Source organism: Enterobacter cloacae complex sp. I1M, assembly GCF_014982425.1.
Lineage (GTDB): Bacteria > Pseudomonadota > Gammaproteobacteria > Enterobacterales > Enterobacteriaceae > Enterobacter > Enterobacter intestinihominis.
Genome location: NZ_JADCLG010000019.1, coordinates 1 through 56,919 on the forward strand (window position 1 = coordinate 1; position 56,919 = coordinate 56,919).

Genomic DNA, 56,919 nt, shown 5'->3' on the forward strand with positions numbered 1-56,919 from the left:
TCTGGTGCGTTATCGATCTGATCGAAAGCACGAGCAGCACCGCCGTAGGTTTTAGCCAGTACGGTAGTGATTGCAGCGGTCAGCGTTGTTTTACCATGGTCAACGTGGCCGATAGTACCGACGTTAACGTGCGGTTTTGTACGTTCAAACTTTTCTTTAGACATCGATTGTCCCTCTAAGACACGGATAAATCGGTGATATCACCACATCAACCAGGCGAAAATGCCTGAACTGTTGAATACATTTACATTGAAACAGAGAGAAAGGGAGGGAGAAGTGAAGTGGTGCTGATACCCAGAGTCGAACTGGGGACCTCACCCTTACCAAGGGTGCGCTCTACCAACTGAGCCATATCAGCACGTATTGGAGCGGGCAGCGGGAATCGAACCCGCATCATCAGCTTGGAAGGCTGAGGTAATAGCCATTATACGATGCCCGCATCCTGAAACTCGGCTACCCAGTTCTTTCTGTAACAAAAAAAGAGATTTCTCTCTTTTCTGTTCGAGCTGGTCAATTTTTCCAACCAGCTCCGGCGGCGTTGACGCTGCCAGAAAGTGGTGGTGGGGGAAGGATTCGAACCTTCGAAGTCTGTGACGGCAGATTTACAGTCTGCTCCCTTTGGCCGCTCGGGAACCCCACCGGACTTGATGGTGCCGACTACCGGAATCGAACTGGTGACCTACTGATTACAAGTCAGTTGCTCTACCTACTGAGCTAAGTCGGCATCAAGTAGCGCGCATTCTATGGAGACCTGCGCAGTCATGCAACTAAAAAATTGCATAAAACGTTCTTTCGCTCACATTTTATTCGAAACCAGGGCTAACCGCTGTAAATTCATCCGCTCGCGATTAAAAATCCAACATGAACGCCTGATTTCGGCACGCTATAGCCCCGGGTGATGCCTGCCCGGTTAAGCATCGCTTTCCCATATTTTTTCTTATTATTCCTCTCATCTGGTGTTAACCTCCTGCCCATTGTCCAAAATTAACTATGTGATGAGCCCGCACCCGCCGTTTCGTGATGGTTCACAGAAGCATGCTTATGAGCAAAAAAGAGCAAACGTTAATGACGCCCTATCTTCAGTTTAACCGTAGCCAGTGGGCAGCCCTGCGTGACTCCGTCCCTATGACACTGACGGAAGGTGAAATCGCACGGCTAAAAGGGATAAACGAAGATCTCTCCCTGGAAGAGGTGGCAGAAATCTATCTCCCCCTCTCTCGCTTGCTTAACTTTTATATCAGCTCCAACTTGCGTCGTCAGGCCGTACTGGAACAGTTCCTCGGCACGAACGGTCAACGTATTCCTTATATCATCAGTATTGCGGGCAGCGTGGCAGTGGGTAAAAGTACCACCGCGCGCGTGCTTCAGGCGCTGCTGAGCCGCTGGCCGGAACACCGCAGCGTGGAGCTGATCACCACCGACGGCTTCCTGCATCCCAATGAGGTGTTGAAAGAACGCGGCCTGATGAAGAAGAAGGGCTTCCCGCTCTCTTATGATATGCACCGCCTGGTAAAGTTTGTCTCTGATTTAAAATCGGGCGTGCCGAACGTTACCGCACCGGTCTACTCGCATCTGATCTACGACCGCATCCCGGATGGTGACAAAACGGTGGTGCAGCCCGACATCCTGATTCTGGAGGGCTTAAACGTACTGCAAAGCGGGATGGATTACCCTCACGATCCGCATCACGTGTTTGTCTCTGACTTCGTCGATTTCTCAATTTATGTGGATGCGCCTGAAGATCTGTTGCAACGCTGGTATATCAACCGCTTCCTGAAGTTCCGTGAAGGGGCGTTCACCGACCCGGATTCTTACTTCCACAACTACGCTCAGCTCTCTGAAGAAGAGGCTATCAACGTGGCGACCGGGCTATGGAATGAGATCAACTACGTCAACCTCAAAGAGAACATCCTGCCGACGCGCGAACGTGCAAGCCTGATCCTCACCAAGAGTGAGAAACACGCCGTTGACCAGATTCGTTTACGGAAGTAGATCTCAGACGTAAAAAAAACCGGCTAATCGCCGGTTTTTTCCTTTATGCATGCGGCTTTTCGCCGTTTTCATCCTGATCGACCGCGAAGCAGGCCACCAGCTGTCCGCCATAATCTTTCAGTTGTGGCTGCAACTGCGTACACGGACCGAAGCGGCGACGGCAGCGGGCGTTGAACGCACATCCCGGCGGCGGGTTAAGCGGGCTTGGTAACTCGCCGGTCAACTTAATGCGCTCACGACGGTCATCCGGGTTCAGTCGCGGCGTCGCAGACAGTAGTGCCTGAGTATATGGATGACGCGGGTTATTAAAGATCTGATCTTTCGTCCCCTTCTCTACGCAGCGTCCCAGATACATCACCATCACCTCATCGGCAATGTGCTCAACCACAGACAGGTCATGGGAGATGAAAACGTACGACAGCCCAAGATCCTGCTGTAAATCCATCATCAGGTTCAGCACCTGCGCACGCACGGATACGTCGAGCGCCGAAACCGGTTCATCGGCAATCACCACGTCCGGGTCGAGCATCAGACCACGGGCGATGGCGATACGCTGACGTTGACCGCCAGAGAACATATGCGGATAGCGATCGTAATGCTCGGTTTTCAGGCCCACCTTCGCCATCATCGCCAGCGCTTTTTCACGACGCTGCTCTTTGCTCAGGTTGCTGTTGATCAGCAGCGGCTCTTCCAGAATCTGCCCCACTTTTTTTCGCGGGTTCAGCGAACCATACGGATTCTGGAACACAATCTGGATTTTCTGACGTCGCAGTTTCTGCGCCTGCGGATCGTGCTTGAGCAGATCCTGGCCCTGATAGTAAAGCTCGCCGCCAGTCGGAACTTCAATCATCGTTAACAGACGGCCCAGCGTGGACTTCCCACAGCCAGATTCCCCTACCACCGCCAGCGTTTTTCCGCGTTCGAGAGTAAAGGAGACACCATCCAGCGCTTTTACCAGGCGCTCAGGAGCAAAGAGGCCCTTCTTCACCGGGTAATGTTTTTTCAGGTCGATGGCCTGCAACAGCATTTGTTGCGTACTCATAGTGTTGGCCTCCCGGCATCATCGAGTGGGTAGTGGCATTTCGACTGACGTCCGTCAGCTAACAGGTTCAGCTCCGGCTCGTCGACGCGGCATTTATCCGTCGCATACGGGCAGCGCGGGTTAAGCAGACAGCCCTGAGGACGGTCATATTTACCCGGTACCACCCCCGGCAGCGAGGCCAGACGCGCTTTATCCTGCGCGAACTCCGGCAGCGCGCGCAGCAGCGCCTGCGTATAGGGATGACGCGGGGCCCGGAAGATATCGTGTGAACTCCCGGTCTCCACCACCTGGCCTGCATACATCACAATGATTTTGTGTGCCGCTTCAGCCACCAGCGCCAGATCGTGCGTAATCAGCACCAGCGCCATATTCTCTTTCTGCTGCAACTCCAGCAGTAGCTCAATAATTTGCGCCTGAATGGTCACGTCCAGCGCGGTTGTCGGTTCATCGGCAATCAGCAGTTTTGGACGACAGGCAATGGCCATCGCGATCATTACACGCTGACTCATCCCACCGGACAACTGGTGCGGATAAACGTCCAGACGCGATGCCGGATCGGGTATACCCACCTGCGTCAGCAGGTCAATAGCGCGCTGGCGACGGGTTTGCTTGTTACCGCCCTGGTGCACCTTAATGGCTTCCATAATCTGGAAACCCACGGTGTAACACGGGTTCAGACTGGTCATCGGGTCCTGGAAGATCATCGCCACTTCCGCTCCCACCAGTTGGCGGCGCTGTTTTTCGGAAATGCGCTGCAGATCCTGACCATTGAACTCCAGGCTATCCGCCATTACGCGGCCGGGATAGTCAATCAGCCCCATGATTGCCAGTGAACTCACTGACTTACCGGAACCGGACTCCCCAACGATACCAACCACTTCGCCCTGATTTACGCTATAGCTGATGCGGTCCACAGCACGAAACGGTGTGCCTTCATCGCCGAAGTGCACCGATAATTTATCTACATTTAATAACGCCATCTCGTGCCTCTTACTGCTTCAGTTTGGGATCAAGTGCATCACGCAGACCATCACCCATCAGGTTAAATGCCAGCACCGTCAGCAGAATCGCCAGACCCGGGAAGGTGACGACCCACCAGGCGCTTTGCGCGAACTGCAACACGTCGGAGAGCATGGTGCCCCATTCCGGTGTTGGCGGCTGCGCACCCATGCCAAGGAAGCCAAGAGCGGCCATATCGAGAATGGCGTTAGAAAAACCGAGCGACGCCTGAACAATCAGCGGTGCAAGGCAGTTAGGAAGAATATTGACGAACATCTGGCGCATCGCCCCCGCACCCGCCACTCGAGATGCTGTCACATAATCGCGGTTCACCTCGACCAGCACGGCCGCACGGGTTAATCGGACATAGTGAGGAAGCGCAACGAACGTTAGCGCGAGCGCGGCATTGCCTATCGAAGGACCAAAGACCGCGACCAGCACCAGGGCCAGCAGAAGGCTTGGCAATGCCAGCATGATATCGACGATACGCATGATGACGTTATCAACGATGCCGCCGAAGTAGCCCGCCACCAGACCAAGCACAACGCCCATGATCAGCGACAACACCACCACGAGACAGCCAACCAGCAGAGAGAGGCGCGCGCCGTACATCAGACGAGACAGCACATCGCGGCCAACGTCATCAGTACCGAGCAGGTGCGTCAGGCTACCACCTTCCTGCCAGGCCGGTGGCGCGAGCAGCGCATCACGGAACTGGTCCGCGGGGTTATACGGCGCAAGGAAGTTCGCAAACACCGCAATCAGGATCATAATGGAAACATACACCAGCCCGACGACCGCGCCTTTGTTGCGCTTGAAGTAGTGCCAGAATTCCTGCATCGGCGTCATTGGCACCGGTGCGGTAACCGCTTTATTTTGAGTAACTTGTGACATGATGGCCCCTTACTTCTTATGACGAATACGCGGGTTCACCACGCCGTACAGCAAATCGACCAGCAGGTTGACGAGGATAATCATCGTCGCGACCAGCAATACACCGCCCTGCACAACCGGATAGTCACGGCGTTGCAGCGCATCAATTAGCCAGCGTCCAAGGCCTGGCCAGGAGAAGATGGTTTCGGTCAGGATCGCCCCGGCCAGCAGCGTACCGACCTGCAAACCGATAACGGTCACCACCGGCAGCATGGCGTTACGCAGGGCATGAATAATGATGACGCGCATACGGGTCAGACCTTTAGCGCGGGCAGTACGAATATAATCTTCGCCCAGCACTTCCAGCATGGAGGAACGAGTCATACGCACGATCACCGCAAGTGGGATGGTGCCCAGCACCATTGCAGGCAGGATCATGTGCGCAACCGCATCAATGAAGTTGCCCTCTTCGCCCCAGATCGCCGTATCAATCAGCATAAAGCCGGTTAACGGGTTGGTGTCGTCAAGGAAAACCATATCGCTGACACGTCCGGAGACCGGCGTCAGGTTCCACTGCACCGAGACCAGCATGATCAGCATCATGCCCCACCAGAAGATAGGCATGGAGTAGCCGGTCAGTGCCAGGCCAACGGCGGTGTGGTCGAAAATAGAGCCACGCTTAACGGCAGCCAGCACGCCGACGGGAATCCCCACCGCGGTCGCGAAGATCATGGCGCAGATGCCGAGTTCCAGCGTCGCCTGGAAACGCGGCACGAACTCGTCCCACACCGGAAGACGGCTTTTCAGTGAAATCCCTAAATCGCCGTGTAATACGCCCCAGATGTAGTGGAGGTACTGCTGCCACATCGGCTTATCAAGGCCGAGTTCAGCCAGCAGTTGCGCATGACGTTCAGGGGAGATACCACGCTCGCCCGCCATAATCATCACCGGATCACCCGGGATCATATGGACGAAGGCAAAAGTGAGAAGGGTGATACCGATAAACGTCGGGATAACCAGTCCCAGACGTCGGAGGATGAACTGCAACATAACCCGGATTCTCTCTGATGACGCACGCTCAGTAGCGTGACGTCTGTATTGCTCACAAATGTAAATTCCCTCTCCCTTCGGGAGAGGGTTAGGGTGAGGGGATGCATGCACGCCCCTCACCCCTGCCCTCTCCCACAGGGAGAGGGAGAACACCCTACTTATTATTCAACAGACACGTTTTCGAAGTGGTGTTTGCCCAGTGGATCGACCACGTAGCCCTTCACTTCTTTACGCACTGGCTCGTACACGGTGGAGTGAGCAACAATCAACGCCGGAGCCTGATCGTGCATGACAACCTGAGCTTGCTTGTACAGTTCGATACGTTTGTTGTGATCATCGGTCGCACGCGCCGGCTGGATCAGGTCTTCAAACGGCTTGTAGCACCAGCGAGAGTAGTTGGAACCGTCTTTCGCTGCCGCACAGCTGAACAGGGTCGCGAAGAAGTTGTCCGGATCCCCGTTGTCGCCGGTCCAGCCCATCATGACCGCCTGGTGTTCGCCCGCTTTGGCGCGTTTCAGGTACTCGCCCCACTCGTAGGTCACAATTTTGGCCTGTACGCCAATCTTCGCCCAGTCAGCCTGAACCATTTCCGCCATACGACGTGCGTTCGGGTTGTAAGGACGCTGTACCGGCATCGCCCACAGCTCAACGGTGAAACCTTTATCCTGGCCCGCTTCTTTCAGCAGCGCTTTCGCTTTCTCAGGATCGTAGGTGTAGTCCTTAATGTCGTCGTTATAGCCCCACATGGTTGGTGGGATCAGGTTCTTGGCCGCAACGCCAGCGCCCTGGTAAACGGCTTTGATGATCGCTTCTTTGTTCACCGCGTAGGTCAGCGCCTGACGCACTTTCACGTCATCGAACGGTTTCTTCTCGGTGTTGAAGGAGAGATACCCCACGTTCAGGCCCGCCTGCTCCATCAGGTTGATATTTTTGTCCTGCTTCATGCGCGCGATGTCAGCCGGGTTTGGATACGGCATCACCTGACATTCGTTTTTCTGCAATTTTGCGTAACGCACGGATGCGTCAGGCGTGATGGAGAAGACCAGACGGTCGATCTGCGGCTTGGTGCCCCAGTAGCCCGGGAAGGCTTTATACAGAATACGGGAATCTTTCTGGTACTGAAGCAGCTGGAACGGGCCGGTACCGATTGGGTTCAGGTCCACTTTTTCCGGCGTGCCGGCTTTCAGCATGTTGTCCGCGTACTCTTTCGAGAGAATAGAGGCGAAGTCCATCGCCAGGTCAGCGAGGAATGGCGCTTCCGGACGCGTCAGCACGAACTGAACGGTTTTATCATCCACTTTTTTCACTTCAGCAATCAGGTCTGGCAGACCCATCCCTTCGAAGTATTCATAGCTGCCGCCAGACACTTTATGGTACGGGTTCTGGGCATTTTTTTGACGGTCGAAGGAGAACACTACGTCGTCGGCGTTAAAGTCGCGCGTAGGTTTGAATTCTTTGCTGTCCTGCCACTTCACGCCCTGACGCAGGTGGAAGGTATAGGTTTTACCGTCTTCGCTGATATCCCACTTTTCAGCCAGGCCAGGAATCACTTCCGTGGTACCGGTTTTAAATTCAACCAGACGGTTATAGATCGGTACAGAGCTTGCGTCGTAAGTCGTACCAGAGGTAAAGAGCTGTGGGTTAAAGCCTTCCGGAGAGCCTTCAGAACAGTAAACCAGGGTTTTTGCCTGTACGCTTGCTGCGACGGTCATGGCCACCAGGCTCAGACCAAGCTTCAGCATCCCTGACTTCTTCAAGGAAATACTCATTATTGTGCTCCAATGTGATGTTTTGCTTTGTTGTGTTACGCCGCCTGACCTTTATTTATTTTTTACCCGGTCCGGTCGGTGATGCCCGAGGGCGTTAAAAGGGATAGAGAATCCTTTCAGAAGAGCGTTTGAGTTGCAGCGCAGATCCTCCCTGAAATGCCCCTCGTGCCCTACAATCTGTCAACAGAATGTGAAAACGTCAATACAGGTGGCGGGGATTTACGTGGAGTGTGAGAAACCGCAAACAAAGATTAAAAAAACTCTGAATGCCAGTTTTCAGCAGAGAAATTTATGCTACTCGCCATGTTGCAGCACAAACCCCTCCCTATTTCGCAACACCCAGTGATTAAGTTTTATTCAGAATGGGTAAATTTTCTTACAGAATGGTGATTATCTGAGCACTAAATACCGCGAACGTTAAAACGCACAGCGAAAAATGCTGAGGTTATCCATAAGCAACGCGAAAAAAGATCAAACTATATATAAAAAAATACAATGGATTATGTCACAAAACCGCAAGCAGGCAGGGGGAAGCAGGGCTAAGGGGTATTTTGAGGACTCGTGTGGGGTAACGCGTTAATGCAAAAAGGGCTAACCTTGCGGTTAGCCCTTTTTAGAATGTGGTCGGCGAGAGAGGATTCGAACCTCCGACCCACTGGTCCCAAACCAGTTGCGCTACCAAGCTGCGCTACTCGCCGAATGCGGAGCGCATCTTACTGCTGAGGTGCGCCCTCGTCAATCCCTTATTTTCAAAAAGCCATTCAACTGGCGATATTCTCGCCAGACCAGCTACTGCGCGGCTTTTGTGGTGTTATCAGGGAGTTTACACCAGTTGTTGTTTTCGTTAATCCCACCGTTCGGTGAGGTATAGCCGAGACAGCCCATAATAGTGTCGTACAGCTCAACGTGACGGCGCGGTACCTTAATCTCTGCCTGCTGTTTCAGGTGGGCAAACATTTTGGCTTTGTCCGGGTTTTCCAGATACTTGTCCGACATCCACATGATCATCGGCACGCGGAACTGCTCTGGTGGCGCCAGCTTACGCGGCGTACCGTGTAAATGCTCTTTCTCGTTGATGGACTCGCCGTGGTCGGCCGCGTAGATCACAATCGCTTTCTTATCGCGAAGCTGGTCAATCACCCGGCTGAGGAAGGTATCCACATACAGAATCGAGTTATCATAGGCATTGATCAACTCCTGCTTGCTACAGTTCTTGTTAATGCCGACGCACTCAGGCGTCCATTTGGCGAAATCGCGCGTGTAACGCTGATAGTAGCTGTAGTGTGACCCTTTGGTATGCAGAACAATAAGGTGCTTACCCTGCGGATGGTTTTTCAGCGACTGTTCCATTTCAGAGAGCAGCAGCATGTCATCAACGTTCTTTCCGCGGTTACGCGGCTCGGCGCCAATCTGCTCGCGGTAGGCGATGTTATCCGCCATGGTGTTGGTGTAGAACCACATCTCACTTTGCATGGCGAACAGATCGGAGCTAAATCCAAGCTGCTTCAGAACAGCAAATACGTTTTGCTCTTTGAGAGTGCGCTGAGGGTTATCACTCGCACCGCCCTCGCGAACAAACATACAGCGCAACGAGAGCTTCGTGGCGGTATCGCAGGAGTAGCCGCGGTATGCCACCAGATTCTTTTCCTGCGCCAGTTTCGGGGTGGTATCGCGGTCATAACCGAGAATACCCATATGATCCCAGCGCGTCGTTTCGCCGATAACGAAGACCACGTAAGTATCATCCAGCCCGTCAGCCGGAGCCTGGTAGGTGAACTTTTTGGTCGGGTTAATCAGCGATTTCACATCGCTGGATTCGTCCGCCTGAGCCCATGCATAAAGACCTAACGCCGACAGCCAGTTAGACGGCAGGTACGAGTTAGCCACCACGCCGCCGTAGCTTGGCATATCCACGCCTGTCGCTTTTTCGATCCGTTTTTGCTGCTTTTCCATCAGGCGAATAGGCGCCCATACCAGCAGACCCGCCAGAAGAACGACGGCGACGTTGCGGATGCGCTGTCCCCGGGTACGCAACTGGCGTAACAGGGTGTAGCGACAGGTGTTACTCCAGATAAAGAAGAGCGGGATCAGGCAGGTCAGAATTGTCCACAGGATGAACCCTTGACCCACCACCTCTTTCGAGAGGTCGATGTCCGTGGTCATCACCGAGGCCACAATACCGTAGCCAATGACCACGTTCATGAATGTCATGTAATAGCTTGCGGCGGCGGAGATAATCACCACCAGCGAGGCCAGAATTTGCCATGTACGACGACCAAAGAGAGAGAGCAGGCGTAACAGGAAGAAGGTCGCCAGAATTGAGCCAAACACTTCAATCGCGGCAAAAATTCCATTTCTTACAGTGAGGTGTTCGAAATAACCTTCCACTCGTCTGAACAGCACCGCGCCATTCAGAAACAAACCGATATAGACAGCCAGCATCAGACACAATCTTTGCTGGGTAAGAGACCTAATATATTTCATGCAAACAACCCTGGGGGAAGGGGTATAAAAACCCGCCGAATCTCAGTGAGAAAGCTGACAGAGTAAGTAGATGCGAGAGAAACCGTTATCAGAAACGTCTACAAGCGCGATAAGTAGACCACAGCAGGGAAGAAAAGTGGCAGCAGAGAATGTGAATCGATGAAGATTTTTACAAAATAGCAAGTCCGGAAGCGATTTAGAAATAAATAAAAGAGGCCCTGCGGCCTCTTTTCATCGCATCATACATGCGCTTCTTTATACAGTTCGCGCTGCGGCTGACGGATCGTGGTGGACAGCGCCAGCGAAATAATCAGCAAAGCGAATATCACGCAGAAGGTCACGTAGAAGCCGCCAAACAGCGAGGCAATCAGTGAACCGCAAATACTGCCGATACCGAAGCCGAGATAAATGACGCCGTAGTTTTTCGCCAGGTTGTTCAGGCCGAAGAACTCGCTCACCAGTGACGGGAAGACGGTAATAGTGCCGCCAAAGTTAAAGGCTACGCAGGCAATTGCTGCAAAGAATGTCGCCTCGTTCAGCGGAGCGAACAGCAGTGCTGCCATACCCACCAGGGAGATGACCTGCCCCAGCGTAATCACACGGATACGGGCGATTTTGTCAGACAGGATACCCAGTACCAGACGACCCGAGAGGTTAGCGATGGAGATGACCGTTACCGCGTTCGCCGCCGTCGCCGCGTCCAGTTTTACCATCCCCTGCGCGATATCTTTCGCCACACCGATGACATACAGACCGCTCATGCAGGCCGTCAGGAACATCACCGCCAGCATCCAGTACTGCGGCTTACGCATGGACTGAGCGAGGGTGAAATCGTTCTCCACCACGCCGTTAACGGTTTTCACTTCCTGCTGTGGCGCATCTTTCATCAGCGTGGCGCCGAAGAGGATCATTACCAGCACAATCACGCCCCAGATCATAAAGGTTTTCTCAAGCCCCACCGAGGCCAGCAGATGGGAGTCAATGAATTTGAACCCCAGGCTGCCCAGGCCATATGAACCAATGGCAAACGCGGAGATAAGCCCTTTACGCTCCGGGAACCACTTCACGCAGTTAGACAGCGTCAGCAGATAACCTGCGCCGTCCGCCAGACCCACCAGCACCCCGGCGCTTAACCACAGCATCATCAGGTTGTTTGAATGTGCCGTCAGGAAGAAGCCCACGCCCAGCAGGATCCCGGAGGCCATGGTTACGCGCTTCACGCCGAAGCGCTCCTGAAGTTTGCCCGCCACGGAAGAGGAAATCGCTAATCCAAGGCTCAGCAAGCCGAAGGAGAATGCCACCTGGCTTATCGGTGCGCCGAGCTTATCGGACAGGGCGCTGTTAAACAGGCTCCAGGTATAGACCGAGCCCAGTGCGAACTGGGTAACGATGGTGCCGAAAAGCGTCAGCCAACGCGTGCGGTTATAAGTTGATGTGTTCATGGCAGTGTCCTGCAAGAGAAATTAAGGAAGTTCGCTGAGGACACGATAAACAAAACCCCAAAACGCCAGGGGTAAAACGGCATGAAATGCAGGAGATACGGAATGAAATGCCTGGAAGCGGGAATGAATGACCTTGCCGGAAAAGAAAACGCTTAAAGGTGAGTGACCACTATCACCACAGCCCGCGCCGTTATTGTATTAAATATGTTACCGCAGCGTTTAAAAAAGTAACAATCCTAAAATTTGGCGCTTAAGCCCAGGGTGTACAAATATTCTTCCTCCGACTGCTGGTTGTAGCTGATCTTCGCCCAGGGATGTAAATCACCATACTGCGTATCAACGCGCCACCCCAACGAGTTCACGCTGGCATGCCAGAGGGGATCGGTAAGCGGCTGCGTGGTAGTTACCTCACCAAATGCATTCACCGTTGCAGGGGGAGCGCCATCAGTGCGCCACGCCATGACGGGGCCGGTGGTAAAATGTCCCGCCACGGGAAAATTCCAGCCAACGCTCAGAACGGTTTCCGCATCTGAACCGGATGGGTCGTTCAGGGCAAAGCCCGCAGCATTCTGCGAATGGTTGATACGCTCCGCGAGAATATCTTCATAACGAGGTTGGTGATCGGCGTCCCATGTATAGCGTTCCGTCGTATTACTTTGTGCATCTGAAACGATATATTCCTGTTGCCACGCAAAAGCGGTGTTACATATAAGCAGGCAGGCTGAGACACCCACCAGGCCAGAAGCAGCATGGCGACCACTGATTTTTTTTAACATCATCAAAGCGACTCCAGAAAGAGCCGAGTTCGGCGATATATGTCATTGTTCGAAGAGGTATTAGGGCGTATAGCCCTGTATTAACTATTGTCTCTTTAGCAAACACGTCAAGCCGGGCAGATTGAAATTTTTGCGTTTACCGTATCAGGAAGGGAGATGACCTATGCAACGTTGCGGCTGGGTAAGCCAGGATCAGCTTTATATCGATTATCACGACAAGGAATGGGGCGTGCCGGAAACCGACGGTAAAAAACTGTTTGAAATGATTTGCCTTGAAGGCCAGCAGGCCGGGCTGTCGTGGATCACCGTTCTGAAAAAGCGTGAGAACTATCGCAAGGCCTTCCACCATTTCGATCCGGTTGCGGTGGCCGCCATGACCGACGAAGACGTGGAAAGGCTGGTTCTGGATACCGGTATCATCCGCCATCGCGGTAAAATTCAGGCCATTATTGGTAACGCGCGTGCTTATCTGGCGATGGAGCAAAACGGCGAACCCTTCTCAGCTTTTGTCTGGTCGTTTGTGGATAACGAGCCGAAGGTGACGAAGGCCGCCACGCTTGCAGAGATCCCAACGTCTACCCCCGCCTCAGATGCCCTGTCAAAAGCGCTGAAAAAACGCGGCTTTAAGTTTGTGGGCACCACCATCTGCTACTCCTTTATGCAGGCCTGCGGGCTCGTCAATGACCACATTAAGGGCTGCTTCTGCCACCCGGAGGGCCACCATGATCCGCAAATGGCAAAGTGAGGATACCGCTCCGCTTTTGAGTCTGTGGCTGGAGAGCACCACCGAGGCGCATCCGTTTATCGACGCAAGTTACTGGCAAGCGAATGAAGCGGTAGTGCGGGATGATTACCTTCCCGCCGCCGAGACCTGGGTCTGGGAGGAAAACGGTACCCTGTGCGGTTTTATCAGCGTCATGCAGTTCCAGTTCGTGGGGGCGTTGTTTGTCGCCCCGGCGTTCATCGGAAGGGGGATCGGGCGTGCGCTGCTGAACTATGTTCAGCAGCACTACCCGTATTTAACCCTGGAGGTGTATCAGAAAAACGTGCGGGCGGTGAATTTCTATCATGCTCAAGGTTTTCGCATCGAAGACAGCGCCTGGCAGGATGATACCCAACACCCGACGTGGATCATGAGCTGGCAGGCGGATCAAATGCCGTAAGGGGAAGCGCCGGCCCCTCATATTTCTCCACCCATGCCAGCGCCGTATTCCCCGCACAGCCGTTCCCCAGCTTCGAGCTGGGGAGATCTTTGGTCAGCACGTTTACGGCGCCGTTCTTACAAATACCGCCTTCGTCCAGCGCCAGATCCGGCCATGCTCCCTGATGAATGCAGAACACGCCTGGGCGGATCCCGTCACTCACCACGGCGCCAGCCAGCACCTGCCCGCGTGCGTTCCAGACGCGAACGAGATCGCCGTCGTTAATCCCCCGCGCCTTTGCATCGTCGCTATTCAGCGCGATCGGCTCACGACCCGCCACCGCATACTGCTCGCGCAGAGCCGAATAGTTGAGCTGGCTGTGCAGACGATGGGCAGGATGGGCAGACAGCAGCTGAAGCTGCCCCGGCTGCGCATTGCCATGCCATTCGTCCGGCTCCAGCCACGCCGGGTGCGGCGGGCAGTCCGCGTAGCCAAAGCTGGCGATGCGCTCGCTGTGGATCACAATCTTCCCGCTTTCGGTTTTTAACGGGTGATTCTCCGGATCGCGACGGAAGTCAGCAAAGCGCACAAACCGCGCGTTCTGCTCGCTTTCCGGCATTTCGAAGAGTTGATTCGCCTCCCAGAACTCAGCAAATGGCGGCAGCGTCACGCCCTGCGCAGCCCCGCGCTGGCAGGCAATCTGGTAAAACGTTTCCAGCCATTGCAGATCCGTTTTGCCCTCGGTGAAACGCTCCCGTCCGCCCGCTTCCCATAATTCACTCAGGTCAGCAAAGACGTCATAATCATCCCGCGCTTCATCCCGGGGAGCCACGACGCGCTTCATCGGTACCATATGCTGGTTGCTGTAATCCCCCGTCATGGTGAGATCGTTACGCTCGAACGAGGTCGTGGCGGGCAAAACGATATCGGCATGTTTCGCTGACGCGGTCCAGAAGCACTCCGAGATCACCACCAGCTCCGGTTTCTGCCAGGCGCGGATCAGGCGGTTGGTATCCTGGTGATGGGTGAAGTTGGCCCCACCCGCCCACCAGACAAACTTAATATCCGGGAAATGGCGATCCTGACCGTTGTGCTGATAAAACCCGCCGGGGTTCTCCAGAGCTTCAACAATGCGTGCCACCGGAATTTTATCCACAGCGTCCACGCCACCCTGCACCGAGCCCTGCATGGACGCCAGCACCGCCGCTTTACGCGTCGGGTTGCCGCCGTTGGCAAAGTGATAGGAAAGGCCAAAACCGCCGCCGGGTGTGCCAATCTGCCCAAGCATCGCGGCGAGCGTCACCAGCATCCAGTGCTTCTGCTCGCCAAACTGCTGGCGCTGCATCCCCCATCCGGACATGAGCATCGTGACATTGCTATGGAATAACGCTGCCAGTTCGCGGATTTTAGCGGCATCAACGCCGCAAATCGCCGCAGCCCACTCTGCGGTTTTGGCGATACCGTCGGTTTTGCCCGTCAGATAGTCGGCAAATTTATCGAACCCCGTTGTGCAGCGCGTCAGAAATTCCGTGTCGTGCCAGCCGTTCTCCACCAGGGTGTGGGCGATACCCAGCATCATCGCCACGTCGGTGCCCATATGCGGCGCGATCCACTCGGCGCTGTCGCCGAAGAAATCAAGCGTTTCAGAACGCATCGGATCGATACAGATGATGCGCTTGCCGCTTTTGCGCAGCGCATCGAAGTAGGAAACGCCCTGCTCGTCGGACGCATTCCAGGCAATTTTAAGGGTATTGAGCGGGTTGGCGCTCCACAGCACCACCACCTCTGTATGCTCCAGCACCAGCGGCCAGCTGTTCTGCTGCTGATAAACCTCATTCCCGCCCACGACATACGGCATGATCGCCTGCGCCGCGCCGGTCGAGTAATCACCCAGATGGCCGGTATATCCTCCGGCCAGGCTCATATAGCGTTGCAGCAGGGTTGCGGCCTTATGCAGCACGCCGTTTGAGCGCCAGCCATAGGAGCCGGCAAAAATGGACGACGGGCCATAGCTGTCGCGGATGCGTTTATGCTGCGTATGGATCAGCGCCAGGGCATCGTCCCAGCTCACGCGCACGAACTCATCCTGCCCGCGAATACCTTGCGGTTTATCCGGTGACGCCAGAAAGCCTTTACGCACCATCGGCCAGCGTACGCGGGTTTTGCTATGTACCTGATCGCGAACGACGGTCTGTAAAGAGTTGAGATGGCGCGAAGGCAAAGCCCCGCGAGACGACAGCACGGTGTCGCCATCGGTTTCGACCAGCATCGGCCCCCAGTGGGCGGCGGTCAGAATGGTTTTTGTTGAGGTGCTCAAAGCGTGCGCTCCTGGTTGCGTGCAGGTATGACGGCCTTTCATTGAGGCAGTTTATCGTTTGTGACAAATTTCAGAGTTATACACTGAATTTTCTCCGTATTCGGACGTCATAATCCACTGCCACGTCCGTCGTGGCAAAGAATAAAAAGGATTAAGGAAATAAGATGAAAAAACGCGTACTCGTTATTGCCGCTCTGGTGAGCGGTGCTCTGGCTGTTTCAGGCTGCACAACCAACCCTTACACCGGCGAACGCGAAGCGGGTAAATCCGGCATTGGCGCGGGTATTGGTTCCCTGGTGGGCGCTGGCGTTGGCGCACTCTCCTCCTCCAAGAAAGATCGCGGTAAAGGTGCGCTGATTGGCGCAGCGGCAGGCGCAGCCCTGGGCGGCGGCGTGGGTTATTACATGGATGTGCAGGAAGCAAAACTCCGTGACAAAATGAAAGGTACAGGCGTGAGCGTGACGCGCAGCGGTGACAACATCATCCTGAACATGCCAAACAACGTGACCTTTGACAGCAGCAGCGCGACGCTGAAACCCGCAGGCGCGAACACCCTGACCGGCGTGGCCGCGGTGCTGAAAGAGTACAACAAAACTGCCGTGAACGTGATTGGCTACACCGACAGTACCGGCAGCCAGGATCTGAACATGCGTCTGTCGCAGCAGCGTGCCGATTCCGTGGCCAGCTCGCTGATCACCCAGGGCGTAGAAGCGAACCGCATCCGCACCAGCGGCATGGGTCCGGCTAACCCGATCGCCAGCAACAGCACGGCGGAAGGCAAAGCGCAGAACCGCCGCGTTGAGATTACGTTGAGCCCTGTGCAGTAGGTAAAAGCAAAACGGCAACCCCGTTGCCGTTTTTAGTGTTTGCGCCCTCTCCCGTGGGAGAGGGTTGGGGTGAGGGCATCAGACCGCCACCCGGCAAATTGCTTGATTCGTCAGATTTTCCCGCTAAGGTATTCTCACTAATTTCAGGGAAATCAGCGATGAGCAAACCAACCCGGGCCACCATCAGCGACGTGGCGAAAGCCGCCAAAACCGGTAAAACCAGCATTTCACGCTACCTCAACGGCGAGAAACACCTGCTTTCCGATGCACTGCTGGCGCGAATTGAACAGGCCATTGCCGATCTCGACTACCGTCCCAGCCTGATGGCGCGCGGCCTCAAGCGGGGTCGTACCCGTCTGATTGGCCTCATCATCGCCGATATCACCAACCCTTACTCCGTTAACGTTCTCAGCGGCATTGAGGCGGCGTGCCGTGAGAAAGGCTTTACCCCGCTGGTCTGTAACACCAATAACGAAGTTGATCAGGAGTTGCACTACCTCGATCTGCTGCGCAGCTATCAGGTGGAAGGGATCGTGGTCAATGCCGTCGGGATGCGCGAAGAGGGACTGAATCGCCTGCAACAATCGTCGCTGCCGATGGTGCTTATTGACCGCAAAATCCCGGAATTTGCCTGCGATGTGGTCGGGCTGGATAACACCCAGGCGGCCACCACTGCCACCGAACATCTGATTGAACAGGGTTTCGAAGCCATTTTGTTCCTGAGCGAACCGCTGGGTATGGTTAACACCCGCCGCGACCGCCTGGCTGCATTTCGTGCCACGCTGGCGCGTTATCCCGGTGTGATCGCCGAAAATGCTGAAATCCCCCTCCATGAAGCCGGTCAGCTGGATAATACCCTGCGCCAGTTCCATACCCGCCATCGGGGTATGCGCAAAGCGGTGATCTCCGCGAACGGGGCGCTGACGCTTCAGGTTGCCCGCTCGCTTAAACGCATTGGCCTGCACTGGGGCAGTGACATCGGCTTACTCGGCTTTGATGAACTGGAGTGGGCTGAACTTGCTGGCGTAGGCATTACCACCCTCAAACAACCCACCTGGCAGATCGGCTATGCCGCGGTTGAACAAGTGGTTCGCCGCATTGAAGGCACCCGCGACGCCGTACGCGAGCAGGTTTTTTCTGGCGAGCTGATCGTTCGCGGCTCTACTGCCCGTTAATTTCCCCTTCGTGACAGCGATCATAAATTCAGCATCCCGATCTTTTCTTTGGAACCGGTTCCATCTAGCGTAATACTATCGATTACGCCCTGGAGTCAGGAAATGAGCAGGAAAATTATGGTGGTCACCGCCGCGTATGGCGCGGATCAGGTGCGACAAGCAGGCGGTCAACGGGCGATGCTTCCCGTTATTGCCGGCGCAGGGGCTGATGGCGTTGAAATCCGCCGCGAGCTCTTCAGCAGCGACGAGTTAATGGCCCTGCCTGCGCTCGGCGAGTCCATTGAACTGCTGGGTTTACTAGCGTGCTACTCCGCCCCGGCCCCCCTGTTTATGCCCGATGGAACCCTCAACCCGGATCTTCCGCGCTACCTTAGCGAAGCCAGCACCCTGAATGCCCTGTGGCTTAAAGTCTCGCTGGGCCATTTCAGCGACAAACAACCGCTTGAAGCCCTGCGCGTACTGCTGGATGAAAGCGGCATGACGCTGGTGGTGGAAAACGACCAGACCGACTGCGGTCAGCTCGCTCCGATGCAGCGCTTCAAAGCCGCCTGCCGGGTAATGGCGCTGCCGGTCACGCTGACGTTCGATATGGGCAACTGGCTGTGGGTTGGCGACTCCCCGGAAGAGGCTGCACGTCAGTTGGCTCCCGCCGTGAGCTACATTCATGTGAAGGCCGCGGTCCCGCATAAGGCGCAATTCCGCGCCGTCGCGCCGGATCAGACCGATTCTCGCTGGCGGGATCTGCTTAATCAACTCCCTGCCGATGCGCCACGCGGTATCGAATTTCCGCTGGAAGGGACGGATCTCACCGCCGTCACCCGCCATTACGTCAACCTGCTGCGCGAGGAGTAACCCATGCACAAGACGCTGGATGTCATCACCATCGGCGAGGCCATGGCGATGTTTGTCGCCACCGAAACAGGCGAGCTGAGCGCAGTGGAGCACTTTATCAAACGCGTTGCAGGTGCTGAGCTGAATGTTGCTACCGGCCTTGCGCGGCTGGGGCTGAATGTTGGCTGGGTAAGCCGCGTGGGAAATGACAGCTTTGGCCATTTCGTACTCGACTCGCTGAAAAAAGAGGGCATTGATGCCGCAGGCGTGACTCTCGACGGACGCTTCCCGACGGGCTTTCAGCTGAAATCTAAAGTTGAAAATGGAACCGATCCCATCGTGGAGTATTTCCGTAAAGGCTCAGCGGCAAGCCATCTCTCCGTGGATGATTATCACGCCGCGTATTTCTCCTCTGCGCGCCACCTGCACCTGAGCGGCGTGGCGGCGGCGCTCTCGGCCAGTTCGTACGATTTACTCGATCATGCCGCTTCGGCAATGAAAGCGCAGGGCAAAACGATCTCCTTTGATCCAAACCTGCGTCCGGTGCTGTGGAAAAGCGAAGCGGAGATGGTTGAGAAACTCAACCGACTGGCGTTTCAGGCGGACTGGGTACTGCCGGGGGTAAAAGAGGGAATGATCCTCACTGGCGAGAGCACGCCGGAAGGCATTGCTGATTTTTACCTCAACAAAGGAGTAAAAGCCGTGGTGCTGAAAACCGGTGCTGACGGTGCATGGTTCAAAACTGCCGACGGCGAGCAAGGCGCCGTCGCTGCGGTAAAAGTCGATAACGTGGTCGATACCGTGGGTGCGGGCGATGGGTTTGCCGTCGGGGTCATCAGCGCCCTGCTGGAGGGCAAACCGCTGTCGCAGGCCGTGGCGCGAGGCAACAAAATTGGTTCGCTGGCGATTCAGGTGCAGGGCGACAGCGAAGGATTACCAACACGAGCAGAGCTCGGAGTCTGAATTCCCTCTCCCTGTGGGAGAGGGCCAGGGTGAGGGCAGCAATCCGCACCAGATAATTAAGCCACCGTGTACCCTACAGACAACGGCGGCAACAACCTCAACAACAGAGGCAAGCCTATGAACAGTTCGACCAATGCAGTAAAACGCTGGTGGTACATCATGCCAATCGTGTTTATCACGTACAGCCTGGCGTACCTGGATCGTGCCAACTTCAGTTTTGCATCCGCCGCCGGGATCAACGAAGACCTCGGGATCACCAAAGGGGTCTCCTCCCTGCTGGGCGCCCTCTTCTTCCTGGGTTATTTCTTCTTCCAGATCCCCGGCGCGATTTACGCTGAACGCCGCAGCGTGCGAAAGCTCATTTTCATCTGCCTGATCTTATGGGGTGCCTGTGCATCGCTGACTGGCGTGGTGAATAACATTCCTGCTCTGGCGGCTATTCGCTTTATTCTCGGCGTGGTTGAGGCGGCCGTCATGCCAGCAATGCTGATTTACATCAGCAACTGGTTCACAAAATCTGAGCGTTCACGTGCCAATACGTTCCTGATACTCGGTAACCCGGTCACCGTGCTGTGGATGTCGGTGGTTTCCGGCTATCTGATCCAGTCCTTCGGCTGGCGCGAGATGTTCATCATCGAAGGGGTTCCCGCGATTATCTGGGCCTTCTGCTGGTGGGTGCTGGTGAAAGATAAGCCAGCCCAGGCAAAATGGCTTTCTGAAGACGAAAAAGCCGCACTCCAGGCGCAGCTGGATAAAGAGCAGCAGGGGCTGAAAGCGGTGCGTAACTACGGCGAAGCCTTCCGCTCCCGGAACGTTATTCTGCTATGCGCCCAGTATTTTACCTGGAGTATTGGCGTGTACGGCTTTGTTCTGTGGCTGCCGTCGATTATCCGCAGCGGCGGTGAAAACCTTGGCATGGTGGAAGTGGGCTGGCTGTCATCAGTGCCTTACCTGGCTGCAACCATCGCGATGATTATCGTCTCCTGGGCATCGGACAAGCTGCAAAACCGTAAGCTGTTCGTCTGGCCACTCCTGCTGATCGCTGCTTTTGCCTTCATTGGTTCCTGGGCCGTAGGCGCGAACCACTTCTGGGCCTCGTATACGCTGCTGGTGATTGCGGGTGCGGCCATGTATGCCCCGTATGGTCCGTTCTTTGCCATCATCCCGGAAATGCTGCCGCGTAACGTCGCAGGGGGCGCGATGGCGCTGATCAACAGTATGGGTGCGCTGGGTTCGTTCTTTGGCTCGTGGTTTGTGGGCTATCTGAACGGCGCCACCGGCAGCCCTTCAGCTTCTTACATCTTTATGGGGGTGGCGCTTTTTGCCTCGGTATGGCTTACTCTGATCGTTAAGCCTGCTAATAATCAACAGCTACCCGTCGGCGCACGCCACGCCTGAATCCTTTTAAATCAACGGAGATTAGCATGAAGCCGTCCGTCATTTTGTACAAAGCACTGCCTGAAGATCTGCAAAAACGCCTGGAGGAACACTTTACCGTTACCCGGGTAAAGAACCTCAGCCCGCAAACCGTGGCACAGCACGCCGACGCGTTTGCCTGCGCCGAGGGCCTGCTGGGTTCAAGCGAAAAGGTGGATGCAGCGCTGCTGGAGAAAATGCCGAAGCTTCGTGCAACCTCAACCGTTTCTGTGGGCTACGACAATTTCGACGTGGATGCGCTTAACGCGCGCAACATCCTGCTGATGCACACGCCACATGCTCTGACGGAAACCGTCGCCGACACGCTGATGGCGCTGGTGCTCAGCACTGCTCGTCGCGTGGTGGAGGTGGCTGAGCGCGTGAAAGCGGGCGAATGGACGAAAAGCATTGGCCCGGACTGGTTCGGCGTGGACGTACATGGCAAAACGCTGGGGATTGTTGGGATGGGCCGTATCGGTCTGGCGCTGGCACAGCGCGCCCATTTCGGCTTCAACATGCCCATTCTGTATAATGCACGCCGTCATCACGCTGAAGCTGAAGAACGTTTCAACGCCCGTTACTGCGAGCTTGATACGTTGTTGCAGGAAGCCGACTTTGTCTGCCTGATCCTGCCGCTGACGGATGAAACGCGTCATCTCATCGGCAGGGCGGCGTTTGAAAAGATGAAGAAATCGGCCATTTTCATCAACGCGGGTCGCGGCCCGGTGGTCGATGAGAAGGCGCTGATTGAGGCACTGCAAAACGGTGAGATCCACGCCGCCGGTCTGGACGTGTTTGAACAGGAGCCACTGCCGGTGGATTCTCCGCTACTGAACATGCCAAACGTCGTCGCCCTGCCCCACATCGGCTCTGCAACTCACGAAACACGCTACAACATGGCGGCGACCGCCGTGGATAATCTGATTGCCGCGCTCGGCGGTAAAGTGGATAAGAACTGCGTTAACCCGCAGATACAACAGTAGAAACGAAAAAACCCGCCAGAAGGCGGGTTTTTGAATTTTGTGCTACTGGGTTGGAAGCTTACAGGCTTACAACGTTACCAGCTGCTGGGCCTTTAGCGCCGCTTTCGATGGTGAAGGAAACTTTCTGACCTTCATCCAGAGATTTGTAGCCATCGTTCTGGATAGCAGAGAAGTGTACGAACACGTCTTTAGAGCCATCGTCAGGAGTGATGAAGCCGAAACCTTTATCAGCGTTGAACCATTTTACCAGACCAGTCATTTTAGCAGACATAGAAATTACCTTATTAACATATATATTGTGCCTTCCGGCTTGATGGATTGCGTTACAGATTTTTAAGCGATGAAGGAAGGGTCACTACGAAGGGTATCTATGGATAACAATCTGGACTGCTTTACTAAACTGCTTTAGGTCTGTGTAACAAACCGACGAAGATAGTTATACCGATATGGTAGAAGAATGACAAGCGTTATTTTCATCATGCATAAAAAAACCCCGCCGAAGCGGGGGTTTTTCTTATTCCGTTGCAGCGACCGCTGCGCTCCAGGCCTGGCTAAAGGCCTGATGCTGGGACGCCAGCGGCCCTATCAGCGTATTGTACTGACTCGCCTGCTGGGAGGTCGGGAACTGGATACCGTTAGAGACGAAGCTCACCTGCGTACCCTGCTCATTAATAAAGTCACCCACCTGAACCAGCTGCTGAGTAAAGACCTGCGCCGCCGGGATCAGTGGTTGCAAGGCGTTTGACGGCTTGGTCACGACTTTCTCATACACCTGGTCATAAACCGGCTTGAGATCCTCGTCCTGCTTCAACGCGGAGCGCGACGCATCAGCCTGCATTTTGGCATTTTGCAACTGCTGGCTCAGCACCCCAAGGGCGCCGTTGGACTGGCGCAGCGGTTCGCGCTGGGTCATATAATCCTGTGGAACGCGAATGGCATTGACGCTATCCACGACCGGGCGAATGCCCGAATCCATCGCCTGGCTTACCTGCTGTGAATAGCCATACAGAATGGCGTAATCCGACACGAATGGACCAAACTGTTTTTTCTGATCCGCAGTCAGCGTTGGTAAACGCTCGCCGCTACGCATCACTGTATTCTGTAGAAAATCGATAAACGCTTTGCGCTGATCGCCTTCTTTATCGAAACACCCACTCAGGCTAACAACCATCAACAACGCCGCAATAGGCGCAAACCAGCGAGAGCAGGACTTTCCTGTCGCCATTTTATTACTCCTTTCACCCAAAAAGCGCACACCGGCACACGCGTGCCCAACGCTGACAAGGATAGTCCAGGTCAGCCTTGCAAGATAGAGTTTTCATGCAAAACGGGTATTGCCGTTTTTGTACTGACTATTTACAAAAAAATACCTGTGCATCCCTACATATGATTAATCAGGTAATTAGCATAACTATCCATATAGCTGAAACGGGTAAAGCGATCGTTATCGCACAATTAATCACAACCGTGACGATCCTGTGTTTGGTTTAGGGACTATTCTTAACATGCTCTCTGATGTTCATGATCCCGATGTGTGATTTATGAGGAGTTCTCAATGGAATTAAAAGATCCTGAGTTTGAGCTGCTGAGCAGCCTGGAACAGATTATTTTTAAAGATGTACCGCCGACGGTTACCCTGAATCAAAAGTCCAATCCTTTTAGTGAATTTGAGCGTTTACGCAAAGGGTCGGGCCTGAAAACAGATGAGTTCGCAAGAGCGATGGGTGTCAGCGTAGCGATGGTGCTGGAGTGGGAGTCAAAGCGTGAAAAACCTACCCCAGCCGAGCTAAAGCTGATGCGCCTGATCCAGGCAAACCCTGACCTTCGCAAGCAGTTAGCCTGATAAAGTTTGTTTGCCCCCGCCCTTGCGGGGGCTTGTGTTTAGAGGCTTTCACATCGCCATCCCGACTCTTCCCACACCAGCTCATGCGTCAGCTTTAATCCTGCTAAAAACGCTTCATCGTGCGACACCACCAGCAGCGCGCCGGGATAATCGGCCAGGGCCGCTTCAATGGCCTGAACGGAAGCCAGATCGAGGTGGTTGGTAGGCTCATCCAGAAGCAACAGCTGCGTTGCCGCTTCACGCCACAATACGCAGGCCAGTGCGGCCTTCAGGCGCTCGCCGCCGCTTAGATCGGCCAGTGGAAGTGTCACTTTCTCTGCGCCCAGCTGAAGCTGCGCTAAACGGGTACGCAGCGCCCCCTCTTCGAGCGGCGTATTGCCCAGGCTAAGGTGTGTCATCACCGACTGCGACAGATCCAGCCGGGAAAGATGCTGATCGAGATAAGCACATCTGACGGAGACCTTACAGGTTCCCGTAACAGGGGCGGTTTCGCCCAACATCACTTTCAACAGCGTGGATTTCCCACAGCCGTTCGGCCCGCGTAGCGCCACGCGCATCGGGCCATCCATTCGCCAGTTTATCGGGGAGACAGGCACGTGCGGAAGCACCAGTTCTTCCAGCACCAGCACCTGTTTCCCTTCCGGGATTTCACTGCCCGGCAGGGTAAACATCACCGCGTTATCCTCTTCAACCCGCTCGCGTGCCTGGCTGACCGCAGCGTTCAAAGCATGGTTTTGATCGCTATGCTGTTTTTTCCAGGAACCAATACGCTCTTTCGCCGCCCCTTTGTATTTGACCCGTTCAAACGAGGCGATGTTAAGGCTGTCGACCGTGCGAAGCGTTTTGGCTGAACGCCGCAGGCTGTCGTCATGCTCTTTATGCATACGGGCGCGGGTACGCTTGCGCTCGGTGGCAGCATGCTCCAGCGCGGCGCGGGCAGCCAGCTGTTCAGCATCACGCTGGGTTCGATAGTCAGCATAATTTCCGCCGTAGCTGCGCAAGCCCAACGCGCTCAGTTCAAGGATACGCGGTACCTGGGCCAGCAACTCACGGTCGTGAGAGGCCACCAGCACCCCGCCCTGATACCGGGAAAGCTGCTCGTAGAACCACACGCGGCCTTGCCTGTCGAGGTGGTTGGTCGGTTCGTCCAGCAGCAGGTAATCAGCATCCGCGGTGAATGCGCCGCACAGCAAGGCACGAATGCGCTCGCCGCCGCTTAGCTCTGCCGCGCGTTTGTTCGGCTCAAAAGAGGGAAGTTTTGCAGCGATAAAAGCCTGGCTTAGCCGTTCAGCCAGATCCCAGTAACCATCGAGCGTGTCGAGATCGTCGGGTTCATAATGACCGCCGTCGATGCGCGTGCGCGCCGCAAAGATCGCGTCGTAACCAAGCAGTCCGGCAAGAGTCGTATCCGCAGAAATATCCTGCTGCTGCGCCACATAGACGTGTGTACCAAAGCGCTCAATGTGACCGCTGGCGGGTTCATCAACCCCTGCCAGCAGACGCAGAAGGCGTGTTTTACCGCTGCCGTTGCGGCCAACCAGCGCACACACTGACGCATCCAGAGAAAGATTCAGTGGACCAAAAAGGATATCGCCCGTCGCAAACTGACAGGTGACCTGATGCAAAATAAAAGAGGGGGATTGCGCAAAATGAGCCATAAGCACTCCTGAATGAAATCAAAACATCCCCTGCCGACGCGATGCGTTGAGCAAGGATCGAAATTCATCAGTCGTGTTTGTTCATTTTTGGGGGGCGCTCCTGAGGGCGAAATTTAACGGGAACAAGAATAACGGCAATGCGCCGCCCATTTCAAGGTTAAATTTTCACCAGCGCTATTGCCCGAGCGTAAAAAACCCGCCGAAGCGGGTCTCACAATCAGATAAACGCAAACGCATCGCCAAACAGACGATCTTCCCGCGCGTCACGCTCGTTGCAGAACAGGTCGCGGGCAATTTTCGCCATTTCAAAGCGACCGGCAATGTAGATATCGTGCCCGGCCAGCGTTCCGTGATCCTGCAATACCGCAGTCAGCACCGTGCCGCTGCGCCCGCGCCAGCCCTCTTCCGGCTGCTCGACGACCGGCTCGATGCGCAGGTTTGGATGATTGACGCTCAGCGCTTCCAGCTCAGACAGATCGTAAAGGTGCTTCTCTTCACGGCCGCCCCAGTAGATGGTGATATCGCGATTTGGATTACGCGCCAGCGCCGTCAACAGAATAGAGCGGACATAGGAGAAGCCTGTACCACCGGCAATCAGGATCAGCGGACGGTCTTCGTCTTCACGCAGCCAGGCCTCGCCATGAGGAATATCGACCACGATTTCACGCTCTTTCAGGATGCGATCCATCACGGCCATCGCGTACAGGTTAAGCTCAGACGCACCAATATGCAGCTCAATAAATTCCTTCTCTGCTGGCGTTGAGGCCATAGAGAAAGGACGCTTATCACGCTCGTCCATCACGACCATCAGGTACTGACCGGCACGGAATGAGAATGCCGCTTCAGGAACCAAACGGACGCGATATACGGTGTCGGTAATAGCATCTACCGACGTCACTTTACAGCTTAAGGTTGTCATTCGCTCTCTCTGTCGGGAAGTCTATAGGGCTAAACGGTCTTATTCTGCCTTACCGTTATTCATTATGGCCAGCTCGTCCCAGATCGCGTCAATTCGCGCGGTCACGGCAGGATCTTTTTCAATCGGGCGACCCCATTCACGGTCGGTTTCGCCAGGCCATTTGTTCGTGGCATCCAGTCCCATTTTTGAACCAAGGCCGGAAACCGGCGAGGCAAAGTCCAGATAATCAATCGGCGTGTTTTCCACTAACACCGTATCACGCGCCGGATCCATACGCGTGGTGATGGCCCAGATGACGTCATTCCAGTCGCGGGCATTGACGTCATCATCGCAGACAATCACAAACTTGGTATACATAAACTGGCGCAGGAAAGACCATACGCCCATCATCACGCGCTTAGCGTGACCGGCATACTGCTTCTTCATCGTCACCACCGCCAGGCGATACGAACACCCTTCCGGCGGCAGATAAAAATCAACAATTTCCGGGAACTGCTTTTGCAGGATCGGCACGAACACTTCGTTCAGCGCCACGCCAAGTACCGCCGGTTCATCCGGTGGGCGGCCGGTGTAGGTAGAGTGATAAATGGCATCTTCACGCTGGGTAATGTGCGTGACGGTGAATACCGGGAAGTTATCCACTTCGTTGTAATAGCCGGTGTGGTCGCCGTACGGCCCTTCGGGCGCCAGCTCGCCCTGTTCAATGTAACCTTCCAGCACGATCTCTGCGCTGGCTGGCACTTCCAGGTCATTGGAGATGCACTTCACCACTTCGGTTTTGGTACCGCGCAGCAGCCCTGCAAAGGCATATTCCGACAGCGTATCAGGAACAGGCGTCACCGCGCCCAGAATGGTTGCCGGATCGGCACCCAGCGCGACGGAAACCGGGAAGCGTTCGCCCGGATGGGCCGCGCACCACTCCTGGAAATCCAGCGCGCCACCGCGGTGGGATAACCAGCGCATGATGAGCTTGTTTTTGCCAATCAACTGCTGGCGGTAAATGCCGAGGTTTTGACGCTCTTTATGCGGCCCACGCGTCACGGTGAGGCCCCAGGTAATCAGCGGTGCGGCATCTTCAGGCCAGCACTGCATGATAGGAATTTTGGTCAGATCAACCGCATCGCCTTCCAGCACTTTTTGCTGGCATGGCGCGCCGCGCAGGCGTTTGGTGGGCATATTCAACACCTGCTTAAACTGCGGCAGCTTGTCGAACAGGTCGCGGAACCCTTTTGGCGGCTCCGGCTCTTTCAGAAAGGCCAGCAGTTTGCCCACTTCACGTAACGCCGTGACATCTTCCTGCCCCATGCCCATCGCCACGCGGCGAGGTGTGCCAAACAGGTTGCACAGTACCGGCATAGCGTAGCCTTTTGGGTTTTCAAACAGCAACGCCGGGCCGCCCGCGCGCAGGGTGCGGTCAGCGATTTCTGTCATTTCCAGATACGGATCAACAGGAAGCGTAATGCGTTTGAGTTCGCCCTGCTTTTCCAGCAGCGCCAGGAAGTCGCGTAGATCGTGGTATTTCATGCAGTTAATCATGGCCTCTCTGTAAGCGCTTCATTATACGGCGTAAGACCGCGTGATGCTGTAATTTTGTTAAATTAGCGTGAACTTCCACGACTTACTCTCTTTTTCGCCATTATAATCACCTTAGCGATCCCGCCAGGGTTTTGGTATGCTTGCGCCCCGAACAATGGGAAGAGTGATTATGCAGGCCTGGTATTTACTGTATTGCAAACGCGGGCAACTTCAGCGCGCACAGGAACATCTTGAACGTCAGTCTGTTAACTGCCTGACGCCCGTGATCACGCTTGAAAAAATGCAGCGTGGAAAACGCACGACCGTCAGTGAGCCTCTGTTCCCGAACTATCTGTTCGTTGAGTTCGACCCCGAAGTGATCCACACCACGACGATCAGCGCCACGCGCGGCGTCAGCCATTTTGTGCGTTTTGGCGCCCATCCGGCAAGAGTACCGTCATCGGTTATTCATCAGCTCTCTGTCTACCAGCAGCCTGAAGATATTACCGATCCGGAAACCCCTTATGCCGGGGACAGCGTGGTGATCACCGAAGGCGCTTTTGAAGGGTTACAGGCCATCTTCGCTGAACCAGACGGTGAAGCGCGTTCTATGCTGCTGCTCAACCTGCTGAACAAAGAGGTGTTGCAGAGCGTTAAAAACACCGATTTCCGCAAAGTTTAAAACTGCACGCCGAACAGACGACGCACGTTGTCATCGGTTTGGGCTGCCAGCCACTGCGCATCTTCCCCGCGCCAGTACGCCACTCGCTCAGCAATGTGTCCCAGATAAGCCGGTTCGTTACGTCGTGATGCCGGTTTGGGCTGCATATCCCGGGGCAACAGATACGGCGCATCCGTTTCCAGCAACAAACGATCGGCCGGGATTACGGATAACAGCTCGCGCAGCTCCAGCCCACGACGCTCATCGCACACCCAGCCCGTGATACCCAAGTAAAGCCCGCGGTTCAGGCAATCCAGCGCTTCCTGACGGGAGCCCGTAAAGCAGTGCAACACCGCGCCTGGCAGTTTCTCCAGCCAGGGGTCCAGTAGCGCCAGAAAACGTTCATGCGCATCGCGACAGTGCATAAACACCGGCATCCCCAGCTCTGCAGCCAGCGCGAGCTGGGCGGTAAATGCCTTCTCCTGCTCTTCAGGCGTCGAGAAGTTACGGTTGAAATCAAGCCCGCATTCGCCAATGGCAACCACTTCTGGCGTAGCCGCCAGACGATGAAGCGCCTCAGCGCTTTCCTGCGTCCACTGGCTGCTGTCATGAGGATGCACGCCTGCAGTGGACCAGCAGTGTTGATAGCGTTGCGCCAGCTGCCGTGCCTGCTCACTCTCATGCAGATTTGTTCCCGTCAGTAACAGCCCGTTCACGCCGGCGGCAAAGGCGCGCGCCACCACCTCATCGCGGTCTTTCGCAAACTGGGCGCTGGTCAGGTTAAGCCCGATATCAAACATACGTATCCCCATATGACAACCGCCCTGACGGGCGGTTGGTTTTATTCTTTAGTAGTCTCTTCAGACGGCTCGTCTTCTTCGTCCCGGGTACGCCCCTTTCCGACGTAGAAACGAGCGAAGAATACGCCGACTTCAAACAGGCAGTACATGGGTATCGCCAGTAAGGTTTGCGAGAAGACGTCCGGTGGCGTTAACAGCATACCTACGACAAATGCCCCCACCAGGATGTACGGGCGCTTCTTACGTAGATCGTCAGGCGTGGTCACCCCCACCCAGCAGAGCAGGACAATCGCGACGGGCACCTCGAAGGCGACACCAAACGCCATAAACAGCGCCATCACGAAGCTGAGGTAGCTGGCGATGTCCGTCGACACCTGTACCCCTTCCGGCGCGGTATGCGTCAGGAAGCCGAAGGCCAGCGGGAAGACAACGAAGTAGGCGAACGCCATACCGATATAAAACAGCAGCGAACTGGACACCAGCAGCGGAATAACCAGCTTGCGTTCATGCCTGTACAGCGCGGGTGCCACAAATGCCCAGACCTGATACAAAATGACCGGCGCAGAGGCAATCAACGACACCCAGAAGGTCAGCTTGATCGGGGTAAAGAACGGCGAGGCAACGTCCGTTGCAATCATCGTTGCGCCCAGCGGCATCTGCTTAATCAGCGGTGCGGAAACCACCTGATAGATATCGTTGGCAAAATAGACCAGACATAAAAAAATGAGGAAAACCGCAATAATGCAGTTTAACAGACGCTTACGCAGCTCAATGAGGTGCGTAATCAGCGGTTGAGTATCATCTACTGCCATGTTTACGCTTTATCACTCGACGAGGGGGATGATTCGGAAACGGGCGCGGCGGGTTTTACCTCAGCCGTTTTGACCACGGGCTCTTCCGGCGGCACCTGCTTTTTCACTTCGGGCTCCTGCGGCGATTGCTCTGGCGAAGCAGCCTGATGTTCCGCGCTGGAAGGCGTCACACCCTCGCGCTGCTCTTCGCTGCCCTTCACCACCGGATTATGGATGGTGTTTGCTTCATCACTCGCCTTCTCAGGATCGTTAACGCTGTATGAGCGCTTCATGGATTCAGCCGCTTCGCGCAACTCATCCATGGATGCTTTCAGCTCCGGCGTCAGGTTGTCCATGCTCGCCTTTTCAACCTTTTTCAGGCTGTCCTGAAATTCCTGAAGCTTCAGTTCCTGCGCCAGCTCGTTCTGCACGGTCGTTGCCAGCGAACGGAGCGCACGCACCCAGCCCACGACAGTTTTTACCGCAACGGGTAAACGCTGCGGCCCCAGCACAATCAAACCAATCACAAAGACCAGCAGTAACTCACCAAAACCAATGTCGAACACGAATTACACCTGCTCTTTATCGTGACGTTTGGCCTCTTCCTTTTTGGCTTCGTCCTGCTTATCGGCGATAGATTTAGCGGTAAAATCAGCGTCCTGACCGCTTTTTTCCTGCTTATTCTCATCATCGCTCATGGCTTTCTTGAAGCCTTTGATTGACGCGCCCAGGTCGGAACCAATTGATCCGAGTTTTTTCGTGCCGAACAGCAGCACAACAATGACGGCAATGATCACTAACTGCCAGATACTGATACCACCCATGCGTGTTCCCCAGTGATAGATGATTAATTAGTCAGATCGCATTATACGTATGCAATCCCTCGATAGCGACGCTAATTCAGCGTGTTTTTTGCCAGCCAGCAAGCCAGACAACCACACCGGCAGCCATAATCCAGGCTGGCATCATTTCCCAGTCCGGACGATTGATCAACAGCAACGTGCCGCTTATCAGCAGCGTCGCGCCAATTCCGAAGAGATAGCGGGACTGCCCCTGACGCACGCGACTGGATTGAAGCTCGTGCGCGATTTTATCCATGCTGTGCTGAAGGTTCTTGCTCTGACGCAAACTGTCGTAAACCAGTTCAGGAATTTCTGGCATTTTTTCAATCCAGAACGGGCCTTTCTCTTTAAGCGAGCGAACCAGGGCTGGAATACCGACCTGATCCTTAATCCAGGATTCGAGGAACGGTTTCGCGGTTTTCCACAAGTCTAACTGAGGATAGAGCTGGCGGCCTACGCCCTCAACGTAAAGTAATGTTTTCTGAAGTAAAACTAATTGTGGCTGCACTTCCATATTAAAACGACGTGCGGTGTTGAACAGGTTGAGCAGAACATGCCCGAAAGAGATCTCTGAGAGCGGCTTTTCAAAAATTGGCTCACAGACGGTACGGATCGCAAATTCAAACTCTTCCACGTTGGTATCTGGCGGAACCCAGCCTGAATCCACGTGCAGTTCGGCCACCTTACGGTAGTCGCGATTGAAGAAAGCGATAAAGTTCTCGGCGAGATAACGCTTATCCTCTTTATTCAGCGAGCCGACAATACCGCAGTCGATGCCGATGTATTTCGGGTCTTCCGGGTGCTCATAGCTGACGAAAATGTTGCCCGGATGCATGTCAGCATGGAAGAAGCTGTCGCGGAAAACCTGAGTAAAGAAGACCTGCACGCCGCGCTCGGCAAGCAGCTTCATGTTGGTGCCCTGTTTTTCCAGCGCTACCACGTCCGAGACCGGGATGCCGTAGATACGTTCCATCACCATCATGTTCTGACTGCAATAGTCAGAATAGACTTCAGGAACATACAGCATCGGGCTGTCTTCAAAGTTTCGACGCAACTGAATGGCGTTCGCCGATTCACGCAGCAGGTTAAGTTCATCGATGAGCGTTTTTTCGTATTCCCGTACCACTTCCAGCGGACGCAGACGGCGGCCATCCGGCAACAGACGCGGCACCCAGCGAGCCAGGCGATAGATCAGCTTCATGTCCGCTCTGATAACCGGCAGGATATCCGGGCGAATCACCTTAATGACCACCTCTTTGCCATTCTCCTTCAGGCGCGCGGTGTGAACCTGCGCAATAGAGGCAGAGGCCAGAGGCTGAATGTCGAAATCATCAAACCAGGTCTCGATGGGGATATTGCCCATCGCTTCTTCGATTTGTTTCTTCGCTCTCTCTCCGTCAAACGGAGCGACGCGGTCCTGCAATAGCGCGAGCTGATCGGCAATCTGCGGCGGGAAAAGGTCGCGACGCGTTGAGAGCATCTGCCCAAACTTGATCCAGACCGGTCCCAGCTCCTGCAACGCAAGACGCAGGCGTGCGCCCAGCTCCTGATCCTTATGGCGATTCGGCATCCAGAACAGCGTGCGACGCCAAAGCCGAAGCGGCAGGGTGATACGCATTCTGGGGATAAGCTCGTCGAGCCCGTAGCTCAAAAAGGTGCGAACGATAAAATAGAGGCGCCGAATTTCACCAGGCGTCATTTGCCCTCCAGTTTTTCAAGCCGTTTGGTTAACGCATCAACTGCGCGCTCAACTGCCGCGGTCTCTTCTGCAAACCAGGCGACTTCTAAAGGCCCAGGCGCCATACGCCACTCTTCGGTCAGCACCTCGGCAGCATAGCGCTGTTGACGGAGCAGGCCTTTACGCAGGAAAGTGGAACCCGTGCGCAGCGTTTTGCTTATCCCTTCAGCTGCGATGTCGCCGATATAGGGCGCCAGCAGTTCCGCGGGGTCAAATTCAGCCTGATCGCTGAGTGCAACGAAGTTCTGTACCACCTGAATATCGCCCTCGACCTCCAGCTCACCGCTGCGAATAAGCGCCGTCATCTGCTGACGGTCACGCAGTTTTGGCAATACGCTCATGTGCGTAATCACCGAGCAGTCAGCCTCGCCTTCCCACTCCCCCAGAACGTCAAGCTGGCGTTCGCTGAAGACCAGCACAAGCGGCGTCGAGAACTCTTTTAAAACGATACGCAGCACCTTTCCGTTAAGCCGCTGACGTGCGGTTTTCAGCGCCGGGGCGCGATACAGAAAGGCATTCAGTACATTCTCGATGCCTGCGGTGACTAAGGGTTTAATGGGCACGGGAAACCTCCACTCAGAACTTGTAACCACGATGCAGCGCGACGACACCCGCCGTCATATTGAAGTATTCCACGTTTTCAAACTCCGCATCCTGCATCATCGCTTTCAGCGTGTCCTGATCCGGGTGCATTCGGATGGATTCGGCCAGATAACGGTAACTTTCTGCATCGTTTGCCACCAGCTCGCCGATGCGCGGCAGAACGTGGAAGGAATAGGCATCGTAAGCTTTGCTCAGCGGGTCGATAATTGGTTTAGAAAACTCGAGAACCAGCAGTCGGCCGCCCGGCTTCAGCACGCGGTACATAGAGCGCAGCGCTTTATCTTTATCGGTCACGTTACGCAGGCCGAAGGAGATGGTGATGCAGTCGAACGTATTGTCCGGGAACGGCAGCGCTTCGGCGTTGGCCTGAACATATTCAACGTTGCCTACCACGCCGATGTTACGCAGCTTTTCGCGTCCCATTTTCAGCATGGAGTCGTTGATATCTGCCAGCACCACGCGACCGGTTTCGCCAACCAGACGGGAGAATTTAGCGGTCAGATCACCTGTGCCGCCGGCTAAATCCAGTACCTTTTGTCCACGGCGCACGCCGCTGCAATCAATAGTGAAGCGCTTCCACAAGCGATGAATGCCAAACGACATCAAATCATTCATCACATCGTACTTCGCCGCCACGGAATGAAATACGTGGGCCACCATGTCAGCTTTCTGCGCTTTGGCGACAGTCTGAAAGCCAAAGTGCGTTGTGTCTTGTGAATCGTCAACCATCTCAGAGCCTGCTAATCAGTCAAATGTTCGTGAAGTGTAACAGATTGGGCGCATTTGCCCTACGTTTCAACCACCGTGAAAGAAACGTGCCGACTGCGCTTCGGGGGATAAACTCGCCGCTAACCCATTGTCTTCATTGCGGCTATTTTGCTCACCATCGCCTTCACGCAGACGAAACTCTTCGTCCTGAGCCGTAGCCTGCTCCACCAGTTCCGGATTAATCTCGCGTTTAACTTCCACCCCCAGGCTGCGAAACGCCTCCGCCTGCGCCAGCAAATTGCCGCGCCCGGAGGAGAGTTTTTTCATTGCCTGGCGGTAGTTATCCTGCGCGCGATCCAGGCTTTGCCCCACCGAGGACATATCGTCCACAAACAGCCGCATTTTGTCGTACAGCTTGCTGGCGCGATCGGCAATCTGCTGCGCGTTTCGGCTTTGGTGCTCATAACGCCACAGGTTGGCAATGGTACGTAACGCCACCAGCAGCGTGGTGGGGCTGACCAGCATAATGTTATTTTTCAGCGCTTCGGTGATCAGTTCGGGCTGTCTGTCGAGCGCCAGCAGGAAGGCTGGCTCAACCGGAATGAACATCAGCACATAATCCAGCGATCGCAGCCCCGGCAATTGTTGATAATCTTTTCTGCCCAGCAGACGGATATGGTTACGCACGGAGGCGATATGCTCCTGCAACGCTGTTTCGCGGGTATAGTCATCTTCCGCGTTGAAGTAGCGCTCATAGGCCACCAGCGTCATTTTGGCGTCGATAACCACATCTTTGCCCTGCGGCAGACGAACAATGACATCCGGCTGCATCCGCGAGCGCGCATCGTTTTCAATGCTGACCTGCGTTTCGTATTCGTATCCTTCACGCAGGCCAGAGGCCTCCAGCACGCGCGTCATGACCACTTCGCCCCAGTTTCCCTGCGCTTTGTTATCACCTTTCAGTGCGCGCGTCAGGTTAACCGCCTCCTGAGCCATCTGCGCATTCAGCTGCTGGAGATTACGGATCTCATGCGCCAGCGTGTGGCGCTCGCGAGCCTCCTGACCAAAGCTGTCCTGCACCTGACGGCGAAAGCCGTCCAGCTGTTCACGCAGCGGCGTCAGCAGGCTGTTCAGGCTCTGGCGGTTCTGCTCATCCACGCGGCGATTGCTGTGCTCAAAAATGCGGTTCGCAAGGTTCTCAAACTGCTCGCTAAGACGCTGCTCGCTGTTGATCATCTGACGGATTTTGTCTTCGGCGTGCAGTTGGGTGGATTCAAGGCGGGTGGTCACTTCCCGGAGATCGGCCTCCAGCGAGGTGTTAATGTCGCGCAGATTGCGCAGTTCGTTATTGAGCAGTTCACACTCATCGCGCCAGTGGTCACACAGCGCAAGCTGTTGTTTCGTCGCGCTGAGTTCGGCGACGATCTCTTCGCGCTCTGCCAGCTGATCGGCTTTCTGCTGAGCATGTTGGTAGCCGCAAATGAGCCAGCCAATCCCCACGCTCACCAGCGCAACTACCGCATAAACCAGGATTGAGATATCCACAATGCCCCCTGCATCCACGTGTAACCCGCACAAAATAGAATTGTGCTGTATGAACGTCCAGTTTGAAAGGGTTTTCCTGCGAGGCGTTACGCAAAAAAGAAAGGCCGAGCATGTCGGCCTTTTAGCACTGAAGAGAGAATTAGATCAGACGGCGCGCCGCTTCAACCACGATTTTCACCGCATGACTTTCCGTCTGCTTCATGGTTTCAGCGTTCGGGATCTCCTGCTGGGTACGGTTGACGATAACGCCCGCCACCATACCGGCACGCAGACCCTGGCTTGCGCACATGGTCAGCAGCGTCGCAGATTCCATTTCGTAGTTCATGACGCCCATCGACTGCCACTCTTCCATTGAGCCTTTGAAACGGCTCACCACGCGACCAGAGAAGGTGTCGTAACGCTCCTGGCCCGGGTAGAAGGTATCGGAAGATGCAGTGACGCCCACGTGGGTGGTGGCGCCCACGGATTTCGCCGCTTCAACCAGCGCGGTGGTGCATTCGAAATCAGCCACTGCCGGGAATTCCATCGGTGCAAAGTGCAGGCTTGCCCCGTCCAGACGCACGGATGCGGTGGTAACCAGCACGTCGCCCACGTTGATGTGCGGCTGAATGGCGCCTGTGGTGCCGATGCGCAGGAAAGTACGAATGCCCAGCTGTGCCAGCTCTTCAACGGCGATAGAGGTAGACGGGCCACCGATACCGGTAGAGCACACGATCACCGCTTTACCGTCCAGCTCTGCGCGCCAGGTGGTGAATTCGCGATGCGCTGCCAGCTTAACCGGCTTATCCATCAGCGCGGCGATCTTTTCCACACGCTCAGGATCGCCAGGGACGATAGCAAGCGTAGCCCCTTGTAAATCGTTTTTAGTGAGGCCGAGATGAAAAACATCAGACTTAGACATAGGTGACTCCTCTGTGGGTCGGTTTGTCAGAAGAAGTAAAACGGTACTTTACAGAAGCAATGTGCATTATTTCGTGACACACCTCACCATGAATGAAAATGATTGCAGTTAATTTCCATAAAATGGTGATTCACATCACATTAACAAGTTATATCGCCGGGTGCTGCACAAAAGATAGACGCTATAAGGCACTGTGGGTTGTTAACCTGGTGTCTATATTTATCTTTGCGCTAATCCATTCATTGGTACGGAGAATGCCATGACTGAAAAAACCGGTTTTGCACCTGCTGCGGCCCCGCATGCTTCAACCATCGTCTCAACCCCTGAAGAGGCCATTACCGCAGGCGAGACCTCCATTCCCTCCCAGGGAGAGAACATGCCAGCGTACCACGCGCGGCCAAAATCCGCCGATGGCCCGCTGCCCATCGTGATCGTGGTGCAGGAAATATTTGGCGTTCATGAACATATTCGCGACCTCTGCCGCCGTCTGGCGCTGGAAGGTTACCTGGCCGTTGCGCCGGAACTCTATTTCCGTCAGGGCGATCCGAATGATTACAGTGACATCCCGACGCTGTTCAGCAACCTGGTCAGCAAAGTGCCGGACGCGCAGGTGCTGGCCGATCTCGACCACGTTGCCAGCTGGGCAGCGCGCAACGGTGGCGATGCGCATCGTCTGATGGTGACTGGCTTCTGTTGGGGCGGACGCATTAGCTGGTTGTACGCCGCGCATAACCCGCAGCTAAAAGCGGCCGTGGCCTGGTACGGCAAGCTGGTGGGTGAAAAAACGCTGAATTCACCGAAGCAACCTGTTGATATTGCCACGGATTTAAATGCGCCTGTGTTGGGGCTCTATGGCGGTCAGGATACCGGGATCCCGCTTGATACGGTCGAGACCATGCGCCATGCGTTGCGCGCAGCAAACGCGAAGGCGGAAATTGTGGTGTATCCGGAAGCCGGGCACGCCTTTAATGCCGATTATCGTCCGAGCTATCATGCGGAATCGGCGAAAGATGGCTGGCAGCGGATGCTGACATGGTTTAGCCAGTACGGCGGGAAAAAAGCGTAAAAGCAAAAAGCCCGGTGGCGGCTACGCCTGACCGGGCCTACATTTCATCAAGCCTGACGCAAATTCTGCGCCGCCTGCACCATGTTCGCCAGCGCCGCGCGGGTTTCAGGCCAGCCACGGGTTTTCAGGCCGCAGTCCGGGTTTACCCACAGACGTTCCGCCGGGATGCGCTGGGCCGCTTTTTGCAGCAGCGATTCAATCCACTCCACGCTTGGCACATTCGGGGAGTGAATGTCGTACACGCCCGGCCCGATTTCGTTCGGGTAGTCGAACTCTTCGAACGACTCCAGCAGTTCCATGTCTGAACGCGAGGTCTCGATGGTGATCACATCGGCGTCGAGCGCGGCAATGGAGTCCATGATGTCGTTAAATTCGCAGTAACACATGTGGGTGTGGATCTGCGTATCGTCCTTCGCGACGGCCGCGTTGAGGCGGAACGCCTCCACGCCCCACTGTAAGTAAGCATCCCAGTCGCTGCGACGCAGCGGCAAACCTTCACGCAGCGCAGGTTCGTCGATCTGAATGATGCCAATCCCGGCCGCTTCCAGATCCGCAACTTCATCGCGCAGCGCCAGGGCGATCTGTTTGGCGATGGTTTCCCGGGTTACGTCTTCACGCGGGAACGACCAGCAGAGAATGGTCACCGGACCCGTCAGCATGCCTTTTACCGGTTTGTCGGTCAGAGACTGGGCATACTTCGCCCACTCCACGGTAATCGCTTCCGGGCGGCTGACGTCGCCGATTACCACCGGCGGCTTCACGCAGCGGGAGCCGTAGCTCTGCACCCAACCGTTCTGGGTAAAGACAAACCCGTCCAGGTGCTCACCGAAGTATTCCACCATGTCGTTACGCTCGGCTTCACCGTGCACCAGCACGTCCAGTCCTAAACGTTCCTGCTCGATAATCGCCTGTTTGATGTGTTCCGCAATACCGGTGCGGTAGTGATTCGCATCCAGATTGCCCTTTTTGAAGTCCAGGCGCAGGCTGCGGATCTCGGTAGTCTGCGGGAAGGAGCCGATTGTCGTGGTCGGCCACACGGGCAGGTTAAAGCGCGCACGCTGGGCTTCGGCGCGCACTTCATACGGGCTCTGGCGCTGGCTGTCCCGGGCGGTGATGGCCGCCAGACGTTTTTCCACTGCCGGGTTATGCACGCGCGTCGAGTGACGGCGCGCCTGGATCGGAGCGCTCCAGTCGCTAATCGCTGCCGTGTCGCCGCTGTTCAACGCGTCGCGCAGCAGAGCCAGCTCCTCACACTTTTGCAGGGCGAAGGCAAACCAGCTTTTCACCTCAGGGTCGAGTCGGGTCTCCACGCTCAGGTCAATCGGGCTATGCAGCAGGGAACAGGAAGAAGCCACCCACAATTCACGTTTACCGACTATGTCTTTAATTTGTGCATATTTCTCGGTGAGATCGGCACGCCAAACGTTACGACCATTCACCAGACCGGCAGAGAGCAGCCAGTCCACTGGCAGACGCTTGTGCAACTCTGCTACATCGTCTTTGCCGTGAACGAGGTCAACGTGCAGACCCTGAACCGGCAGCGCGGTAATGGTTTTCAGGTTCGGCGTTACGCCTTCGAAGTAGGTGGTCAGCAGCAGCTTCACCTGCCCGGTGAGCGCGTTATACGCCGGTTTGAAGGCGTCCAGCCACGCCTGCGGCAGCTCAAGCACCAGCGCCGGTTCATCGATTTGCACCCACTGAATGCCGCGTTTGCCCAGCTCAATCAGCACCTGCTTATAAACCGGCAAAATGTCGTTCAGCAGGCTGAGGCGGTCGAACTGTTCACCTTTCACTTTGCCCAGCCACAGGTAGGTTATCGGCCCCAGCAGCACGGGTTTCACCTGGTGACCCAGCGCCAGCGCTTCGTCCACTTCATCCAGAAGCTGGGTCCAGGTCAGTTTGAACTGCTGGCCTTTAACGAACTCCGGCACCATATAGTGATAGTTGGTGTTGAACCACTTGGTCATTTCCGCCGCTGCCGCTGGCTCACCCGTTGGCGCGCGGCCACGGCCGATGCGGAACAGGGTATCGATATCCACCGATCCATCGTTGTTCTGATGACGAGCCGGCACGTTGCCAAGCAGCAGGCTGGTGGTCAGAACATGGTCGTACCAGGCGAAATCGCCCACCGGCAGCAGGTCAATGCCCGCCTGTTTTTGCTGATCCCAGTGACGCGCGCGCAGCTCACGTCCCACCGCCAGCAGTTCTTCACGGGTGGCGTTACTTGCCCAGTAGCTTTCTTGCGCTTTTTTTAGCTCGCGACGCAGGCCAACGCGAGGGAAACCGAGAGTGTGAGTGCGGATTGTCATGGTATGCCCCTTGTGAAATTCGTTATTTAGACGTCCAGATGTTTACACATCTATAATTGGCAGGTACTGTATATTCCTCAAGCGCAAAATGTTCATGGCGAAGTGAAGGACTTTCATGATCGAGATAAAACACCTGAAAACGCTACAAGCGTTGCGGAACTGCGGTTCTCTTGCGGCGGCAGCGGCCACGCTGCACCAGACTCAGTCTGCCCTTTCTCACCAGTTCAGCGATCTGGAACAACGCCTCGGCTTTCGTCTTTTTGTGCGTAAGAGCCAGCCTTTGCGCTTTACGCCGCAGGGCGAAATTTTGCTTCAGCTGGCGAACCAGGTGCTGCCGCAGATTGCCAGCGCGTTGCAGTCCTGCAACGAGCCGCAGCAGACCACCCTGCGCATCGCCATTGAGTGTCACAGCTGTATTCAGTGGCTGACCCCCGCGCTTGAGAATTTCCGCCAGAAGTGGCCGCAGGTGGAGATGGACTTCAAGTCCGGCGTCACGTTTGATCCGCAGCCGTCGCTTCAGCAGGGTGAGCTGGATCTGGTGATGACCTCTGATATTCTGCCGCGCAGCGGTCTGCACTATTCGCCAATGTTTGATTTTGAGGTACGTCTGGTGCTGGCCCCGGACCATCCGCTGGCCGCCAAAACGCGTATCACGCCGGAAGATCTGGCAACGGAGACGCTGCTGATTTACCCGGTACAGCGCAGTCGTCTGGATATCTGGCGCCATTTCCTGCAACCCGCAGGCATCAGCCCACAGCTGAAGAGCGTGGATAACACGCTGCTGTTAATTCAGATGGTGGCGGCCAGAATGGGAATTGCGGCGCTGCCGCACTGGGTGGTCGAGACTGTTGAACGCCAGGGTCTGGTGGTTACCAAAACCCTGGGTGAAGGACTGTGGAGCCGGCTGTACGCCGCCGTGCGCGACGGCGAGCAGCGTCAGCCGATTACGGAAGCGTTTATTCGCTCAGCGCGGAACCACGCGTGCGACCATCTTCCGTTTGTGCGGAGCGCGGAGCGACCCAGCGGCGATGTACCCACAGCGAAGCCAGGATCACCGTTCCCCCAATAAGGAAACTCGGCCAGTGCGGCTGTTCCTGCCAGATGGCGAGGTTCACCAGTAGCCCCGCCGGCACGTGCACGTTGTTCATGATCCCCAGCGTTCCGGCGTCTACCTGCGTCGCGCCGTAGTTCCACATAAAGTAGCCCAGCCCCGACGCCACCACGCCCAGCCAGACCAGAACGCTCCACTGCACGGTGGTGGTCGGCAGCTTTTGCGGGTTGCCGAGCATAAACCATGCCGCAATCGCGACAATCGCCGCGCCCATATAGAACCACGCAAACGCGTTATGCTGCGGCATCGGGCGGGTCTCCATGAGGCGTTTGTAGCCCACCATCCCGATGGCGAAGCTGATATTGGCCAGCTGGACGAACATCAGCCCGGTCCAGAAGTGATCGCTCACCTTGTCATAGCGAATTATCGCCGCGCCAATGACTGCCAGCGCCGCGCTCAGCAGATATCCCCAGCGCAGGCGGCGCCTGCTGAGCAGGTCGTAAATCAGCGTGATATAGAGCGGCGTGAGCACGGTAAAGAGCAGAAATTCCGAGACGGAGAGGTAGACGTAAGCCCGGAAGCTGAACAGGTACATGATGCCGAGCTGCATCGCGCCCACCAGCATATACAGCAGAATGGTTTTCAGCGATTGCCCGCGGGTACGCAGGAACGGCAGGAACACCAGCGCCGCCAGCCCCACACGCATCAGCACCGAAAAGTAGCTGTCGACCGATCCGGCAAGGTATTCGCCAATCAGGCTAAAGGAGAAGGCCCACAGAATAGTGGTGATAATGAGTAGCGCCACAATGCTTGTCTCTCAGAAAGAAGGAGAGGCATTGTAGCGAACTCTTTAGTTGACATCTGAACAATAAACAATCAAATGAAGATTATTCAAGGAACAGTTTGCGCAAATACTTAGGTACCGCGTTGTCTGCGTTGGTGCCAATCACTTCCAGCTCCGGGTGCAGATCTTTCAGGCGCTGGTGCGCGTTCTGCATGATGCAGCCTTTGCCCGCCATGGAGAGCATCTCGGCATCGTTCATGCCATCGCCGAACGCGATGCAGTCTTTCAGATCAAAGCCCAGACGCTTCGCGACCGCTTCCAGCGCGTGACCTTTGGACACCCCGCCCGCCATCACTTCCAGACAAGTCAGCGTGGAGAAGCTCACGTTCACGCGGTCTCCCCAGCGGGCGTTGATCGCCTGCTCCAGCGGAAGCAGCGCTTCGTGACTTTCGCAGGTAAAGAACACCTTGCTGATCCCTTCAGGATCCAGCAAACCCGGTTCATACAGGGAGTAGTTGAAGACGGCTTCCTTGAAGAAACGCATTTCGTCCGGGCGATGACGGTTCATAAACCACTCGTCGTCGCGATAAACGTTAGTGACGATATCCGGGTTGTTATGCACAATGCCGAACAAATCAGTGGCGATGTCGCGATCGAGATTGTGGGTAAAAATCAGGTTGCCGTCCGTGTCGTGTACGCGCGCACCGTTGGAGGTGATCATGTACGACTTGATCTCCAGGTTATCGCGGATCTGCCCCACGTCCACGTGGTGGCGGCCGGTGGCGAACACAAAGTTCACGCCACGGGCAGTCAGGAGTTTTAAGGTCTCTTTCGCATAAGGCGACAGGGTGTGGTCGGGGGAAAGCAGCGTGCCATCTAAATCAGATGCAACAACCTGGTACATAGGGATTTCAACCTCTGGTGGAAAACAATAATCAGTTATGCCTGTTGAAAAATTCAACAATGGCGTTGAGCGCGACTGAGCGCATAGCGTCCTTTTCAAAAAGGATCTCATGGTACGCACCGTTGATGACCAGCGGTTTACCCCCTTCACAGGGATGGCCCGCCGCGGCGCGAAGTTCACAATAGCGGTCATGCATGCGGTTATCCACCACACGCTCTTCTTCCGCCTGGATCAGGAGCGTCGGCGTGTCATCATCGCCTACGCCCGCCAGCACCTGCTCACCGGCATGAATACCTTCCCGCACCCAGTGCCAGGTGGGGCCGCCGACCCGCAGACGCGGTTCATCGGCATAAAAACGCAGGTTGCGGCGATAACGCTGCCGACTGTGGGTTAACACGTTGATGGCAAACGGCAACGCCCGCCAGCGTCCTGTTCCTATGGCATAGCCTTCACGAATGCGCTGATGGCCCTCAGCCCAGTCGAGAAGATGGCGCACCATCCAGTCAGGAAAACGTATCACAATGCCGTACATCGGCGCGGTCAGCGCAATGGCGTCGCACTGGTGCTTATGGCGCTGCAAAAACAACGTCGAGATCGCGCCCCCCATGGAGTGGGCAAGAATATAACGCTTGCGCCACGGTCCGGGCTGCACTTCCTGCTGCCAGAACGCGGCCAGATCGTCGACGTAATCGCTGAAGTTATCCACGTGGCCGCGATGGGTATCCGGCAGCATCCGGCCGGAAAGCCCCTGCCCGCGATGGTCGATAATTAACACATCAAAGCCCAGATGGAACAGGTCATACGCCAGCTCGGCATATTTGATATAGCTTTCGATGCGCCCGGGGCAAACCACAATCACCCGGTCATTTTTTTCATCATGGAAACGAACGAAGCGTACCGGGATATCCCCGACGCCCATAAACTCATCTTCCTCACGCTGGCGCCAGAAATCGGTCAGCGGCCCCATGGAGAAAGCAGCAAATGCGTTTTCTCGTGTTTCCCAGTCCTTTTTCTGCTGAAACATTGGGTTTCCACCCCCCGTAATTCAGGGAATATCGTTTTTTTCGTCACCGGTCACAAAATGACTCAACAATAGCGTATTGTGGCATAAAAACAGACGATCCGGGAGTTTCAAATGACCTTCGAGTGGTGGTTCGCTTACCTGCTGACATCCATCATCCTCAGCCTTTCACCTGGCTCGGGCGCAATCAACACCATGACCACCTCCATTAATCACGGCTATCGCGGCGCGGCGGCGTCAATTGCCGGTTTACAGACAGGGCTTGGCATTCACATTGTGCTGGTGGGGATTGGTCTGGGCACGCTGTTCTCCCGTTCGGTGCTGGCCTTCGAGGTGCTGAAATGGGCTGGCGCAGCGTATCTTATCTGGCTGGGTATTCAACAGTGGCGCGCCGCAGGCTCGATTGATCTGCATACGCTCTCCCGGACGCAAACACGCGGCCACCTGTTTAAGCGCGCGGTATTCGTTAACCTGACCAACCCGAAAAGCATTGTGTTCCTCGCCGCCCTGTTCCCGCAGTTTATCGTGCCGCATCAGCCCCAGGTGATGCAGTACGTGGTGCTGGGCGCGACAACCATTATTGTCGATATCATTGTGATGATTGGTTACGCGACGCTGGCGCAGCGAATTGCGGCGTGGATCAAAGGGCCTAAGCAGATGAAGGCCCTGAACAAAGTCTTTGGTTCGCTGTTTATGCTGGTTGGCGCGCTGCTTGCGTCAGCGCGTCATGCTTAGCGAGAAATGATGAGATGAATGCCGAAGCCGGCGAACAGTGCGCCGGCAAAGCCGTCGATCCACTTCGCGATGCGCTGGTAGCCGCGACGCATCGCCGGTAAAGCAAACAGGCTTGCCACAACGGTAAACCAGGCGAACGTCTCAACAACGATTAGCAGGAAGATCCCCCAGCGCGCGCCCGCACCGACGTTATCCCCCACAAACAGCGAGAACACAGAGCCGAAGTAAATAATCGCTTTCGGGTTCGCCAGGTTAGTCAGCAGCCCTTTCACAAAGCTACGGCCGCCCGTTGCCAGCTCAACCTTTGGCTCTTCCGGCTTTTTCTCTTCTTTCTTCAGCGCCCCGCGCAGCATCTGGTAGCCCATCCAGCACAGGTACAGACCGCCGCCAACCATGATGATGTTATGCAGCCACGCCATTTTCGCCAGGATCAGGTTCAGACCAAGCAGCGCAACCGCCGCCCAGACCATAACGCCCATGGTGATACCGAGCACACCCATCATCGCCTCTTTGCGGGAGCGGCTGACGGCCGTTTGTGACACGAAGAAGAAGTCAGGGCCAGGGCTCATCAGCGCAACGATGTGCACTAACGCCACGGTGAGAAATAGCATTAACATAATTAGCTCGCGGGGAAATAATGTAGTGAGTCATCATCCTGGCACTTTTTCGCCCGGCTGACTACTCCTCATCATCACCATCAGCGTGGGAACGGATAAGCGCCATAAACTCTTTACCAAAGCGCTCCAGTTTGCGCGTGCCGACGCCGTTGACGCTGAGCATCTCGCTGGCGCTGAGTGGCATTTGCTCGGCCATCTCGATCAGCGTCGCGTCATTGAACACCACGTATGGCGGGATGTTCTCTTCATCGGCAATGGCTTTACGCAGCTTGCGCAGCTTGGCGAACAGCTTGCGATCGTAGTTGCCGCCGTAGGATTTCTGCATCACGCGCGGCTTCAGGGCGACGACGCGCGGAACGGCGAGCTTCAGTTCAACCTCACCGCGCAGGACCGGTCGCGCCGCTTCGGTAAGCTGAAGCGCAGAGTGCTGAGCAATATTTTGCGTGGCAAAGCCGAGATGGATCAGCTGGCGGATGATGCTTACCCAGTGCTCGTGGCTCTGGTCTTTCCCGATGCCGTAAACCGGCAGCTTGTCGTGCCCCATGTCGCGGATACGCTGGTTGTTAGCCCCACGCAGCACTTCGACGACGTAGCCCATCCCAAAGCGCTGGTTCACGCGTCCGATAGTCGAGAGCGCTTTGCGCGCGTCCATCAGACCGTCGTACTGCTTCGGCGGGTCGAGGCAGATATCGCAGTTGCCGCACGGCGCCTGTCGCCCTTCACCAAAGTAGTTGAGCAGCACCAGACGGCGGCAGGTTTGCGCTTCGGCGAAGGCACCCATCGCGTTAAGCTTGTGGCGTTCGATATCCTGCAACTGCCCCTGCGGTTTCTCCTCGAGACAGCGGCGCAGCCACGCCATATCCGCCGGATCGTAAAACAGCATCGCTTCCGCAGGCAGGCCATCACGCCCGGCGCGGCCGGTTTCCTGATAATAGGATTCGATATTGCGCGGGATATCAAAGTGCACCACAAAGCGCACGTTGGGCTTGTTGATCCCCATCCCGAACGCCACCGTTGCGACCACGATTTGCAGGTCGTCGCGCTGGAATTTTTCCTGTACGTCGGCGCGGATGTGGTTTTCTAACCCGGCATGGTATGCCGCCGCGCTAAAGCCGCGATTTTGCAGACGCGCAGCGGTGTCTTCCACCTTCGCGCGGCTGTTGCAGTAGATGATGCCGGACTTGCCGCGCTGCTCCTGCACGTAGCGCAGGAGCTGATCCAGCGGCTTGAATTTTTCCATCAGCATATAGCGGATGTTCGGCCGGTCGAAGCTGCTGACCTGAATATAGGGGTCTTTCAGCCCCAGCAGGCGAACGATATCCTGACGCGTGGTGTCATCCGCCGTGGCGGTAAGCGCCATAAACGGCAGCTCAGGGAAGCGCTGACGCAGTTGGCCGAGGGCGGCATATTCCGGGCGGAAATCGTGCCCCCACTGGGAGATACAGTGCGCTTCATCCACCGCCAGCAGCACCGGGTTCCAGTGCGCCAGGTGATCGAGGAAGTTGTCCAGCATCAGACGCTCTGGCGCGATATACAGCAGGCGGATCTGCCCGGTGCGGCACCCGGCCATCACCTCTTGCTGCTGCTCGCGGGTTTGCGTCGAGTTAAGACAGGCCGCCGCCACGCCGTTGGCAAGCAGCTGGTCGACCTGGTCTTTCATCAGGGAAATAAGGGGGGAGACCACAACCGTCAGGCCATTAAGTACCAGCGCGGGCACCTGATAGCAGAGCGATTTTCCGCCGCCGGTCGGCATGACCACCAGGCAATCGCGGCCTTCCAGCACGGTTTCAATGATGGTTTCCTGGCCAGGACGGAACTGCTGGTAGCCAAAGGTTTCATGCAAAACCTGTTTAGCCAGCGATTCCTGATTCAATACTTCCGCCTGCGCCACGTTAACCCCATATGCCAGAAATGAAACAGGCGCTATTTTCAGCGCCTGAGAGAGAAACTTCAACGTTTAACGCAAAAACATTCGAGCAGCTTAGAAAATATCGTTCAGCATGACGCCCACACCAACGCGGGTCTGGTTGAAGTTATAGTCGATCAGCGATTCGCCATAACCGCTATACACCTGGGTATAGAGACGAACGTGTTTCGTCACCGGGTAGCTCAGGCCCAGCTCTGCGCCGCCGTAGCCGGTATTCCAGTTGTACTGCCCTTTGGCGCTCAGCACCGCGTCACCCAGCTGATAGCCCACTTTAAGCTGATAATAGCCCATGTATTTGGTGATATCCGGGTTGTCATCGGTGCTGCCCACCACGTACCACGGCTTCACTTCCACCATGAAATTGCCGTTCTGCGCCATCAGACGCGTATAGACGCGATTCCAGCTGCGTGAGGTTGGGTCGGAACGACCGTTGGAATCGTGGTTATAGCCCACCTCCACGTCGCGCAGCGTCCAGCCTGCAAACTCATAATCAGTGGCGAAACCGAGGAACAGCTGCGGTTCATAGTTGGTTTCGCGGAACGGTGAAGATTCCCCGCTGTTGGAGAGCTGCCACCATGACTTCTGCGTGTAAGATGCACCAAGCACCGAGTTCGGCCCCAGGATGCCGCGCCATAACGGGAAGGCCAGGCTGAGCTGGAACTTCACCTCATCTTTACGCGCATTGTCAGACCAGTTATAGGAGCTTATCGCCTCTTTGTTGAGATCGCTGGTCTGGGTATAGATCACGTAGTTTGTGTCATAGGGGTAGAGCGTGAACGGATTGTCATGCTCCTGAAGCATATTGGCGATGATGCTGCCCTGAACGGCAGGTTTATCATGCACTTCTTTGATCGTCGCTTCCTGCGCATATGCTGTGAGGGGCAGCGCAACCGCCGCCAGTAACCAACCCAGATACGTCCGCATCGGTGGTGTTCTCCTGAAATTGTGACATTTAATGAATAGTTTTGTCCGGGCATTCTACAGACTTCTGCGATAACTTCCGCTTCCTCGTTTCTTAAAGTGGCATTCCTTTATCCTGAAGCATAAAATCAACATTTTGTTAACAACAAGGATGCCACGTCAGATGTCAGCCACACTCACCGCCGAAGAAACCTTAAAGCTCGTGGGCGAGATTTTTGTGTACCACATGCCATTCAACCGTGCACTGGGTCTTGAGCTGGAGCGATACGAAAAAGACTTAGCTCAGCTGAGTTTCAATAATCAGCCAATGATGGTCGGTAACTGGGCGCAAAGCATTTTGCACGGCGGGGTGATTGCCTCTGCGCTGGACGTGGCGGCCGGTCTGGTGTGCGTGGGCAGCACGCTGACGCGCCATGACACCATCAACGAAGATGAATTACGCCAGCGCCTGTCGCGCATGGGCACCATCGATTTACGCGTCGACTATCTGCGACCGGGACGCGGAAACCGCTTCACCTGCACCAGCAGCCTGCTGCGCGCCGGGAATAAAGTTGCCGTCGCCCGCGTTGAGCTGCATAACGAGGAGCAGGTTTATATCGCCAGCGCAACCGCCACTTATATGGTGGGTTGAGGCGGCAAATTCGGGTAAAATTACTTCACTTTTTTGTAACGGATTTTCCCGATGGATGCTAAACAGACGCGGCAGGGCGTTTTACTCGCCCTTGCCGCTTATTTTATTTGGGGTATCGCGCCGGCGTACTTCAAGCTTATCGCCTATGTCCCGGCGGACGAGATCCTCACTCACCGCGTCATCTGGTCGTTTTTCTTTATGATTGCGCTGATGAGCATCAGCCGTCAGTGGTCAGGCGTCAAAACGCTACTGAAAACCCCGAAAAAGGTCTTCCTGCTTGCCCTCTCTGCGGTGCTGATTGGCGGAAACTGGCTGCTGTTTATCTGGGCGGTGAATAACCATCACATGCTCGAAGCCAGCCTGGGCTACTTCATTAACCCGCTGGTGAACATCGTGCTGGGGATGATTTTCCTCGGCGAACGTTTCCGCCGGATGCAGTGGGTGGCGGTGATTCTGGCCCTCTGCGGCGTACTGGTGCAGCTGTGGACCTTCGGTTCACTGCCGGTTATCGCCCTGGGGCTGGCGTTCAGCTTTGCCTTCTACGGCCTGGTGCGTAAAAAAATCGCCGTGGAAGCGCAGACGGGAATGCTGTTTGAAACCCTGTGGCTGCTGCCTGTCGCCGCGATCTACCTGTTCGGTATTGCCGACAGCGCCACCAGCCACATGGGCAGCAACCCATGGTCGCTGAACCTGATGCTGATGGCGGCGGGCGTGGTCACGACGATTCCCCTGCTGTGCTTCACCGGCGCGGCAACGCGTCTGCGTCTCTCGACGCTTGGCTTCTTCCAGTACATCGGCCCGACGCTGATGTTCCTGCTGGCGGTGGTGTTTTACGGCGAGGTGCCGGGTGCGGATAAGATGGTGACGTTTGCCTTTATCTGGGTGGCGCTGGCGATTTTCGTTGCGGATGCAATTTATACCCAGCGCAGGACTCGCAGAGGAATTTAGGTGCTTTGTAGGGCGGGTAAGCGCAGCGCCACCCGCCTGATTTTTACAACCAGTTCTTCCGCTTGAAGTACAGGTACGGCGCCAGCCCGGCGAGGATCATAAAGATAATCGCCCCCGGGTAGCCAAAGCTCCACTTCAGCTCCGGCATAAACTCAAAGTTCATCCCGTAGCTGGATGCCACCAGCGTCGGCGGCAGGAACACCACGGAAACCACCGAGAAGATCTTGATGATGCGGTTCTGCTCGATGTTGATAAAGCCCATTGCCGCCTGCATCAGGAAGTTGACCTTCTGGAACAGGGATTCGTTGTGCGGTAGCAGGGATTCAATATCGCGTAAGATCTCACGCGCCTGCTCCAGCTGACCGCCCGGCAGACGCGCCTTGCGAACCAGGAAATTCAGCGCGCGCTGGGTATCCATCAGACACAAACGCACCTTCCAGCCGATATCTTCCAGCTCTGCCAGCGTGGACAACGCTTCGTCGTACTCATCACCCTGATGGCCTTCCATGATCACGCGGCTCAGCTTTTCCAGGTCGCTGTAGATGTTTTCGATCTCATCCGCCAGCTGTTCGATTTTGGTTTCGAACAGATCCAGCAGCAGCTCATAGGCGTTACCGTCCATCATCGCCTGGCTGCGGGCGCGCATGCGGTAGAGACGAAACGCAGGCAGTTCGCGCTCGCGCAGGGTGAACAGGCGGCCATCGCGGATGGTAAACGCCACGGTGGAGTTCCCCGCGTGGTCTTCGGCATCTTCGAAGAAGAAGAAGGAGTGAATGTGCAGGCCGTCTTCGTCTTCAAAAAAACGGGCGGATGCTTCGATGTCTTCCAGTTCCGGGCGTGTCGCCAGGCTTTGCCCCAGTTCAGATTGTACGCGAAGGCGCTCATCGTCGTCCGGCTCGACCAGATCCACCCATACGGCATCAATGAGGGGCTGTGACTCTTCGGCTTCAAGCCGAGTCAGTCGGTTATTTTCGAGTTGAAATGCGCTCAACATGACCGGGACTCCCAATGCAAAAAATATCGGACAGTTCGGTGGGCACACAGAAACAAATTGGGTTTCAGACCATTAAACAGCCTGACTCAGCGCGACGGGAATGATGCAGTCGCTGACAACCACTAAGGCCATCAGCAAGAGGAGATAGCCTTAGGAGTTGTTCCTGGATGACAGGGAATTGAGCCAGTATCTACTGGGTGTGTCCAAGGCGAATGTCCTCTTAGCGTAATCGTGCGCGCATGTTACGCCAGCAATAACTGTGGCGTCAACACGCAACGGAACGCTGAAGGGCATTAATTGACCTTCAACGTATAAGGCTAGCAGATTATTACAAAATAGTGATATTTTTCTGAAAGTTACACACTTTCCAGCTTGGCATAGGCTGCCACCAGCCATTTGATCCCCTGCCCCTGGAACGCTACCTGCAAACGGCTGTGCTCGCCGCTGCCTTCCAGATTGACGATGGTGCCTTCGCCAAACTTCGAGTGGCGCACGCGCTGGCCCAGCTTGTAACCGGTATCGGTTTCAGAGATTGGCGAGCCCATACGCTGATGACTGACCGGACGGCTGATGCTGGCGCGCAGGCGCACCTCTTCCACACACTCTTCCGGCAGTTCGCCGATAAAGCGCGACGGACGGTGATACACTTCTTTCCCGTACAGGCGGCGGGTTTCCGCGTAGGTCAGGGTCAGTTTCTGCATCGCACGGGTCACACCCACGTAGGCCAGACGACGCTCCTCTTCCAGACGCCCGCCTTCATCCAGCGACATCTGGCTCGGGAACATCCCCTCTTCCATCCCGACGATGAACACCTGCGGGAACTCCAGACCTTTCGCGGAGTGCAGGGTCATCAGCTGAACCGCATCCTGCCAGGTATCGGCCTGCCCTTCACCCGCCTCCAGCGCGGCGTGAGAGAGGAATGCCTGCAACGGCATCAGGTCTTCGTCTTCTTCGTTGTAGCTGAACTGGCGCGTTGCCGTCACCAGCTCCTCTAAGTTCTCAATACGGGTCTGGCCCTTCTCGCCTTTTTCCTGCTCGTACATGGTGCGCAGGCCGGAATCTTTGATTACCCGGTCAGTCTGGACGTGCAGCGGCATGTCGGCCGTTTCCTGCGCCAGCGCGTCGATTAACTCCAGGAAGCGCTGCAATGCGCTGGCGGCGCGCCCGGCGAGTGCTTTTTCCTGTAACAGCTCGCGGCATGCCTGCCATAGCGTGAGCTGACGATCGCGCGAGGCCTGACGCACCACGTCCAGCGTACGATCGCCGATGCCACGCGTCGGCGTGTTCACCACGCGCTCAAACGCCGCATCGTCGTTACGGTTGGCAATCAGACGCAAATACGAGAGCGCATCTTTGATCTCCTGACGTTCGAAGAAGCGCATACCGCCATAAATGCGGTACGGCATGCTCACCTGTAACAGCGCCTCTTCCAGCACGCGCGACTGGGCGTTGCTGCGATAGAGAATGGCACACTGCTCCAGCGCACCGCCGTTCTCCTGCCAGGTTTTAATGCGGTTCACCACGAAGCGGGCTTCGTCGAGCTCGTTGAAGGCGCAGTAAATCGAAATCGGTTCGCCGTCGACGCCATCGGTCCACAGCTTTTTACCCAGTCGCCCGTTGTTGTTCTCAATCAGGGCGTTGGCCGCGCTCAGTATGTTGCTGGTAGAACGGTAGTTCTGCTCCAGACGGATGGTTTGCGCGCCGGGGAAATCGTTGAGAAAGCGCTGGATGTTCTCCACCTGCGCGCCGCGCCAGCCGTAGATAGACTGGTCGTCATCGCCCACGATCATCACCTTGCCGGTATCCCCGGCCAGCAGGCGGATCCACGCGTACTGAATGTTGTTGGTATCCTGGAATTCGTCCACCAAAATGTTGGTGAAGCGTTCACGGTAGTGTTGCAGGATATGTGGTTTGTTGAGCCACAGCTCGTGGGCGCGCAGCAGCAGTTCGGCGAAATCCACCAGACCGGCGCGATCGCACGCTTCCTGATAGGCCTTGTAGACGTTCTGCCAGGTCTGCTCAACCGGGTTACCGAAGCTTTGAATGTGGTGCGGACGCAGCCCTTCGTCTTTCTGACCGTTGATGTACCACATTGCCTGACGCGGCGGCCACTGCTTCTCGTCGAGGTTCATCGCCTTGATCAGACGTTTCAGTAAGCGCAGCTGGTCTTCGCTGTCGAGGATCTGGAAATCCTGCGGCAGGTTAGCGTCCATATGGTGCGCGCGCAGCAGACGGTGCGCCAGGCCGTGGAAGGTGCCAACCCACATGCCGCCCTGGCTGGTGCCCATTAGCTGTGCGATACGGTGGCGCATCTCCGCCGCCGCCTTGTTGGTGAACGTCACGGCCATAATCGAGTACGGCGAGCAGTTCTCCACGCTCTGTAGCCAGGCGATACGGTGAACCAGTACGCGCGTCTTACCACTGCCCGCTCCAGCCAGTACCAGCAGGTTTGTACGCGAGGCGGCAACCGCGTCACGCTGTTTGTCATTAAGGCTGTCGAGCAGGTAAGAAACGTCCATTGGCACCGTCACGTCATGTCGGGCGGGCAAATGTTTCCATTCGCCAAAACCCTGTTAATTTATACAGAACAATTGATGATTATATCAGCGTCGTGAGGGATGCCAACCGTGAAATTTCCACGTGCGGCAGAAGACGGCTATCCGGGGTAGTCATCAGATCGGCATTTTCCGGCTTGATCCAGCAGGCCTGCATGCCGCAGCGGATCGCCCCGGCGACGTCCGTGGTCAGGTCGTCGCCCACGTGCAGGATCTCACCGAGCGGCAAATCCAGTTTTTCCGCTGCCAGATGATACATATCGTTGAACGGCTTCGAGCGTCCGTGCGGGCCCGCGCGCAGCACGAACTGAAAATAGTTCCCCAGACCAAACAGTTCAGGCTGAGCGTTGCCGTTGGTGATGGCCACCAGCGGCCACTTTTCGGCGAGCTTCGCCAGCGTGTCGTGGGTCTCCTGCGGCACATCGATGCGGCTGCGCCATTTGGCGAAGTTTTCCATGGCCGCTTCAGCACCCATGGCCGCGTCCTGCGCGCTCAGGCCGGCATTGAGCATCGCCTGCTCAACCGCACGGCGGCGCCATTCGGTCACGTCATGATAAATTTCCGGCTCGGTTTCCCGCAGGGACTGACGCAGCTTCTGGAACTCTTTGTTCTGGATCGCTTTCAGCGCAGGATGGTAGTTTTGCACAAACGCCAGCGACTCCTGCTCGGTACGCAGGATCACTGGGCGGTTATCGTAAAGGGTGTCATCAAGATCAAACGTCAGGGCTGAGATCTGACCGAGTGGGCGGTAAAAACGCATTATTTCCCCCGTTTGGCGCGTGGATGCGCCGCGTCATACACCGAGGCAAGGTGTTGGAAGTCTAAGTGGGTATAGATTTGGGTGGTCGACAGATTCGCGTGACCAAGCAGCTCCTGTACGCCGCGCAGGTCGCCGCTTGATTCCAGCATGTGCGTCGCAAAAGAGTGGCGCAGCTTATGCGGGTGAACGTGGCTGTTCAGCCCCTGCTTAATGCCCCACTCCGCAAAGCGCTTCTGCACGTTACGCGCCGAGATCCGCTTGCCGAGCTTCGACAGGAACAGCGCATCCTCTTCCGCGCCAAACAGACCGCGCAGATCCAGCCAGTGCTCAATCCAGGAAACCGCATTGCGGCCGATCGGCAGGCGGCGCTCTTTGCTGCCTTTGCCCATCACCCACACTTCGCCAGATTCCAGATCGAGGTGCTTTAAGTCGAGGTTCACCAGCTCAGAGAGACGCAGGCCCGCGCCGTACATCACCTCCAGCATCGCGCGGTCGCGCACGGCCAGCGGATCGTTAAGATCGATATCCAGCAGGCGGTTTACGTCGTCGACGTCGATATTTTTCGGCAGATGACGCGGGGCCTTTGGCGTGGCGATCCCTTTTGCCGGGTTGGCTTTCAGACCGCCCTGGCTGACCAGCCAGTCGAAGAAACTACGCAGGGCAGAGAGCCGGAGCGCCAGGCTCGCCGGGCTTAAGTTTTTTTTACGGCTACGCACAACGAAGCCGCGAACCGTGGCAGCGTCACATTGTTGCCAGCTTTTCAGGCCGATTTCATCGGCAATCTGCATGATGGCATCAAGCTGACGCTGATAGTTGAGCAGCGTAATAGGGCTAAGCTGGCGCTCAACGCCCAGATAGCGCAGAAAACGGGTGACGTCAGTGGCGAGCAGTCCGTCCGTCATACGCGCTCAATCCAGCGCTCCAGCAGCTCAGGCAGCATCAGGGCGATCTCCTGCAACAGTTGCGTGCCCTGCCCCTGTTCATAATGATGCGCGTCGCGGCTGGTAAATAACATCACACCCAGGTCACCATCGCGCCCCATCAGCGACATCGCCACCGAGCCGATAGCTTTGGCTTCCGGTAGCACCACCAGCAGTTCTGGCCCGTTAAGCGGCCCCAGATAGTGGTGCTCATGGCCCAGACGCTGAATGCGCAGCGGTTCAAACGCCTGACGGCTCAGCGCCAGATGGGTAAACCCGGACGGCGCGCCAATGCGCCAGCGGTCAGGGAAGAGACGGATCGTCGCGCCTGCCAGCCCCAGCTCGCGCGCCCAGCGGTGGAAGCGGTTGAGGAACTCTTCGAGACTGTGCGCGGAAGCCAGACGCGCCTGAAGGTGCAGAAGACGATAGAACAGGCTTTCGTTATTGCTGGCCTGCTCCATCAGCAGCGTCATGTTCTCTTCGAGCTGATTGATGTGGTTGCGCGAGCGCGCCATGTGCCATTCAACCAGCGACACGGTCTCGCGAACCGGATGCGGCACGCGCATCCTTTCGACGACGCGTGCATTGCGGATAAAAAACTCAGGATTGTGCAGCAGGTAATCCACAACAGCGCTGTCGTCCAGCTCCGTTACAGGTTCCCGCAGTTCTTCCCCTGGTTGCTTCATAGATGGATAAACCCGTCATAAACATGTGTCGCCGGGCCAGTCATGTACAGTGGATGACCCGCTCCTTTCCAGGCGATATCAAGACGCCCGCCCGGTAATTCCACGCGAACCTCTTCCGCCAGTAACCCCTGCGAGATACCGACGGCCACCGCCGCACAGGCACCGCTTCCGCAGGCCTGGGTTTCGCCCGCGCCGCGCTCGTAAACCCGCAGGCGAATGTGTTCACGCTTCACCACCTGCATGAAACCGATGTTCGCCCGCTCCGGGAAGCGCTCGTGGCTTTCCAGCACCGGGCCGAGCGTTTCAACCGCCGCAGTTTGCACATCATCTACCTGAATCACGCAGTGCGGGTTACCCATCGAGACGACGCCGCACAATACTGTCTGCTCGGCGGCACGCATAATATAGGTCTTTTCCGCTTTGTTGGCGCGAAACGGCACGGCAGCGGGTTCGAAGTTCGGCTCGCCCATGTTCACGCGCACCAGTTCGTCGTCGGTGACGCTGAGCACCATCCGGCCGTTGGCGGTGCTGACGCGGATATCGCGCTTGTTGGTCAGCCCTTTCAGCCGAACAAAGCGGGCAAAACAGCGCGCGCCGTTGCCGCACTGGGAAACTTCGCTGCCGTCGGCGTTAAAAATGCGATAGTGAAAGTCCAGGTCAGGATCGTAAGGCGGCTCCACCACCAGCAGCTGGTCAAACCCCACGCCCACGTGCCGATCCGCCAGACGACGGATCAGTTCCGGGGAGAAAAAGACATTCTGCGTTACCGCGTCGACGACCATAAAGTCGTTGCCAAGGCCATGCATTTTAGAGAACTGCATCATTTGCTCCATTGCGCGGGTACAGAACGTAATCGTCAGAGATTGACCTGAGTCGGGCCGCCGTTATTGCCGCGATCGTTGGTATCCGGCGTAGATGACTCGATACCACTTTGCACTGGTTTTGTCGGCGGTGGTGCGTTTTTATCCTCTGGCGGGAAGTACAGTGGTCCCTTCAGTCCACAGCCGGTCAGGCTAAACAGAGTGACAAGAACGGCAAGCGTTCGAAAGACGTTTTTCATGTAGAGGTTGCCCGTAAGTTCAAATCTGTTTCTATCATCGCAGGAGAAGACACAAAAGCAAGAGTTTGCCGCTTTCCTGCAACGGGAATTATTTAGCGTTATACTGCCGCCATCACGAAAAACAGGAATAAAACCATGAACGACAGTGAATTTCATCGCCTTGCCGATACCCTGTGGATGACCATCGAAGAGCGTATCGACGACTGGGACGGCGACAGCGATATCGATTGTGAAATCAACGGAGGGATCCTGACCTTAAGCTTCGAAAACGGCAGCAAGATTATTATTAACCGTCAGGAGCCGCTTCACCAGGTGTGGCTGGCGGCGAAACAGGGCGGCTATCACTTTGATCTGAAAGGTGACGAGTGGGTCTGCGACCGCAGCGGCGAAACGTTCTGGGATCTGCTGGAGCAGGCGGCGACGGC

At 55.9% G+C, this 56,919-nt stretch carries 56 protein-coding genes and 5 tRNA genes (1 of these 61 only partly in view); 17 read left to right on the forward strand and 44 right to left on the reverse strand.

The features are described 5' to 3' along the window. The 5 genes from INF86_RS11270 to INF86_RS11290 all read right to left on the reverse strand — a co-directional run. A partial coding sequence (locus INF86_RS11270) for a GTP-binding protein (protein ID WP_001445782.1) occupies positions 1–164 on the reverse strand: 164 nt, incomplete at its 3' end. Between the two features lie 118 nt (positions 165–282). Further along, positions 283–358, reverse strand: a tRNA-Thr gene (locus tag INF86_RS11275). A 6-nt stretch (positions 359–364) separates the two neighbouring features. After that, a tRNA-Gly gene (locus tag INF86_RS11280) sits at positions 365–439 on the reverse strand. A 116-nt stretch (positions 440–555) separates the two neighbouring features. Further along, positions 556–640, reverse strand: a tRNA-Tyr gene (locus INF86_RS11285). Positions 641–648: 8 nt separating this feature from the next. Continuing rightward, positions 649–724: transfer RNA gene (locus tag INF86_RS11290), tRNA-Thr, on the reverse strand. 317 nt (positions 725–1,041) lie between these two features. Here INF86_RS11290 and coaA point away from each other — a divergent pair. Further along, a complete protein-coding gene (gene coaA, locus INF86_RS11295; protein ID WP_032622068.1) occupies positions 1,042–1,992 on the forward strand; it encodes a type I pantothenate kinase in 951 nt (316 codons plus the stop codon). 43 nt (positions 1,993–2,035) lie between these two features. Here the strand turns inward: coaA and dppF are convergent, their stop codons facing one another. From dppF to INF86_RS11340, 9 genes are all read right to left on the reverse strand, one after another. Continuing rightward, positions 2,036–3,034 (reverse strand): dipeptide ABC transporter ATP-binding subunit DppF, encoded by a 999-nt coding sequence (gene dppF / locus INF86_RS11300; protein ID WP_022646698.1) that lies wholly within the window; start codon positions 3,032–3,034, stop codon positions 2,036–2,038. Then, the gene (gene dppD / locus INF86_RS11305) at positions 3,031–4,014 is read right to left on the reverse strand and encodes a dipeptide ABC transporter ATP-binding protein (RefSeq protein WP_193543548.1); all 984 of its coding nucleotides are present in this window, start codon (positions 4,012–4,014) and stop codon (positions 3,031–3,033) included. Before dppD ends, dppF begins: the two co-directional genes overlap by 4 nt. Positions 4,015–4,024: 10 nt before the next feature. Further along, on the reverse strand, positions 4,025–4,927 hold the full coding sequence (gene dppC, locus INF86_RS11310; RefSeq protein WP_022646697.1) for a dipeptide ABC transporter permease DppC: 903 nt from the start codon (positions 4,925–4,927) through the stop codon (positions 4,025–4,027). A gap of 9 nt (positions 4,928–4,936) precedes the next feature. Then, complete coding sequence (gene dppB, locus INF86_RS11315) at positions 4,937–5,956, reverse strand: dipeptide ABC transporter permease DppB (RefSeq protein ID WP_022646696.1); 1,020 nt, start codon at positions 5,954–5,956, stop codon at positions 4,937–4,939. Between the two features lie 161 nt (positions 5,957–6,117). Beyond that, entirely contained in the window at positions 6,118–7,725 is a 1,608-nt protein-coding gene (gene dppA, locus INF86_RS11320) for a dipeptide ABC transporter periplasmic-binding protein DppA (RefSeq protein ID WP_022646695.1), read from the reverse strand. Between the two features lie 621 nt (positions 7,726–8,346). After that, positions 8,347–8,423, reverse strand: a tRNA-Pro gene (locus tag INF86_RS11325). Between the two features lie 91 nt (positions 8,424–8,514). Then, on the reverse strand, positions 8,515–10,209 hold the full coding sequence (gene eptB / locus INF86_RS11330; RefSeq protein ID WP_022646694.1) for a kdo(2)-lipid A phosphoethanolamine 7''-transferase: 1,695 nt from the start codon (positions 10,207–10,209) through the stop codon (positions 8,515–8,517). A 239-nt stretch (positions 10,210–10,448) separates the two neighbouring features. Next, positions 10,449–11,651 carry an MFS transporter gene (locus INF86_RS11335; protein ID WP_023299065.1) on the reverse strand — a complete coding sequence of 401 codons (1,203 nt, stop codon included), beginning with the start codon at positions 11,649–11,651 and terminating at the stop codon, positions 10,449–10,451. A 236-nt stretch (positions 11,652–11,887) separates the two neighbouring features. After that, a complete protein-coding gene (locus INF86_RS11340; protein WP_023299064.1) occupies positions 11,888–12,430 on the reverse strand; it encodes a lipase in 543 nt (180 codons plus the stop codon). 160 nt (positions 12,431–12,590) lie between these two features. Between INF86_RS11340 and tag the strand changes: the two genes are divergently transcribed. Then, positions 12,591–13,172: a DNA-3-methyladenine glycosylase I gene (gene tag, locus INF86_RS11345; protein ID WP_193543549.1), complete on the forward strand. Its 582-nt coding sequence runs from the start codon at positions 12,591–12,593 to the stop codon at positions 13,170–13,172. Further along, a complete protein-coding gene (locus INF86_RS11350; protein WP_022646690.1) occupies positions 13,150–13,590 on the forward strand; it encodes an N-acetyltransferase in 441 nt (146 codons plus the stop codon). Before tag ends, INF86_RS11350 begins: the two co-directional genes overlap by 23 nt. Here INF86_RS11350 and INF86_RS11355 read toward each other — a convergent pair. Continuing rightward, on the reverse strand, positions 13,559–15,928 hold the full coding sequence (locus INF86_RS11355; protein WP_193543550.1) for a molybdopterin guanine dinucleotide-containing S/N-oxide reductase: 2,370 nt from the start codon (positions 15,926–15,928) through the stop codon (positions 13,559–13,561). The two genes, INF86_RS11350 and INF86_RS11355, sit on opposite strands and share 32 nt — an antisense overlap. A 122-nt stretch (positions 15,929–16,050) precedes the next feature. Here INF86_RS11355 and INF86_RS11360 point away from each other — a divergent pair, with 122 nt between their 5' ends. The 6 genes from INF86_RS11360 to ghrB all read left to right on the forward strand — a co-directional run bounded on the left by INF86_RS11360 (position 16,051) and on the right by ghrB (position 22,081). Beyond that, positions 16,051–16,713: an OmpA family lipoprotein gene (locus tag INF86_RS11360; protein WP_022646688.1), complete on the forward strand. Its 663-nt coding sequence runs from the start codon at positions 16,051–16,053 to the stop codon at positions 16,711–16,713. Between the two features lie 158 nt (positions 16,714–16,871). Continuing rightward, positions 16,872–17,888: a LacI family DNA-binding transcriptional regulator gene (locus tag INF86_RS11365; RefSeq protein ID WP_032626516.1), complete on the forward strand. Its 1,017-nt coding sequence runs from the start codon at positions 16,872–16,874 to the stop codon at positions 17,886–17,888. Between the two features lie 102 nt (positions 17,889–17,990). Continuing rightward, positions 17,991–18,740 (forward strand): sugar phosphate isomerase/epimerase, encoded by a 750-nt coding sequence (locus tag INF86_RS11370; RefSeq protein WP_023305240.1) that lies wholly within the window; start codon positions 17,991–17,993, stop codon positions 18,738–18,740. 3 nt (positions 18,741–18,743) lie between these two features. Further along, positions 18,744–19,682 (forward strand): sugar kinase, encoded by a 939-nt coding sequence (locus INF86_RS11375; protein WP_063850214.1) that lies wholly within the window; start codon positions 18,744–18,746, stop codon positions 19,680–19,682. Between the two features lie 117 nt (positions 19,683–19,799). Beyond that, positions 19,800–21,080, forward strand: a complete 1,281-nt coding sequence (locus tag INF86_RS11380) for an MFS transporter (protein ID WP_001089079.1) — start codon at positions 19,800–19,802, stop codon at positions 21,078–21,080. 26 nt (positions 21,081–21,106) lie between these two features. After that, positions 21,107–22,081, forward strand: a complete 975-nt coding sequence (ghrB, locus tag INF86_RS11385) for a glyoxylate/hydroxypyruvate reductase GhrB (RefSeq protein ID WP_022646684.1) — start codon at positions 21,107–21,109, stop codon at positions 22,079–22,081. Positions 22,082–22,139: 58 nt separating this feature from the next. Here the strand turns inward: ghrB and cspA are convergent, their stop codons facing one another. Beyond that, on the reverse strand, positions 22,140–22,352 hold the full coding sequence (gene cspA, locus INF86_RS11390; RefSeq protein WP_003860775.1) for an RNA chaperone/antiterminator CspA: 213 nt from the start codon (positions 22,350–22,352) through the stop codon (positions 22,140–22,142). Positions 22,353–22,595: 243 nt separating this feature from the next. Then, complete coding sequence (locus INF86_RS11395) at positions 22,596–23,306, reverse strand: DUF3053 domain-containing protein (RefSeq protein ID WP_023299059.1); 711 nt, start codon at positions 23,304–23,306, stop codon at positions 22,596–22,598. 330 nt (positions 23,307–23,636) lie between these two features. On the opposite strand from INF86_RS11395, the gene INF86_RS11400 reads away from it, so the two are divergent. Further along, positions 23,637–23,924, forward strand: a complete 288-nt coding sequence (locus tag INF86_RS11400; protein WP_003860776.1) for an HTH-type transcriptional regulator — start codon at positions 23,637–23,639, stop codon at positions 23,922–23,924. A 38-nt stretch (positions 23,925–23,962) separates the two neighbouring features. Here the strand turns inward: INF86_RS11400 and INF86_RS11405 are convergent, their stop codons facing one another. The 3 genes from INF86_RS11405 to ubiD all read right to left on the reverse strand — a co-directional run bounded on the left by INF86_RS11405 (position 23,963) and on the right by ubiD (position 28,034). Next, the gene (locus tag INF86_RS11405) at positions 23,963–25,582 is read right to left on the reverse strand and encodes an ABC-F family ATP-binding cassette domain-containing protein (RefSeq protein ID WP_193543551.1); all 1,620 of its coding nucleotides are present in this window, start codon (positions 25,580–25,582) and stop codon (positions 23,963–23,965) included. Positions 25,583–25,799: 217 nt separating this feature from the next. After that, complete coding sequence (gene fre, locus INF86_RS11410) at positions 25,800–26,501, reverse strand: NAD(P)H-flavin reductase (protein ID WP_003860778.1); 702 nt, start codon at positions 26,499–26,501, stop codon at positions 25,800–25,802. Between the two features lie 39 nt (positions 26,502–26,540). Further along, complete coding sequence (ubiD, locus tag INF86_RS11415; RefSeq protein WP_088581798.1) at positions 26,541–28,034, reverse strand: 4-hydroxy-3-polyprenylbenzoate decarboxylase; 1,494 nt, start codon at positions 28,032–28,034, stop codon at positions 26,541–26,543. Positions 28,035–28,206: 172 nt separating this feature from the next. Between ubiD and rfaH the strand changes: the two genes are divergently transcribed. Then, positions 28,207–28,698, forward strand: a complete 492-nt coding sequence (gene rfaH / locus INF86_RS11420; protein WP_032626529.1) for a transcription/translation regulatory transformer protein RfaH — start codon at positions 28,207–28,209, stop codon at positions 28,696–28,698. Here the strand turns inward: rfaH and tatD are convergent. The 9 genes from tatD to udp form a co-directional block, all read right to left on the reverse strand. Continuing rightward, positions 28,695–29,477, reverse strand: coding sequence for a 3'-5' ssDNA/RNA exonuclease TatD (tatD, locus tag INF86_RS11425; RefSeq protein ID WP_032626531.1), 783 nt, complete (start codon positions 29,475–29,477; stop codon positions 28,695–28,697). The genes rfaH and tatD overlap by 4 nt on opposite strands. A 41-nt stretch (positions 29,478–29,518) precedes the next feature. Continuing rightward, positions 29,519–30,289: a Sec-independent protein translocase subunit TatC gene (tatC, locus tag INF86_RS11430; protein ID WP_022646678.1), complete on the reverse strand. Its 771-nt coding sequence runs from the start codon at positions 30,287–30,289 to the stop codon at positions 29,519–29,521. Between the two features lie 2 nt (positions 30,290–30,291). Continuing rightward, positions 30,292–30,834 carry a Sec-independent protein translocase protein TatB gene (gene tatB / locus INF86_RS11435; protein WP_022646677.1) on the reverse strand — a complete coding sequence of 181 codons (543 nt, stop codon included), beginning with the start codon at positions 30,832–30,834 and terminating at the stop codon, positions 30,292–30,294. 3 nt (positions 30,835–30,837) lie between these two features. Continuing rightward, positions 30,838–31,092 carry a Sec-independent protein translocase subunit TatA gene (tatA, locus tag INF86_RS11440; protein WP_022646676.1) on the reverse strand — a complete coding sequence of 85 codons (255 nt, stop codon included), beginning with the start codon at positions 31,090–31,092 and terminating at the stop codon, positions 30,838–30,840. A 76-nt stretch (positions 31,093–31,168) separates the two neighbouring features. Continuing rightward, positions 31,169–32,809, reverse strand: a complete 1,641-nt coding sequence (gene ubiB, locus INF86_RS11445; RefSeq protein ID WP_022646675.1) for a ubiquinone biosynthesis regulatory protein kinase UbiB — start codon at positions 32,807–32,809, stop codon at positions 31,169–31,171. Then, on the reverse strand, positions 32,806–33,411 hold the full coding sequence (gene ubiJ / locus INF86_RS11450) for a ubiquinone biosynthesis protein UbiJ (RefSeq protein ID WP_022646674.1): 606 nt from the start codon (positions 33,409–33,411) through the stop codon (positions 32,806–32,808). Before ubiJ ends, ubiB begins: the two co-directional genes overlap by 4 nt. 13 nt (positions 33,412–33,424) lie before the next feature. Continuing rightward, positions 33,425–34,180: a bifunctional demethylmenaquinone methyltransferase/2-methoxy-6-polyprenyl-1,4-benzoquinol methylase UbiE gene (gene ubiE, locus INF86_RS11455; RefSeq protein WP_022646673.1), complete on the reverse strand. Its 756-nt coding sequence runs from the start codon at positions 34,178–34,180 to the stop codon at positions 33,425–33,427. Positions 34,181–34,246: 66 nt separating this feature from the next. Further along, positions 34,247–35,704, reverse strand: a complete 1,458-nt coding sequence (rmuC, locus tag INF86_RS11460; RefSeq protein ID WP_023299053.1) for a DNA recombination protein RmuC — start codon at positions 35,702–35,704, stop codon at positions 34,247–34,249. A gap of 139 nt (positions 35,705–35,843) precedes the next feature. After that, entirely contained in the window at positions 35,844–36,605 is a 762-nt protein-coding gene (udp, locus tag INF86_RS11465; RefSeq protein ID WP_003860792.1) for a uridine phosphorylase, read from the reverse strand. Positions 36,606–36,864: 259 nt separating this feature from the next. Here udp and INF86_RS11470 point away from each other — a divergent pair, with 259 nt between their 5' ends. Beyond that, on the forward strand, positions 36,865–37,671 hold the full coding sequence (locus tag INF86_RS11470; RefSeq protein ID WP_023299052.1) for a dienelactone hydrolase family protein: 807 nt from the start codon (positions 36,865–36,867) through the stop codon (positions 37,669–37,671). Positions 37,672–37,718: 47 nt separating this feature from the next. Here the strand turns inward: INF86_RS11470 and metE are convergent, their stop codons facing one another. Then, positions 37,719–39,980: a 5-methyltetrahydropteroyltriglutamate--homocysteine S-methyltransferase gene (gene metE / locus INF86_RS11475; protein ID WP_193543552.1), complete on the reverse strand. Its 2,262-nt coding sequence runs from the start codon at positions 39,978–39,980 to the stop codon at positions 37,719–37,721. 115 nt (positions 39,981–40,095) lie between these two features. Between metE and metR the strand changes: the two genes are divergently transcribed. After that, positions 40,096–41,049 (forward strand): HTH-type transcriptional regulator MetR, encoded by a 954-nt coding sequence (gene metR, locus INF86_RS11480; protein WP_015570000.1) that lies wholly within the window; start codon positions 40,096–40,098, stop codon positions 41,047–41,049. Here the strand turns inward: metR and INF86_RS11485 are convergent. From INF86_RS11485 to pldB, 3 genes are all read right to left on the reverse strand, one after another. After that, positions 40,937–41,836, reverse strand: a complete 900-nt coding sequence (locus INF86_RS11485) for a carboxylate/amino acid/amine transporter (RefSeq protein WP_045309031.1) — start codon at positions 41,834–41,836, stop codon at positions 40,937–40,939. The genes metR and INF86_RS11485 overlap by 113 nt on opposite strands. An 82-nt stretch (positions 41,837–41,918) precedes the next feature. Next, positions 41,919–42,719 (reverse strand): sugar/pyridoxal phosphate phosphatase YigL, encoded by an 801-nt coding sequence (yigL, locus tag INF86_RS11490; RefSeq protein WP_023299050.1) that lies wholly within the window; start codon positions 42,717–42,719, stop codon positions 41,919–41,921. A gap of 31 nt (positions 42,720–42,750) precedes the next feature. Beyond that, on the reverse strand, positions 42,751–43,743 hold the full coding sequence (pldB, locus tag INF86_RS11495) for a lysophospholipase L2 (RefSeq protein WP_022646668.1): 993 nt from the start codon (positions 43,741–43,743) through the stop codon (positions 42,751–42,753). Between the two features lie 111 nt (positions 43,744–43,854). On the opposite strand from pldB, the gene rhtB reads away from it, so the two are divergent. Beyond that, the gene (gene rhtB, locus INF86_RS11500; RefSeq protein WP_006812363.1) at positions 43,855–44,475 is read left to right on the forward strand and encodes a homoserine/homoserine lactone efflux protein; all 621 of its coding nucleotides are present in this window, start codon (positions 43,855–43,857) and stop codon (positions 44,473–44,475) included. Here rhtB and rhtC read toward each other — a convergent pair. The 3 genes from rhtC to pldA all read right to left on the reverse strand — a co-directional run bounded on the left by rhtC (position 44,472) and on the right by pldA (position 47,943). Beyond that, positions 44,472–45,092 (reverse strand): threonine export protein RhtC, encoded by a 621-nt coding sequence (rhtC, locus tag INF86_RS11505; RefSeq protein ID WP_006179256.1) that lies wholly within the window; start codon positions 45,090–45,092, stop codon positions 44,472–44,474. The two genes, rhtB and rhtC, sit on opposite strands and share 4 nt — an antisense overlap. A 61-nt stretch (positions 45,093–45,153) precedes the next feature. Further along, positions 45,154–46,983, reverse strand: coding sequence for an ATP-dependent DNA helicase RecQ (gene recQ / locus INF86_RS11510; RefSeq protein ID WP_032626543.1), 1,830 nt, complete (start codon positions 46,981–46,983; stop codon positions 45,154–45,156). Positions 46,984–47,073: 90 nt separating this feature from the next. Continuing rightward, positions 47,074–47,943, reverse strand: coding sequence for a phospholipase A (gene pldA, locus INF86_RS11515; protein WP_022646666.1), 870 nt, complete (start codon positions 47,941–47,943; stop codon positions 47,074–47,076). A gap of 160 nt (positions 47,944–48,103) precedes the next feature. On the opposite strand from pldA, the gene yigI reads away from it, so the two are divergent. Together yigI and rarD are read left to right on the forward strand one after the other, a co-directional pair. Beyond that, the gene (yigI, locus tag INF86_RS11520; RefSeq protein ID WP_193543553.1) at positions 48,104–48,571 is read left to right on the forward strand and encodes an acyl-CoA thioesterase YigI; all 468 of its coding nucleotides are present in this window, start codon (positions 48,104–48,106) and stop codon (positions 48,569–48,571) included. Between the two features lie 51 nt (positions 48,572–48,622). After that, entirely contained in the window at positions 48,623–49,519 is an 897-nt protein-coding gene (gene rarD, locus INF86_RS11525) for an EamA family transporter RarD (protein ID WP_023299047.1), read from the forward strand. A 43-nt stretch (positions 49,520–49,562) separates the two neighbouring features. Here rarD and corA read toward each other — a convergent pair whose 3' ends face one another. From corA to INF86_RS11560, 8 genes are all read right to left on the reverse strand, one after another. After that, positions 49,563–50,513, reverse strand: a complete 951-nt coding sequence (gene corA, locus INF86_RS11530) for a magnesium/cobalt transporter CorA (RefSeq protein WP_003860807.1) — start codon at positions 50,511–50,513, stop codon at positions 49,563–49,565. A gap of 150 nt (positions 50,514–50,663) precedes the next feature. Then, positions 50,664–50,720 (reverse strand): YsgD/CorL family protein, encoded by a 57-nt coding sequence (gene ysgD / locus INF86_RS22450; RefSeq protein WP_212743980.1) that lies wholly within the window; start codon positions 50,718–50,720, stop codon positions 50,664–50,666. A gap of 149 nt (positions 50,721–50,869) precedes the next feature. Next, the gene (gene uvrD, locus INF86_RS11535; protein WP_017383586.1) at positions 50,870–53,032 is read right to left on the reverse strand and encodes a DNA helicase II; all 2,163 of its coding nucleotides are present in this window, start codon (positions 53,030–53,032) and stop codon (positions 50,870–50,872) included. Positions 53,033–53,111: 79 nt separating this feature from the next. Then, complete coding sequence (yigB, locus tag INF86_RS11540; protein WP_022646664.1) at positions 53,112–53,828, reverse strand: 5-amino-6-(5-phospho-D-ribitylamino)uracil phosphatase YigB; 717 nt, start codon at positions 53,826–53,828, stop codon at positions 53,112–53,114. Further along, positions 53,828–54,730, reverse strand: coding sequence for a tyrosine recombinase XerC (gene xerC, locus INF86_RS11545; protein ID WP_022646663.1), 903 nt, complete (start codon positions 54,728–54,730; stop codon positions 53,828–53,830). The genes yigB and xerC overlap by 1 nt, the downstream gene beginning before the upstream one ends. Further along, positions 54,727–55,434 carry a DUF484 domain-containing protein gene (locus INF86_RS11550; protein ID WP_023295731.1) on the reverse strand — a complete coding sequence of 236 codons (708 nt, stop codon included), beginning with the start codon at positions 55,432–55,434 and terminating at the stop codon, positions 54,727–54,729. Before INF86_RS11550 ends, xerC begins: the two co-directional genes overlap by 4 nt. Then, complete coding sequence (dapF, locus tag INF86_RS11555) at positions 55,431–56,255, reverse strand: diaminopimelate epimerase (RefSeq protein WP_023299045.1); 825 nt, start codon at positions 56,253–56,255, stop codon at positions 55,431–55,433. Before dapF ends, INF86_RS11550 begins: the two co-directional genes overlap by 4 nt. Before the next feature lie 35 nt (positions 56,256–56,290). Then, positions 56,291–56,494 carry a lipoprotein gene (locus INF86_RS11560; RefSeq protein ID WP_006812373.1) on the reverse strand — a complete coding sequence of 68 codons (204 nt, stop codon included), beginning with the start codon at positions 56,492–56,494 and terminating at the stop codon, positions 56,291–56,293. Positions 56,495–56,629: 135 nt separating this feature from the next. Here INF86_RS11560 and cyaY point away from each other — a divergent pair, with 135 nt between their 5' ends. After that, positions 56,630–56,919 carry the 5' portion of an iron donor protein CyaY gene (gene cyaY / locus INF86_RS11565; protein ID WP_003860816.1) on the forward strand. 31 nt of this gene lie beyond the right edge of the window, so the window shows 290 of its 321 coding nt (coding positions 1–290); the start codon lies at positions 56,630–56,632; its stop codon lies beyond the right edge, outside the window.

Excerpts from the sequence above, each read along its gene's own strand:
- ubiB (WP_022646675.1), bottom strand. The coding sequence starts at position 32,809 with ATGACGCCTGGTGAAATTCGGCGCCTCTATTTTATCGTTCGCACCTTT.
- rfaH (WP_032626529.1), top strand. The coding sequence starts at position 28,207 with ATGCAGGCCTGGTATTTACTGTATTGCAAACGCGGGCAACTTCAGCGC.
- ubiE (WP_022646673.1), bottom strand. The coding sequence starts at position 34,180 with ATGGTTGACGATTCACAAGACACAACGCACTTTGGCTTTCAGACTGTC.
- ghrB (WP_022646684.1), top strand. The coding sequence starts at position 21,107 with ATGAAGCCGTCCGTCATTTTGTACAAAGCACTGCCTGAAGATCTGCAA.
- INF86_RS11365 (WP_032626516.1), top strand. The coding sequence starts at position 16,872 with ATGAGCAAACCAACCCGGGCCACCATCAGCGACGTGGCGAAAGCCGCC.
- dppD (WP_193543548.1), bottom strand. The coding sequence starts at position 4,014 with ATGGCGTTATTAAATGTAGATAAATTATCGGTGCACTTCGGCGATGAA.
- yigL (WP_023299050.1), bottom strand. The coding sequence starts at position 42,719 with ATGTACCAGGTTGTTGCATCTGATTTAGATGGCACGCTGCTTTCCCCC.
- INF86_RS11405 (WP_193543551.1), bottom strand. The coding sequence starts at position 25,582 with ATGGCTCATTTTGCGCAATCCCCCTCTTTTATTTTGCATCAGGTCACC.
- tatD (WP_032626531.1), bottom strand. The coding sequence starts at position 29,477 with ATGTTTGATATCGGGCTTAACCTGACCAGCGCCCAGTTTGCGAAAGAC.
- cspA (WP_003860775.1), bottom strand. The coding sequence starts at position 22,352 with ATGTCTGCTAAAATGACTGGTCTGGTAAAATGGTTCAACGCTGATAAA.
- INF86_RS11355 (WP_193543550.1), bottom strand. The coding sequence starts at position 15,928 with ATGAAAGGCCGTCATACCTGCACGCAACCAGGAGCGCACGCTTTGAGC.
- xerC (WP_022646663.1), bottom strand. The coding sequence starts at position 54,730 with ATGACGGACGGACTGCTCGCCACTGACGTCACCCGTTTTCTGCGCTAT.
- udp (WP_003860792.1), bottom strand. The coding sequence starts at position 36,605 with ATGTCTAAGTCTGATGTTTTTCATCTCGGCCTCACTAAAAACGATTTA.
- INF86_RS11375 (WP_063850214.1), top strand. The coding sequence starts at position 18,744 with ATGCACAAGACGCTGGATGTCATCACCATCGGCGAGGCCATGGCGATG.
- tatA (WP_022646676.1), bottom strand. The coding sequence starts at position 31,092 with ATGGGTGGTATCAGTATCTGGCAGTTAGTGATCATTGCCGTCATTGTT.
- dppF (WP_022646698.1), bottom strand. The coding sequence starts at position 3,034 with ATGAGTACGCAACAAATGCTGTTGCAGGCCATCGACCTGAAAAAACAT.
- INF86_RS11335 (WP_023299065.1), bottom strand. The coding sequence starts at position 11,651 with ATGAACACATCAACTTATAACCGCACGCGTTGGCTGACGCTTTTCGGC.
- eptB (WP_022646694.1), bottom strand. The coding sequence starts at position 10,209 with ATGAAATATATTAGGTCTCTTACCCAGCAAAGATTGTGTCTGATGCTG.
- rarD (WP_023299047.1), top strand. The coding sequence starts at position 48,623 with ATGGATGCTAAACAGACGCGGCAGGGCGTTTTACTCGCCCTTGCCGCT.
- fre (WP_003860778.1), bottom strand. The coding sequence starts at position 26,501 with ATGACAACCTTAAGCTGTAAAGTGACGTCGGTAGATGCTATTACCGAC.
- INF86_RS11340 (WP_023299064.1), bottom strand. The coding sequence starts at position 12,430 with ATGATGTTAAAAAAAATCAGTGGTCGCCATGCTGCTTCTGGCCTGGTG.
- INF86_RS11395 (WP_023299059.1), bottom strand. The coding sequence starts at position 23,306 with ATGGCGACAGGAAAGTCCTGCTCTCGCTGGTTTGCGCCTATTGCGGCG.
- coaA (WP_032622068.1), top strand. The coding sequence starts at position 1,042 with ATGAGCAAAAAAGAGCAAACGTTAATGACGCCCTATCTTCAGTTTAAC.
- metR (WP_015570000.1), top strand. The coding sequence starts at position 40,096 with ATGATCGAGATAAAACACCTGAAAACGCTACAAGCGTTGCGGAACTGC.
- INF86_RS11400 (WP_003860776.1), top strand. The coding sequence starts at position 23,637 with ATGGAATTAAAAGATCCTGAGTTTGAGCTGCTGAGCAGCCTGGAACAG.
- rhtC (WP_006179256.1), bottom strand. The coding sequence starts at position 45,092 with ATGTTAATGCTATTTCTCACCGTGGCGTTAGTGCACATCGTTGCGCTG.
- INF86_RS11370 (WP_023305240.1), top strand. The coding sequence starts at position 17,991 with ATGAGCAGGAAAATTATGGTGGTCACCGCCGCGTATGGCGCGGATCAG.
- metE (WP_193543552.1), bottom strand. The coding sequence starts at position 39,980 with ATGACAATCCGCACTCACACTCTCGGTTTCCCTCGCGTTGGCCTGCGT.
- INF86_RS11350 (WP_022646690.1), top strand. The coding sequence starts at position 13,150 with ATGATCCGCAAATGGCAAAGTGAGGATACCGCTCCGCTTTTGAGTCTG.
- pldA (WP_022646666.1), bottom strand. The coding sequence starts at position 47,943 with ATGCGGACGTATCTGGGTTGGTTACTGGCGGCGGTTGCGCTGCCCCTC.
- yigB (WP_022646664.1), bottom strand. The coding sequence starts at position 53,828 with ATGCGTTTTTACCGCCCACTCGGTCAGATCTCAGCCCTGACGTTTGAT.
- dppA (WP_022646695.1), bottom strand. The coding sequence starts at position 7,725 with ATGAGTATTTCCTTGAAGAAGTCAGGGATGCTGAAGCTTGGTCTGAGC.
- yigI (WP_193543553.1), top strand. The coding sequence starts at position 48,104 with ATGTCAGCCACACTCACCGCCGAAGAAACCTTAAAGCTCGTGGGCGAG.
- dppB (WP_022646696.1), bottom strand. The coding sequence starts at position 5,956 with ATGTTGCAGTTCATCCTCCGACGTCTGGGACTGGTTATCCCGACGTTT.
- tag (WP_193543549.1), top strand. The coding sequence starts at position 12,591 with ATGCAACGTTGCGGCTGGGTAAGCCAGGATCAGCTTTATATCGATTAT.
- tatC (WP_022646678.1), bottom strand. The coding sequence starts at position 30,289 with ATGGCAGTAGATGATACTCAACCGCTGATTACGCACCTCATTGAGCTG.
- INF86_RS11550 (WP_023295731.1), bottom strand. The coding sequence starts at position 55,434 with ATGAAGCAACCAGGGGAAGAACTGCGGGAACCTGTAACGGAGCTGGAC.
- INF86_RS11560 (WP_006812373.1), bottom strand. The coding sequence starts at position 56,494 with ATGAAAAACGTCTTTCGAACGCTTGCCGTTCTTGTCACTCTGTTTAGC.
- pldB (WP_022646668.1), bottom strand. The coding sequence starts at position 43,743 with ATGTTTCAGCAGAAAAAGGACTGGGAAACACGAGAAAACGCATTTGCT.
- INF86_RS11470 (WP_023299052.1), top strand. The coding sequence starts at position 36,865 with ATGACTGAAAAAACCGGTTTTGCACCTGCTGCGGCCCCGCATGCTTCA.
- rhtB (WP_006812363.1), top strand. The coding sequence starts at position 43,855 with ATGACCTTCGAGTGGTGGTTCGCTTACCTGCTGACATCCATCATCCTC.
- uvrD (WP_017383586.1), bottom strand. The coding sequence starts at position 53,032 with ATGGACGTTTCTTACCTGCTCGACAGCCTTAATGACAAACAGCGTGAC.
- INF86_RS11380 (WP_001089079.1), top strand. The coding sequence starts at position 19,800 with ATGAACAGTTCGACCAATGCAGTAAAACGCTGGTGGTACATCATGCCA.
- dppC (WP_022646697.1), bottom strand. The coding sequence starts at position 4,927 with ATGTCACAAGTTACTCAAAATAAAGCGGTTACCGCACCGGTGCCAATG.
- INF86_RS11360 (WP_022646688.1), top strand. The coding sequence starts at position 16,051 with ATGAAAAAACGCGTACTCGTTATTGCCGCTCTGGTGAGCGGTGCTCTG.
- corA (WP_003860807.1), bottom strand. The coding sequence starts at position 50,513 with ATGTTGAGCGCATTTCAACTCGAAAATAACCGACTGACTCGGCTTGAA.
- dapF (WP_023299045.1), bottom strand. The coding sequence starts at position 56,255 with ATGCAGTTCTCTAAAATGCATGGCCTTGGCAACGACTTTATGGTCGTC.